The sequence below is a fragment of the Brucella sp. NBRC 12953 genome, assembly GCF_040369775.1.
GTDB classification, from domain to species: domain Bacteria; phylum Pseudomonadota; class Alphaproteobacteria; order Rhizobiales; family Rhizobiaceae; genus Brucella; species Brucella pseudogrignonensis.
The window spans coordinates 115,072-172,742 of the sequence record NZ_BAABSV010000009.1; the positions used below are offsets into that span (position 1 = coordinate 115,072).

Here is a 57,671-nt window from a genome sequence, read left to right on the forward strand (position 1 = left end):
GACCACGAACCGGACAAGCGCGGAAAAGCGAATAGTCGGCCGATCGTTGCCGTCGCCGGCAACAGCAAGCAAGGAGCGACAGAGGCGGGCCGCTTCTTCAAAAAGCCCCATCCGCTTCTGCGCCTCGAGCGTCAGACTGAGAACCGCGCCATCGCGCCGCAAAAGCTCAATCGCCAGCGCGCTTTCCATTCGTTCCAGCGCGGCGCTGACAGTGGAAGCGGCCCGCCGCTCCTGTCGTGCCGTTTCACGAATGGAACAGGTCGACAACAACGAATGAACGGTCAGTATCGTCGCACTATCCAAAACAGTCCCCCGAATTGTGTCGCAGCCGCGCGCTTCTTGCTCTGCCCGCAAAAGGTTAACATCTTTCCCTGCGAAAGGACCGGGCTTTCGGCTGGTCGCCCCCATCATCCCCATTCATCTCAACGCCCTTCATGAAAGAAGGCGCTGATGTCTGCGGCGACTATGACATGATCCAGCACATCCATAAGCTACGAGCGGCAGAAGCGATGGCCAGTCTGGCCGACATTGCAAGCGTGGGCAAGCGTGGGCAAGCGTGGGCAAGAGCGGGCGAGAGCGGGCGAGAAAGGGCAGGACTGTGACATAGCAATCATGTGAAGACTGCTAGATGCTCTCAGCATGTCGAACGAGCCGCGCTATTGCCAGAGGATCTTCGATGCCACTGTCATAGATACCATAGATGATCTTTGCGAGCTTTCGCTGCTGGGCGAGGGGGAGGTTGGTTCTTCCCAATTGAATGCAGGTTTCGCGATAAGCACACTGCAACAATCGGAGCTGATCAGGATTATAGGTTCCAATGAACGTGTCGGAACGAAAGGGCATCGAATTCTCTCTTGATTTCTATGCGGTCGATGATCTTTGATCGGTGCCGGATGCATGATCGGCAATCCCGATGCGCATGCCGCTGCAGCAAGCGAACACCTCAATAAAAATTATAGGTTTCGGCGATCTCATTGCCGAGCCGATTATTGCGCGTAATGAATTCGGTCAGAAACTCGTGCAGACCGACATCAAATATCGCACGAATGTCCTGATTGAGCAGGCTGCCATAGATTTTATCCGCAGTCGCATGGCAGGCAGCACTCTGGCCGTAGTCTTTGCCAAGAAAGCCGAGATGACCGGTTATGCACTGGTAGCAATGATGAAGTGAGCGCGGCATACGGCCATTCAGGATCAGATAATCAGCAACATGCGATGGGCGATAATCACCATCATAAACCCAGCGATAAGACCGATGCGCTGAAACGGAGCGTAGAATGGACTCCCATTGATAGTTGTCGAGCGTGGTCCCGACATAGGAGACGGCGGGCAACAGTACGTAATATTTGACATCGAGAATGCGCGCCGTGTTGTCTGCGCGTTCAATAAATGTGCCAAGCCCCGCGAAATCGAAGATTTCGTTGCGCAGCATTGTCCCATGGAATGCGCCGCGTATGAGTGCCGTTTCCCGCTTTATCTGATCAAGGAGCGGTGGAAGATCGGCCTCTTTCAACGGTTTGCAGAGAGATTTCTTCAGCGTCATCCAGGCTTCGTTGACACTTTCCCACGCTTCGCGAGTGAGCGCTGTTCTCACCATGCGACCATTTGAACGTGCGGTTTCCATACAGGACATGACGCTGGAAGGGTTGTCCATGTCCCGCAGCAGAAAGTCTGCGACGTTTGCTGCGTTATAAGCGTGATATTTGGCTGAAAATGTCTGGCTTGCACCAGCTGACACAACTACAGAAGACCACTCTTCCGGTGCATCCGATGTTTTGGTCAGCGCCATGCGTAGCCCCGCATCCACCAGACGTGCCATGTTTTCGGCGCGCTCGATATAGCGAAACATCCAGTAAAGCCCATTTGCCGTACGGCCAAGAAGCATAAAATCATTCCCCTTTTCACGCTCTGATCTTTGTGTCAGTTGCTGCGTTGGTGCCTGTCAACCAAGATCCCGAGATGTTAGAGTTCCACGACCCGACAATTGCCTAACCCGCAGCGACCGGTCGATGACTTCGATCTCTGCTCAGGATTTAATCGTCGAGGACCCAGGTGTCCTTGGTGCCGCCACCCTGGCTCGAATTCACAACAAGCGAACCTTCCTTGAGCGCTACCCGTGTCAGCCCACCGGGTGTGATCCGGATACGATCCGACACCAGGACGAAAGGACGCAAATCGACGTGACGTGGCGCAAGACCGCTTTCGGTAAAGATTGGCGTTGTCGAGAGTGCCAATGTCGGCTGTGCGATATAGTTGCGTGGACGTGCTTTGAGTTTTTGAGCAAACGCATCGCGCTCGGCTTTGGTTGCAGCAGGCCCAACCAGCATTCCGTAGCCGCCGGATCCATGCACTTCCTTGACCACCAGATCGGCCAGATTATCGAGCACATAGGCAAGACTATCGGGTTCCGAACAGCGCCATGTCGGTACATTTTCAAGGATCGCCTTGCGGCCGGTGTAGAACTCGACGATTTCCGGCATGTAGGAATAGATGGCCTTGTCATCGGCAATGCCTGTGCCCGGCGCATTGGCAATCGTTATATTGCCAGCACGATAGACATCCATGATGCCCGCGACGCCGAGCTTAGAGTCTGGGCGGAATGTCAACGGATCAAGAAAATCATCATCAACGCGCCTGTAAAGCACATCGATGGTGCGATAGCCCTTTGTCGTTCGCATCGCGACACGGCCATCCACAACGCGCAGATCACGCGCTTCGACAAGCGGTATACCCATCTGTTCGGCCAGAAACGCATGTTCGAAATAGGCGGAATTGTAGATGCCCGGCGTGAGAACGGCGACAGTCGGCACCCCTTGCGTTCCGGGTGGTGCAACACTTGCCAATGACTGACGCAGCAATTGCGGATAGTTCTCAACCGGGCGAACCTTCACATTCTGAAACAGCTCCGGAAAAAGCTGCATCATGGTTTCACGGTTTTCCAGCATATAGGAAACACCGGAAGGCGTGCGCGCATTGTCTTCCAGCACGTAAAACTGGTTTTCAGCAGTCCGCACGATATCAACGCCGATAATATGCGTGTAGACATTGCCCGGCGGACGAACCCCGATCATTTCGGGCAGGAATGCCTCATTATTGGTGATGAGCTGCTCTGGAACAACGCCAGCCCGGACTATTTCCTGACGATGATAAATATCATCAAGAAAAGCGTTGAGCGCCATCACGCGCTGTTCGATGCCTTGCGATAGCCTTCGCCATTCCTGACCGGAAATGATCCGCGGAATAATATCGAACGGAATAAGCCGTTCCGCAGCGTCCTGATCACCATAGACCGCAAAGGTGATGCCGGTTTTTCGAAAGACGCTTTCCGCATCCTGTGTTTTTTGCAGAAGTCTGTGCTGATCCTGCTGGTCCAGCCACTGCTTGAGATATTGATAAGGTTGGCGAATACGCTCGCCATGGCTGAGCATCTCATCAAATGGCTGCACGGATATCACTTTCAAATCATGCAGTTGACAAAGGGGCTCACTCCGAGATCGCGCGGTGAGCGACCCGCAGGTCCGTAACGCGTCGAGATTCTTCTTGCCGGCCGAGTATGTTTGCCGACATTCGACTGCAATCCCCTGTACTCCTCGGTCCATACTTCGAACCTGTTGAGTCGGTGCGGACCAAAGGTTGAGAACAGCGGGATATCACTGGCATCGCGACCACGCGCGACGAGAATTCGACCGATCCGTGGCTGGTTATGCCGCGCGTCCACCGTAAACCATTGCCCGTCAAGAAAGACTTCAACCCAGGCATTATAATCCATCGGAGACGGATCGGCAGGCACGCCGATGTCGCCCATGAAGCCATTCGCATAGCGCGCGGGAATATTCAGAGCCCGACACAATGTGATTGTCAGATGTGCGAAATCGCGGCAAACCCCCACACGTTCATTATAGGCTTCAAGTGCTGTGCGCGTCGATCGGGCATAGCCATAGGAGAAACTCAAATGGGCATTCACGAAATCACAGATGGCACGCACCCGCTCCGCACCGCCCTGGTAGTGACCGAAACGGTTCCAGGCAATTTGCGACATCCGGTCTGTTTCGCAATAGCGGCTGCCCAAAAGATAGGGGAGACATTCTGTCGGCAAAAGCGCCGGATCAACCTGTGCGGCATTCTCGTCGAAAATATCCGGCAGACCGCTGTTTTCCACAATGACATCGTGACTGAGCACAGTCTCACCTGCTGGCAAGGTCTGGCGCACAAATTCATTGCCATGGATGTCGATATGTCTGGTTCCCGCGATCTCTTCCGAACAGGCCCAGACGATATCCTTGTGATGCTGGGGGTGCACATTCAGATATGTATAAACGGCTGTCGGAGATGTGACTTCCACTGCAATTTCGTATCCAACCCGAATAAGCATCCCGATCTCCTTTGCAATCTGGAGTCGGAAACTGCGAACGGGGCCGGTTGTTCCGCTCACACATCAAAAAACAAATTTTTTCACCAGTGTGGTTTCCAATGCGTCTTTTTCAGCGTTCAAGCGTTCATGCACAAACCAACCTGGGATAGCCCTATGCGTCTATTTGAATGCGATATCAGTGGATTGCCGATCTACTTTGAAAATACCTTCAGTATGGGCGCAGGCAATGCCCCGTTGGGCTTTGTCGCGGATACCCTGACACTGCATAGTCTGCAACCAATCGACGACGAGCTCTGGTCAATTCCTTCGCGCCAAGGTGAAAGCTGGCGCTTCTGTGCCAACAGAACGATCGACGGGAGCAACTGGCTGATCCGATCCGACGATCCGCAATGTTTCGCCATTCCTGCGCGCTATAATCGAACCCTGCCGAGAACGCAAAGTCTGGAAGACCGGGAGCGGTTGCACAAGATCGGTTCAGCCCAAAGGCATCTTTTCTATTCAATCCTGCGTTTTGGTTTGCCGTGTCCCGGCCGCGATGTCGATGCGCGGCATGGACTTGTCTTTGATTTTCTGGAGGACGCTGTCGGTCCTGATGGAGAGCTGATACCGGCCATGACTGGTCACGAGGACGGCCTGATCAGTTTGCGGGCGGCTGAGGCTGATGACGACGTGCGCGAGGCCGTCCGCGTCTCGATGGGGGAACCTTACCGCACACTCCTTGGTCATTTCCGCCATGAAATCGGTCATTTTTACTTCCAGCAGCTGGTCGCCCAATCCGACTTGCTTCAAGAGGCCCGGATATTGTTTGGTGACGAACGCGATGATTACGCGGCTGCTTTGAAGAGAAATTATGAGAAAGGCCCGCCATCAGACTGGCCGGAGCATTTTATTTCAACCTATGCCAGCTGCCATCCTTCCGAAGACTTTGCGGAATGCTGGGCGCATTATTTTCATATTGTCGACACGCTGGAAACTGCACGCGCTTTTGGACTTTCGATTGATCCGCAATACCATCAGGATCTGGAAACGGAAGTGCGTTTTGATCCATACAGGGCAACCTCCGCTCAACAACTCGTTGACGCATGGGTGCCGATCAGCCTCGCATTGAATAGCTTCCAGCGCTCAATGGGGCAAGCCGACATCTATCCTTTCGTCTTGCCGGTCCCGGTCATTGAAAAGCTTGATTTCATCAATCGCCTGATAGCAAAATCGCGGTTGTGATGATGCCTGGCGGTGAGCACATCGACAGGGACTCCCTTGCCAGCTAAGGCAAGCAACAGCTTGCTCTCGCAATCCGCGCATGCCTTCCAGCCTGTAAATGCAGATAGCTCTGCGCGGGCTGCACGACGATTGTGCGTTCTGGATCTATCGGTCTGCCGGGATGGCGGCGTCGCTTCATCACAAAACAGGTCCGGACAACTTTAAATCCTGCCCGGACCGGGCCCATGCCGGGCGTGGATTGATCTGCAACGGGTCATCGCCACGGCTTTCTGAAGCCTTCATTGCGCATAATGCGCAGCATGATCATTGTCTTTCTCTGCGCAGCAGCGGCGATAACGAAAACAGACAGTTATCGGGACTAACCACCGAAATGCGGACAAAGTCGCAGAGTTCATCTCATCACGTTGCGTTCAAAGCCTTTCCACATTGTTCAGAAAGTCAGATACAGTCTTCATGCACAGATCGCGCTCTTCAACATGTGGCATATGGCTGGACTCTTCAAAGAGTACCCACTTGTTGTTTGGAACATTTTCCACATAGGGCTTCACAACAAGTGGCGTTGCTTCATCGTAACGGCCTGAGATGACAAGGGTGGGCGCCTGAATGCGGCTGAGGCGGTCTTCGATGGTCCAATCCTTCATCGTGCCGATGACATGAAATTCTGTCGGACCGTTCATATTGCGATAGACGGTATTGTCCTCGTCCATGATCGCAAAGGTGCGTGCGACTTCCTTTGGCCAAGGATGTAAGCGGCAGACATGCCGATCATAAAAGACACGCGATGCGGCGATATATGCAGGATCTGCCAGCGTGCCCGCTTTTTCATGCTGCAACAAAGTTTCCTGCACATCAACGGGAAGTTCGCGCCGTAAGCGGTTGGCCTCCGCCACCCATGTGTGCATGTTCGCGGGCGAGTTTGCAATAATGAGTGCCTTCAGTCCCGCAGGCTTTAAAACCGCGTGTTCTGCACCCAACATGCCACCCCAGGACTGACCGAGATAAGCATATCGCTCCTGAATGCCAAGATGCCGCAGCAGGGTGTCAAGTTCTTCCAGAAAGAGATCGACCCTCCAGAAATCTGGACCCTTATCCGTGAGGCGTGTCGAGTTTCCATTGCCAAGTTGATCGTAATGAATCACCGCGCGCCCGTCGAGCGCTGCAATATCGCTAAAGGCGTCCACATAGTCATGTGTGCAGCCCGGGCCGCCATGAGCGACGACGAGCGGAAGCCTTTCTGAATCGAGCGAGCCGGTAATGCGATACCAGGTTTGATAGTCACGGAAAGGGGCGTATCCTTCCGTTTGGGTGATTGAAGCCAATTGGTCCTCCATTTATCTGTTTTTTTGGAGAACCATAACGCCGCTTAATGACCTGCGGCAGCTATCATAACTTATAGGTGTCGCTGCAATCACGCATCGAGCAGACGGGCGCGGGTGGCGCGTACGACTGCCTGCGTGCGATTTTTTGCGCCGAGCTTCTTAGATGCCGCATTCAGGTGCATCACCACTGTTGGTACGGACCGCTCAATGATACGGGATATCTCCTTTGCAGAGAGCCCTTCGGCTGCATATCGCAGACATTCACGTTCCCGATCGGTCAGATGGACCTTGCCAATGCCGCGGATGCGCTCATCGAACAGTTCATAGGCGGTTTGGTGAAAAATTTGCGCCATCAGATTAAAATCAGCAACATAACGCAGGGCGCGCTGCTTGAAATCGGATCGTGTGCCCGAGAAGACGCCGGTGACGGTTGCGTAATCGCCATGCGGCATATGAATGGGAACCGTGACACCTGCCGAGATATCGCGCTCGTGCAGATAATTTGCGACGGGTGCCGTATCTTCCGTCATGAATTCCTGCAGCAAGGATTCTGATTTCCCATCATAATTCCAGAAGAATGGAACGGATGCGCGACAGGCGAGACGCTGCACTGGGTCAATACGAAAATAGCCTTTTTCAGCCCAGAATTCCGGCATGTCGTCGCTGATATTGCGCAGTTTCATCAGCGATGGCCCCATCATCTCGCCATTCATATCGAAGGCAGATGGAGTGTAGTCATAGATCAGAGCCTCGAAGCCAAGCGGCTTCATAGCCAGAAATATTTCGTCAATCCGCCCGTCGAGCGTCTTGTGAGCTGTGAAGCTTTGCCTGAAGCATTCAATCTGGTCGCGCATCCCGATCTCCGAAACTCCCTCCCGTCAAACTCTCTCCCCAAGAGCTTTTCCATCTGCATCCTATCACTTCTTATAGCTGGCGTAGTCTACTTATTCGGTCCAAGATCAAAAGAAAAATGATGCTGGCAATTCGACGCGGGAAACGAGTCGGAGCAGCGATCGGGGAACATATGTGGCGTGAGATGAAACCGGATGACCGGTATGAAGTGTCTGTTGGCACTCATAAGGTTGTGGCCTATAGTTTTGGAACCGGCGATGACGTGGTATTCTGCCTGAACGGCGGGCCGGGTCTGCCCTGTGACTACCTGCGCGATGCACATTCATGCCTGATTGATGACGGTTATCGGGTTGTTGCTTTCGATCAGCTGGGTACGGGTGCATCGGATCGTCCGACCGACACGGCTTTATGGACAATAGCCCGTTATGTCGAGGAAACGGAGACTGTGCGTCAGGCGCTCGGTCTTGGCAAAGTTCATTTGCTGGGGCATTCGTGGGGTGGGTGGCTCGGTATTGACTATGCACTGAGCTATCCTGAAAATCTTAAGACGCTTATTCTGCAAGATACGGTGGCTGACATGCCGCATCTTGTCAGCGAATTGCAACGGCTACGCAGTGCTCTTGGTCCTGAAACTGTTGCGATGATGCAAAAGCATGAAGCGCAGGGGACACTTAATCATCCCGAATATACCGCAGCGATAACCATTTTGAATTACAGGCATGTTTGTCGCCTGGCTGAATGGCCTGCGCCGGTCACACGTTCGCTCGATGATTGGAACATGGGGCCATATGGCACGATGCAAGGTCCAAATGAGTTTCTCTACACTGGCAACCTGAAAGATTGGAACCGTATCGCCGATCTGGGCAGAATTGAAGTGCCGGTGTTGATCACTGTCGGTGAGCATGATGAACTCACACCCGCCTGCGCCTTGCGGATGAAAATGGCCTTGGGAAATGCGCAACTGCATGTGGTGCCACATGCCAGCCATATGCCATTCTATGAAAATCCGGCCTATTATTATCCCGCTTTAACCGGCTTTCTCAATCGACATCGTTCCTCTCGATAGATCAGATTTTCAGGGAGAAACTGCGCAGCTCATGCATCGCTTTCAGTTCGTATTCCGTCGTCCGCTACAATTATTGCCGGTTCTGTTCGGTATCAGCATCATCACATTTGTGCTGGTGCGGCTCATTCCGGGTGATCCGGCGCGTGTCTTGCTTGGCACACGCGCAACGCCTGCGGCTATTGCCAATATTCGCGCGCAATATGGGCTCGATGAACCGATGTGGCTGCAATATCTTTATTTTTTGCGCAACATTTTCAACGGTGAGATGGGCAAATCGATCCTCTACAAGATTGATGTGCTCAAACTGATTGCCACGCGAATTGAACCGACTTTGATGCTGGTAATCTGCAGTGTCATTCTATCCGTCCTCATCGCGCTCCCTTTGGCTGCAATTGCAGCCCGGCAGAGCGGCAAAATCAGCGATCATGTCATCCGAACGGTCTCGACATTCGGCATTGGATTTCCGCCATTCTGGCTGGCTTTGATGCTGATTATCCTGTTCAGCGTCAAACTCGATCTGCTGCCGGTTTCCGGCTATGGCAATTCATTGAGCGAAAAGCTCTCTCATCTGATATTGCCAAGTCTGACAATTGCACTTTCGCTTTCGACGGTTCTTGCCCGCAGTCTTCGCGCTGCGATGGTTCAATCATTAAATTCGGATGTTGCCACAGCTGCTCGTGCACGCGGTATGCCGGAAAGCCTCGTGTTCTGGCGGCACGTCCTGCCCAATTCGCTGGTGCCCACGGTTAATCTTCTCGCAGTCAATATAGGATGGCTGATCGGCAGCACCGTGGTGGTGGAGAGCGTCTTTGCACTGCCCGGCATGGGACAGCTGCTGGTGCGAGCCATTTTCTCGCGCGATTATATGGTGGTGCAGGGCGTTGCCATGGTCTTCGCCTGCGCCACGGTGCTGGTCAATTTCATGGCAGATATTGCGACGGTCGCCCTTGATCCACGGGTGAAGCTATGAAAGCAGGTCTGTTGCCTCTCCCACGCATGAACTGGCGTCGTTTTCTAGGCCGTCGCACCACATTGGCAATTGGAATTGGCGTTCTCACGTTCTTTGTGCTGCTGGCCTTTGCAGCGCCGCTGTTGGCACCTTTCGATCCCGTCATTCAGAATGCTGATATGCGTTTACAGCAGCCTTCATGGCTGCATCCATTCGGGACTGACAATTTCGGACGCGATGTGTTTTCGCGGGTTATCTGGGGGGCACGCATTGATCTTCAAATCGCAATTTTCGGCGTGATATTTCCCTTTGCCATCGGTACGGTTGTTGGCACGATAGCGGGCTTCTTTGGCGGGATTATCGATGCGATCTTGATGCGTCTGATCGATATAATCCTGGCCTTCCCATTTCTGGTGCTGATGCTGTCCATTATCGCGATCTTAGGGCCTGGCCTCGCGAGCTTCTATATTGCCATGGCACTGGTTGGATGGGTTTCCTACGCGCGTCTGGTGCGCGCTCAAATCCTTGTCTTGAAGTCTACCGATTATGCAGTTGCAGCCGAAAGTCTTGGCTTCAGCCGATTCCGGATCATGTTCCGCCACCTTCTGCCCAATGCGATCGCGGGCTCATTGGTCTTCGTTATGTCTGATGCAGTTCTCGTGCTGCTGAATGGCGCGGCCATCAGCTACCTAGGATTGGGGGTCCAGCCACCAGTTGCTGAATGGGGCGTGATGGTTGCCGAAGGTCAGCCGTTTGTCACCACGGCGTGGTGGATCACATTGTTTCCCGGCCTTTCGATTGTGTTTCTTGCTTTTGGCTTCAGTGTGCTTGGCGATGGTTTGGGTGAAGCGCTGGGAGTGCACGAATGAACAAGCCCGTTTTGTCCATCCGAAATCTTGAAGTTGAAGCGGAACTGCCCAATGAGCGGCGACGGCTGATTGATCGGGTTTCACTTGATCTCCATAAGGGAGAAATTCTCGGACTTGTTGGTGAAAGCGGATCAGGGAAAAGTCTGCTATGTCGCTCGATCGTGCGGCTTCTTCCTTCGTCGATTCTAAAAATCACCGAAGGTTCGGTCATGCTTGATGGCACTGATCTGGTTGCGGCCGGCGAGGCAGATATGCTGGGTGTGCGTGGTGGCAAGATAGGGATGATTTTTCAGAATCCGACCAGCCATCTTGACCCGGTCATGAAGGTTGGCGATCAGATCGCGGAAGGCATCCGCTTTCACAAAGGACTGGATAAGGCCAAGGCTAAAGCCGCCGCCATTGAAATCATGGGACAGGTTGGTTTTACTGATCCCGCACGCCAATATGGCAGCTATCCGCATGAATTTTCAGGCGGAATGCGGCAACGGGCGATGATCGCGGTGGCGCTTTCATGTGACCCTGAAATTCTGATTGCAGATGAGCCGACCACAGCGCTTGATGTGACCATCCAGGCGCAGATCCTCCAGCTTCTGATGCAAATTCGTGATCAGCGCGGACTCTCCATCATTCTCATTACCCATGACCTTGGCGTGGTCGCGCAAACTTGTGACCGCATCGCGGTGATGCGCAACGGGAAACTGCTGGAACAAGGTTTCAAGCAGGATGTGCTCAGCCAGCCGCGTGATCCCTATACACGTAACTTGATTGCAAGCCACCCATCGATGCCCGATTTTGGCGCGGTGCATTCTGCGGTTGTTTCAGGGGAGACTCCCTTGTTGCAGGTCAATGATCTGCATGTGCGCTATCCGGTTGCCGGTGGCTTCCTGAAAACCCATACACTGAGTGCCTTGAAAGGCGTCAGCCTTGAAGTTCGCTCAGGTGAATCGGTGGGCATTGTCGGAGAGTCCGGTAGCGGAAAAAGCACGCTCGCGCGCGCCATTATGGGCCTGACACCCATTGCGGAAGGGAGCATCACTTTCGGCGGATTGACGCTGAGTGCAAATCGCAAGGAAGCACGCGGAGCATTGCGCCGCGATGCAGCGATGGTGTTTCAGGATCCGTTCAACTCGCTCAATCCGCGCATGACCATCGGCGATACTTTGGCTGAGGTTCTGCGCGTTCAGGGCAAGATTGATGTGAGAGAGATTCCGAAGCGGATTGCTGAGCTTCTTGATCTGGTTGGACTGGACCAAAGTTTCGCTGCTAGGAAGCCTCGCAGTCTGAGCGGCGGGCAATGCCAGCGTGCGGGCATTGCGCGGGCGCTGGCTGTTGACCCAAAAATCATCATCGCTGATGAGTGTATTGCAGCGCTCGATGTCACTATCCAGGCGCAGATTGTCGATCTGTTTCGCGAGCTTAAAAGCAAGATGCAACTGACATTGCTTTTCATCGCCCATGATCTTGCCGTCGTTCGCAATCTCTGTGACCGGGTCGTGGTCATGTATCATGGCGAAATTGTCGAAGAAGGTCTGAGCGCTGACGTTTTTGCCCATCCGAAACAGGCTTACACAGCCGCACTCATCGAAGCGATACCCGACATCGATCCTGCAAAATCACTGTTTGAAGAACGCCTCCTGGCAAGGATATCCTGAATTCACGTCCACACTGATCTGAAAATAACCAAAAATAACAGGGGAAATATAGCTATGTTAAAAAACTGGATGAAGCTCGGCCTCGTCACCGTCATGACAACGATCACATTTGGTACAGCGCTTGCAGAAGCTGCTGGTGTGTTGACTATTGGTCGTCGCGAGGATTCCTCAACATTTGATCCGATTAAAACCGCTCAGAACATCGACAACTGGGTGTTTTCGAATGTCTATGACGTTCTTGTACGCGTCGATAGGACTGGTACGAAACTTGAGCCGGGACTCGCTGAAAGCTGGGCTGTTTCGGATGATGGTCTCACCTACACTTTTAAACTGCGCGACGCGAAATTCTCTGATGGATCGCCGATCACCGCAGAAGATGCGGCTTTCTCTTTATTGCGAATTCGCGATAATCCGGCTTCACTCTGGAGTGACTCCTATAAAGTCGTGGATACGGCAGAAGCTGCCGATCCGCAGACACTGGTTATTAAACTGAAGACGCCTTCGGCGCCGTTCCTTTCCACGCTCGCTTTGCCCAACGTCTCCGTCCTTTCCAAAAAGGGTCTGGAGGAGATGGGCGAAGATGCCTACGCTGAAAAGCCTGTCGCATCCGGCGCGTTTGTGGTGGAGGAATGGCGACGCGGCGATCGTGTCATCCTCAAGAAAAACCCGAACTTCTGGGAGGCTGATCGCGTCAAACTTGATGGTGTTGAATGGATTTCGGTGCCAGACGACAACACACGGATGCTCAATGTGCAGGCCGGACAGTTGGATGCCGCCATCTTTGTTCCGTTTTCTCGTGTGGCCGAACTGAAAAAAGACCCTAATCTCAAGGTTCTGGAAGATACTTCGACACGCGAAGACCACCTTCTCATCAATCATGAGCATGGAGCATTGGCAAAAAAAGAAGTCCGGCAGGCGCTGGATATGGCGATCGATAAACAATCGATTGTCGATACTGTAACCTTCGGTATTGGTCAGGTCGCCAATTCCTACATTCCAAAAGGTGCGCTCTATCACTATGCGGATAACCTGAAGCGTCCTTATGACCCTGAGAAAGCCAAGCAGATGCTCGCCGATGCCGGTGCATCCGATCTTTCGCTTAATTATATCGTGAATGCCGGCAACGAAACCGACGAGCAGATTGCCGTCCTTCTACAGCAGCAGCTTCAGAAGGCGGGCGTTACGGTCAATTTGCAGAAAGTCGATCCGAGCCAAAGCTGGGATATGCTGATTGCCGGTGATTATGATATTTCGGTTATGTACTGGACCAATGACGTGCTCGATCCTGATCAGAAAACCACATTTGTGTTGGGACACGATACCAACATGAATTACATGACGCGTTATCATAATGAGAAGGTGAAGGACCTTGTCGCCGCTGCGCGCCTTGAGCTTAATCCGAAGAAGCGCGAAGAAATGTATGTCGATTTGCAAAAAATGGCAAAAGATGACGTCAACTGGATCGACCTTTACTACAGCCCCTATATCAATGTGACGGGAAAAAACATCGATGGTTTTTATCAAAACCCGCTCGGCCGCTTCTTTTTAGAGGACACAGTCAAGAACTAGGTGTGCCGGTTTGAAATTGAAACGGCGTCGGCTTTCTCCAGCGTTGGTGCGGCTGTAAAATCTGCTATCGACACTGTCGGTGCGCGCCTCAACCCGGAGCCCTCTGATGCCAAGGGCGCATGGAACGCGATGCCAGGCAAGTCAAGTCGTATGGTGGACGATCCTGGCAACGCTGTCAGCAATGCGCGCGCGGGCGCCCAGGATGTGGTTAATGTTGCGGACGCTCCGGGCTGTGACGCCGCGCAATTTCAACCCTCCTCGCAATGCAAACGGTGCCCGTCAGGGCACTGTTGAGACGCCTGTCAGGCGCCAGACAGGTCAAGGCGCCAGACAGCTCAAGGCGACCGACTTGCAAGCGCGCGTGCCGACGGGTTTGACGCGGGTGATACTGCCGCTCAACGCCTTGATGCTCTGAAAGACTTGCGGCAGAAAACAGCAGACATCCATTATGATGCGGCCAGGGCTGACGGTTGTGCCGTGGATTTATCGCCAGTCATCAGTCATATTGACGATATCTTGCGTCGCGGTGTTCCGCAGCTTGTCGACCCGGCTGATAATCTTGCGCGAGATAGTATCGAACGCACGCTGATGGGCTATCGCCCCCGCATGACGGAGGGAAAGTCAACGATGACTGACTTAAATCGTGCGCTGAACCTTGGAACTGATCTTGGTGACGCCGCTCAGAAAGCGGGCGGTAACACAAGCCGCCTTCTCGGTTCATTGAACTGGAAACTGGATAGCGCTCGGGAAGAAGCTGCGCCCATGTATCGTGCCAATGACACCTATCGCAAGCACAGTAAGGGGATTGATGCCATTGAGGCGGGGAAGAGCCGCCTCATCGCAAAGGCGAGCGGCAGACAATATTCCTGCCTTTGGCAAGATGAGTGCGGATGAGCAGGCGGTCGTCCGCCCCGGCCACATTGACCACGCAAAAAACCTTGTTTCGGGTGCGAAATGACTTTCGTCTTCGACGCGAAGCTTGAGGCGCATCATTACCCGACGAGTTGTGCTGCTTCATGCCCAAGAAATCGCGGGTTCAATTCCCGCTCCGGCAACCAGTTTTCAGCCGGAGCCGCATCTGCTTTCGACGGCGTGCCTCATTCCTTAGGGGCAAATTTTGGGGACTTTTGTTTTGAAGTGTGTGTGGTTTACTTCTCTTATTAAGGAAGGAAATGAACATGCATTCCAAAACAAAATTGATTTTAGCCGGTTTCGCCATGTGTTCGCTGATTTTCAACGCTCATGCGGAAACGAAGGCGCCATCATTCCAAATGAAAGCAGACCATCTGAAGAGCATTTCCAAGTCCACAACTCAACTGAATGGAAATGTCGTGGTCAGGTTGGGGCGCACAGAGATTAGAACCGATAACGCAAAAGTCGTCATCGCTAAACATAAAGCTACAGTTTATACTGACACATTTGTTGCTACAGCGAAGAAATAGTTCGACGTCTCAACAGTTTTGAGGCAATGCTTCAACAAAATCGAGAGGAGACATTCATCGTTGCCCTCTCTTAGGATAGGTCTAGAAGAAATGCGAGGCGCACAGGTCTGAAAGCATCACCTTGCATGGAGCGAACTGCGCCAGAGGGACCGGCCTCGCAGACAATTTACATCGACATTTCAGCCCCGCCATTGAGCGGGGTTTTTCATTATTCTATTCATCGAGCCCCGACCGAGTTTACGGCAGACCAGATCGCACAGGACCACCTCTTGCGATATTTCCGCTGTGCCATCTGCCAACGTGTTGCAATCGGTCAAAGCCATTCTGTGACCCTGCACACCAGATCTTGAAGCCGACGCACCGCAACCCAGAGCGGACAGTAGCGCTGCGCAACTGGTTCGAAGCCGAAGACGCGGCGTTGCGGGCTGGTCTTCAACAATCACCGCCGGGCTTCTCGCCCGTTCGCGCTTATCCTCTTATGAGCGCTGTCGGAGGTGGACTATAAACACATGATTGGAAAGGAGCCGCAGGAGGTGCTGCGATTGAATGGCAGGTGGACAGGCAAATAGAAACGCGTTCATCCAGGTTTGAAATATCCGTTCGCACGATTATCCGGTCGCTTTGAAGGGCGGGAGGCTGGATTCCCGAAATCGATCGATTATGCCGGATCTGGAGGTCTCTTCTCACGCGGTCAGGGACCAGTAGACGCCACTTCAACTCTTTCGCTTTGAATTCTGGGCAGGGCAAAAGAGTTCCTTTAGCGAAATCATTTCGACGGCAGATGTAACGAAGACTTATGGCGATGCCATCCGCATCCATCTGCGTGCGGTTCGTACAAACACCGGTGCGGCATCTCTCACCGTCCATGCGGTGGGTGCGATGCCGATCTCTTGTGTTCGTCTTTCCGGAATGGTCCCGGCAGGAGCTGGACAGATACAAGCTGGTGGCATTTGACGTCGTTTACGGCTCGGCGCATTGCTGGCAATCAAGGGCCTGGTTCATGTTCAACCCGACGCAAACGAAAAGCATTTCTGCAGGGCAGAATTTGCTGTCACAGCTTGCGCCCGGATATCGGAGCGCTTCGCAATCCCATTATCCGTTGCGCCTTCACTTTCGCATCGCGCGTTCGCAATATGGGATATGCCATGGCATTGTCCTCTCAGCTACAATTCGGCAAAGGACCTCATTATGAAGGTATCGAAACAGTGCAGATCGTGTTGAACGGGCAACCGCTCGGCTTTGCCGATATGATCGAAATCGGAAATGGCAACGCCAAGCTTAGTGTTTCCGCGGAAGGTATGGAACGGGTTCGGCAATCGCGTGCCGTTCTCGAAGAGGCAATTCGCACCGGGATTCCGGTTTATGGCAGCACCACCGGTGTTGGTGCGATGAAGGATATCAGCTGGTCGATCGAAGAGCTCGAAGAGTTCAATTTGGGATTGGTGCGCGCGCATCATTTCGGTACCGGAGCAGCCTTTCCGCCCTCGGTAGTCCGCAAAGCAATCGCCATTCGCATCAACACAATCCTCACCGGCCAGGTCGGCTGTTCCCCGGCACTGGTTGAGGCCTATCTCGATTTGCTGCGCGCCGACGTGATCCCGGTCGTGCGCCGGACCGGTTCCATCGGCTGCGCCGATATCGGCTTGATGGGGCAGATTGGCGCGGTTCTGACCGGAGCGGGGGAGGCGATATTCAAAGGCCAACGCATGGCTGCCGGCGAGGCGCTCGACCATGCTGGTCTCAGCCCACATCGCATGGCGCCGCGCGACGCGCTCGCTTCGCTTTCTGCCAATGCCGTCAGTTTTGCGGCCGCTGCACGCGCCCTCCGCGACGCAGCCTCGGTGATCCGTGTCATGCTGGCGACCAGTCTCACCGCTTCAGGCGCGTTGGGGGCATCACCCGATCCCTGGCTGGCCGCCTGCCATGTCGGAACGCCGCGTGAAGCCCTGGTCGGAAAATGGTTCTGCGATGCGGCCGCGGCCTGGCCATGGCCCGTTTCCACTCAGGTCCAGGATCCTTTAAGTCTTCGTATGGTGCCGCAGGTCTTTGGCGCCATGATCGAAAGCCTGCTGGGAGCTGGCTATAAGGTACTTCAGGCGACCGGACGCTCCGACGACAACCCAGTTGTTGTCGAGGGTCGGGTGGTGACCTCGGGCGGATCCTTGCCGCTGGACGTGACAATCCTGCTGGAATCAGCGTCGCTTTGTATAGCCCATGCCGCGCGCAACGCCTTTAACCGCTGCGTGCTTCTGGGTAATGGCCACCGACGTGGTCTGCCACTCAATCTCGTCCCGGATGGCGTTATTGCGACCGGTTTTGGCCCTATCATCAAATTGGCCGGCGAGATCTTCTCGCGGGTGCTGTCGCTCAGCAACCCGGTGTCCGCGCAATCGCTGGTGGTTGCCGGTGGCATGGAAGACGAAGCCGCTTTTCTGCCATTGGTGATCGAACGCTTCGAGCGTCAGGTCGAAGCCCTGAAGCGACTGGCTGCCCTTGAAGCCCTGCTGGCATCACAAGCCATCGATATCGTTGGTGACGAGCCGCAAGGCGTCGCCGGCCTGATCTATCAACAGGTTCGCCTGTGTTCAGGCTTCTATCAGAAAGACCGGCCTCTGTCTTCCGAGGTCGAATGTATCGAGGAGCTGATCTGCTCGGACGCTATCGTGGCGCAGATCATCGATCGGGCACCCATCAACAGTTTCGATAGTTTTTTTGCGCTCGGAACAGCCCCTGAAGGTACGCCGGAAGCAATCCGGGCAAGAATCGTCGCCGCCACTCCGGCATTCAAAGAGAGTTGACCGCTTGATGGCTTGGCACGGCAAAGCAGGACAGGAGAATTGACATGGCCGATTTTGACCTTGTTTTGCAAGGCACTCTCGTGCTCCCCGATCGTGTCGCCGACCATGCCTATCTCGCCATCAGCGATGGCAAGATTATTGAGCTGGGAACCGGCACGCCGCCCCAGGCCCGGCAACGCCATCTTTTGGGCAAGGCAATCATCATGCCGGGTGCGATCGACGCGCAGGTGCACTCGCTCTCGCAGAAAAACCAGGAGGATTTCATCTGGTCCACCCGCTCGGCTGCAGCCGGTGGCGTCACCACGATCGTCGATATGCCTTATGACGAAGGCGATCTTATCTGTTCGGCGCAGGCGGTGCGACGCAAGATCGATCATGCCGGCAAGCAGGCCTTTGTCGACTTTGCTCTTTATGGCACGATTGATCCGCTTGAAGGCGTCAAACGCATCGCAGAACAGGCTGAGGCGGGGGTGGCCGCTTTTAAGTTTTCAACCTTTGGGACCGACCCCAAACGCTTCCCGCGCATCACCCCGCAGCTCCTCGCCGAATGTTTTGCCGAAGTGGCCAAGACCGGGCTGACTGCCGGGGTGCACAATGAGAATGAGGAATATGTACTGGCGGCAATGCAAAGCGTGCGCGATGCAGGCATTACCGATTATCGCGCCCATGCCTTGTCGCGTCCGCCACTCACCGAACTGCTCGCGATGGCCGAGATCTATGAAATCGGAGCGGCAACCGGATGTCCGGCCCATGTGGTCCACTGTTCGCTTGAGCGTGGTTATCAAATGGCGGCCTCCTATCGGGCCCAGGGCTATCAGGCGACAGCGGAATGTCTCATCCATTATCTCATGCTCGATGAAGAGAACGATGCCAAACGCCTTGGTGGTCGCTCCAAATGCAACCCGCCGATCAGGCGGCGTGCGGAAGTCGAAAAACTTTGGCGTCAGCTGAGCATGGGCAATGTCACATTGCTTTCGACCGATCATGTCAGCTGGTCGCTCGATCGCAAGTCCAATCCGGATATGCTGGCCAACGCATCCGGCCTGCCGGGTCTCGAGACGCTGATCCCGCTCTTCGTCAAAGGCGCGTTGGCACGCGGAATCTCTCTGTCATGGGGCGCCAGATTAATGGCAGAAAACCCGGCTCGACATTTTCGGATCGATCACATCAAGGGTGCGCTTGCACCAGGGCGCGATGCCGATATCGTGGTGCTTGTCCCGCAAAAATATATCTATGACGCGGCCTCGACCGGAAATAATGTTGCTGGCTGGTCGCCTTTCGACGGGGTAGAACTGCCCTATAAGGTTGCCGCAACCTATCTGCGCGGCAATCCGATCTATGATGGTCAGAATGTCATTGCGGCCCCCGGCTCCGGCCAATTCATATGCCCGCCCCGCAGCCATGTGTTTGCAGGACATTTGTGATGGTTAGAAACCTGCCGGTCGAGGCCCGCCGTATTGAACAGGATATCGAAGCGCTTGCGAGAATGACCGAGCCTGATCGTCCCTATACAAGGCGCGTCTTCACGCCCCTCTATCTTCAGGGTCGCGCTTATCTCGAAAAACGTATGCGGGAAGCGGGGCTTGAGACACGCATCGACGCCGCCGGTAATCTGATTGGTCGACGCAAGGGCAGCGGTCACACCCAGCGACAGGGTCAGAAACCGGGTGTTATCATGCTGGGTTCTCACTCCGATACGGTCCCCGCAGGGGGACGCTTTGACGGCATTGCCGGTGTTGTCACCGCGCTGGAAGTTGCGCGCGCGCTCACCGATCATGGCATTGAACTGGTGCACGATTTGGAAGTGGTTGATTTTCTGGCGGAGGAAGTCAGTCCTTTCGGTGTTTCATGTATCGGCAGTCGCGGCATGACGGGGCAATTGCCGCAGCAATGGCTCTCCCGTGTCAGTGACGGGCTTAGGCTGGAAACGGCTCTGGCAGCTGTCGGCGGCGACGCGAATTCCGTTCTCGGCTACCATCGCGACGATCTGGCCGCCTTTCTGGAGCTGCATATCGAGCAGGGGGCGGTGTTGGAGAATGGGCGGAACGATATCGGCATTGTGACTGCAATCGCGGGTATCAGCCGCTTTGAAGTCATCCTTGAAGGCCGTGCCGATCATGCCGGCACAACACCCATGCAGCAACGCTGTGATGCGCTGGTCGCAGCGGCCAGGCTGGTGCTTGATATCAATGAATACGCGATAGCCCAGGCCGTCATGCCTGGCCATTTCACAGCAACCGTCGGTGAATTCAACCTTGAACCCAACGCGGCCAATGTGGTGCCTTCGCGTGCGCGTCTGCTGATCGATGCACGCGCTGAATATGGCGATGATATGCAGCGTTTCGCGCTCTGGCTCGATGCCGCTATCATTTCGGTGGCCAGCACCCATGGCGTGACGATTGCCGGCTTCACCCGCCTGTCAGATAACACCGCGTGTCCAAGCGATGATCAAGTGCTCACCCATCTTGAACAGGCCTGCACGGCGCTCGGTGCCCGTTGTTGCCGTCTCGCCTCCGGTGCCGGACATGATGCAGCGTGGCTTTCAAAAATCGCCCCTACGGCGATGATTTTCGTGCCGAGCCGAGGTGGGCGCAGCCACACGCCCGAAGAATGGACCGAAAACAGCGAAATCGCCTTGGGTGCAGCCGTGCTTTATCAGGCTGTGATCTCGCTCGATGAAGCGCTGTTACGACCAAAAGCGAATGAGGGAGAAGGAAATGCGACGTATTCTGGTTGAGAAAGATGTCGAAGCCGCGGTAAAGGGGGGCTCGGTTTATGCAGCCGGGGGCGGAGGCTGGGCCGACCATGGCCGGATGCTCGGCTATGCCGCCGTCAAGATCGGACGACCGGAGCTTGTTTCAATCGACGAACTCAATGACGATGATTTTGTCGCAACCGCCGCGGCGATCGGGGCTCCCGCTTCCACAACGCCCTGGGAAATGCAGGGGGTTGATTACGTCAAGGCAGTGGAGCTGTTGCAAAGGGATCTCGGCGCGCCGCTCAAAGGATTGATCATCGGACAAAACGGCAAATCCTCCACGCTCAATGCTTGGCTGCCCTCGGCGGTTCTTGGCACCAAGGTGGTCGATGCCGTTGGTGATATCCGCGCCCATCCCACCGGCGACATGGGGTCGATCGGCATGGCGGCTTCACCCGCCCAGATGATCCAGACAGCCGTTGGCGGCAATCGCGCCGACAATCGCTATATCGAGCTTGTCGTCAAAGGCGCAACTGCCAAGGTTTCTCCGATCCTGCGCGCCGCTGCCGACCAGTCGGGCGGCTTTATCGCCTCCTGTCGCAATCCTCTGCCGGCATCCTATATCCGCACCCATGCGGCGCTCGGTGGAATTTCCATGGCGCTTAGTCTTGGGGAAGCCATTCTCGCGGCCGAACCCAAGGGCGGTCACGCCGTGATAGATGCCATCTGCAACAATACCGGGGGGCATATTCTCGCGCAAGGAACCATCACTGCGAAAGACGTCGTCTACACCAAGGAAGCCTTTGATATCGGTACCGTGTCTTTGGGGGCTGGTCAGCAGGCGGTGACCCTTCATGTCATGAACGAATATATGGCTGTCGATGACAGGGATGGAGCCCGCATCGCAACTTTCCCTTCCGTCATCACCACACTGTCGGAGGAGGGGCTGCCTTTGAGCGTCGGTGAGTTACGCACCGGCATGAAGGTCTTCATCCTTCATGTGCCGATGCGTGTGATACCCCTGTCGGCAAGTGTTCTCGACCCGACTGTCTACCCGCCGGTTGAAAAAGCCATGGGTATCGAAATTGCAAAATATCTTGCCGGAGTGATCTGACCATGCCCAGGGCGAATCCACGTCATCCCAATTTTCCCATCCCGGGTGGACCAGTGCTGCGTGCCCGCGGCTGGCGCCAGGAGGCGCTGCTGCGACTGCTTGAAAACGTGTTGTCGGTCGGCGAAGACCCCGACAAGCTGATTGTCTACGCGGCTCTCGGCAAGGCCGCCCGCAGCTGGCCCGCTCATCAGGCGATCGTTAAGGCACTGATCGAAATGGACGAGAATCAGACCCTGCTGATCCAGTCGGGCAAACCGGTTGGTCTGTTGAAAACCCATGCCAAGGCACCGCTGGTCATCATGGCCAACTGCAATATTGTCGGCCAATGGGCCAAGGCTGAATATTTCTACGAACTGGAGCGCAAAGGCCTCATCTGCTGGGGTGGCCTGACTGCGGGCGCCTGGCAATATATCGGAGGCCAGGGTGTCATCCAGGGAACCTACGAAATCTTCATGCGCATCGCGCAGAAGCGCTTTGACGGTCGCCTCAATGGCCGCTTCATTCTCACAGCAGGCCTGGGCGGCATGGGCGGAGCCCAACCACTGGCCGGGCGGATGGCCGGGGCGGCAATTCTCTGCGTCGATATCGATCCCGAGCGCGCCCGCATGCGAAAAGACATTGGCTACCTTGAGGAAATCGCCCCTGATCTCGACACTGCCCTGGCGATGATCGACGAAGCGGTCAAGGCAAAGCGTGCCGTTTCGGTCGGACTTGTCGGCAACGCTGCCGAGATCTATCCGGCCATCGCGCGCCGCGGCATCGTTCCCGATATCGTCACCGATCAGACATCGGCTCACGATCTTGTCTATGGCTATGTTCCCAAAGGCATGAGTCTTGACCAGGTACGCAAATTGCGTGAAAGCGGGCAAGGCCAGTTGATGGCCGCCAGTCGCGCCTCCATCGTCGAGCATGTCAAAGCGATGCTGTCATTTCAGAGCCAAGGCGCGGAAGTGTTTGATAATGGCAATCTGATCCGCACCCAGGCGCGAGAAGGCGGCGTTGAAAACGCGTTTGATATCCCGATCTTTACCGAGGCTTACCTCCGCCCGCTTTTTGCACGCGCCATTGGGCCATTTCGCTGGATGGCCATCTCGGGCGAGGAAAGCGATATTGTGCGGATTGATGACCTGCTTCTCGAAATGTTTCCTGAAAATCTAATCGTCACCAACTGGATCAGGCTGGCGCGGACGCATATTCCGTTCGAAGGTCTGCCAGCCCGCATTGCCTGGCTTGGTCATGGCGAGCGCACCGCACTCGCCTTGCGTGTCAATGAACTCGTCGCATCGGGCGAACTCAAAGGACCCATCGCCTTCTCGCGCGACCATCTGGACGCCGGCGCTATGGCGCATCCCAACATTATGACGGAAGGCATGAAGGACGGTTCCGATGCCATTGCCGACTGGCCGTTGCTCGATGCGATGATGCTGTGTGCGTCGATGGCGGACCTCGTCGTCATTCATTCAGGCGGAGGCGGTTACGCTGGTTACATGACGAGCGCAGGGGTGACCGTGATTGCCGACGGAACAGCAGAAGGCGCTGAACGTCTTGATCACGCGCTCACCAATGATACCGCGCTGGGGGTCATTCGCTATGCCGATGCGGGTTATCAGGAATCGCTTGAAGAAATTTCAACGAGGAAAATACCCCATATATCAACCGCATAAATCCTAGCCTTGATCGGCTTTTGAATGCAAACGCAATGCGCGTGACTGTTACAGGCTGCGCCGGAAGCGTGGAAAAATCTCCATGCTGAGATAATCCTCGTCAAAGCTCGCAATATGCACCAGCGCCGCGCGATTGATGAATTCAACGATATTGTTGCGAAAGATCAGGAGTTGTTCGCTGCGCAATTGACGCAACATGCGATTGACATGAATGGGCGTCAATCCGAGCGCATCGCCGAGTTCGGATTGCGTCAGCGGACAGAAAAACTGGCTTTCGTCACCGGTTCCATCCATTCGGGCACGATGGCCAAGTTCCAGCAAGAGATGGGCGAGCCGCACCAGAGCGCTGCGTCGTCCGATGGAAATGACATGCTCGACCAGGATCGCCCGCTGCCGCGCCATCAATTCAATGAAGGTCATGGCCAGTCGCGGCGCAGCCGCAAGGCGTTCTGTGAGGTGATCAAGAGAAAGTTCGAAAACGGAAAGCTCCGTGACCGCGATCAGCGTGTAGTAATTAAAGCCGATCCCGGTTCGAAAGCCCAGGAAATCGCCACGCATCGGAAAATCAAGAATCTGACGGTCACCGTCAGCAAGGTCTCGATAGGTGCATCCCCACCCGCTCTTGATGATATGCAGCGAGTTTGCCCAATCGCCCTGGCTGCTGACCACACTATGTGGCGCAAAGGTCTTCACTGTCACTGGCAGCGCGTTGAGTGTCTCAATATCTCCGTCATCGAAGGGCGCCCCAATGGGCGGGCTCGCCAGAAAGTGGCGCAGCGTCTTCGCGTCGTCAACAATCACCGCCATGGATATCGCACCTACCTTTTTACCCAATCAGCGCGATCGGATCTGATTCTCGTGCCTTGCGCGTAATAGTTTGGCTTTTTGCTCGCCCTTGGCCTCCATTAAGTGTCAGGGAGCCCCTTTATTTTGGCAAGGTAGTAATCTCTACCACTAATTGCGTAGATATCTGAGCTTTTACTAAACCATATTTCCCTCAACTGCTTAATCTAGGTTAATGACACTGTGACAAAATTCGGGCAATCTTCTGATAAAGAGAAGCAATAGTAAGCATTGATTACGGGGTTCGTAATAAAAATCACTGAAAACAGCGAAAAGGCGGCCGTAGCGCTCCAGTCATTGTGAATGTTTCGCAATGCGATAACTGCGCATGATACGGTTTTGAGGGCGAAAAAATGAACATTTCTCCGCAATTTAACAGCAGAAGCAGTGAGAATAAAAGTAATAACCTTATTTCTGCGAAAGATAATTCTTTCAGAGCGGAAGAGTCTAATAATGCAGTTTTGCCACTACTTGTCATAATTGACAACCGGGCGTTGGACCGTGAATGTCTGGCGCACGGCCTCACAAATCACAGCATCGAGATGTCGATCGCCACTTTCAGCTCGTTCGAGCAATGGCAGCATCAGCGCCGTGGGCGCAGCGTCAGTGCCGTGCTCTTCAACATCGGCGGCCAGAAAGTGTCGGATCCAGCGGTCGGCAATTACCTCAATCGCATTGTCAACGACTGCGCGCCATCCCCCGTCATCATCCTGGCAGACAAGGAAGAAATCTCACAAGTCCTCAAAGCGCTCGATTATGGCGTCAAGGGCTACATCCCGACATCGGTCAACGTCAATGTCTGCGTGGAAGCGCTGCGGCTTGCCATGGCCGGGGGAACCTTCGTGCCGGCAAGCAGCGTCTTGGCTCTGCGCCACGCCAGCGATCCGAATTCGCATCGATTGCAGCCCCTGGGCGGGATGTTCACCCAACGCCAGGCCGAAGTCGTCAATGCGCTGCGTCGCGGCAAGGCCAACAAGATCATAGCCTATGAACTCAAGCTGCGTGAAAGCACCGTCAAGGTTCACATTCGCAACATCATGAAGAAGCTCAAGGCCTCCAACCGCACAGAGGTTGCCTGTATCATCAATGAGCTCTTCCCATCGGAAACCGCGTTCTCCGACATTCACTGACCTGGTTCCCGGTTATGAATTGCGCCTCGCAGCGCTGAACCTTCTCGCATGAGGGAGACTTTCTGTGATTATCTCCGACGTTTCATCCGGAAACGCGCGGCAGCCGCTCGCTGACCTGCTCGACACCGTCAAACGCAGAAGAACGCTGATCATTGCGCCACTGCTTTGCGGCGTTGCGATCGGCGTTATCGGCTATCTGATGGCACCCGTCAGCTACGTGTCGGAATCGGTGCTGGTCCTCGATATGCGCCGCGTGCAGGCGCTGCCAAACGAAAGTGCCATCACACCCTTGCCTCAGGACAGCCCCGTGCTCCGGTCCGAGCTCGACATCATCAGTTCGCGCATGATGGCGCGCAAGGTGATCGATATCCTGCAAGCCGACAATGTCAATGTTCCGACCGCTTTTCGGTCCCGTACCGTGCTATCGGTATCGCCGGAAAATGCAAGACAGGTGCGAGAGGCCCGCGACGTCGACGCGGCGGCGCGTGAAAGACAACGCATCGATCTGTTGCTGTCGCGCTTGCGGGTCAACAATGATGGCCGCTCCTACACGATCTTCATCTCCTATCGCGCTTCCGATCCGGTTTATGCAGCCAAGGTCGCCAATGCCTTTGTGACCGCCTATCTCGATCACCAGATCGATGTGCAGCAATCGGCGGCACGTCGGGTCAGCGACTGGCTGGGGGAGAAACTGGTCAGCCTGCGCAGCGATCTTGAGGGCGCGGAACGCGCCGCCGAAGACTTCAGGCAAAAATCACGACTTGCCGGAGATCCTGGTCAGATCAGCTTCCAGGCGCAAAGAGTTGCGGCCCTCAATACCGAAATTGTGGCTGCGACAGGTGCGGTTTCACTCGCAGAAGCAAGGCTGCGCACCGCAGAATCGCTAAAGACCAATAATGAGGCGCCGGCGCTCACCGAAGTTCTGGCCTCCCCCGCTATCCAGTCACTGCGCAACGAGCAGGCACGTGTTGAACGCCAACTCGACGAACTGCGGTCCAACGGAGCGCTGAAAAGTGCCGAAATTCCCGTCTTGAGCGCAGAACGTGATGCGCTCAAGCAGCAGGTCACGGCGCAGGTGGATGAAATCATCAAGAGCCTCAGCAATGAAATCAAGATTGCAAGGCAGCGACGATCGGGGCTCGAAGATGCGCTCAAGTCCGCCGAGGGCGAACTCGCACAGGCCAATCAGGCACAGGTCCAGGCCGTTCAGCTCGATCGCGAGGCCAATGCAAGCCGCACGGTCTATGAGAGCTATCTGACCCGTTACAAACAACTGATCGAACAGGACGGAATTGCGGTTCCCGAAGCACAGATGATATCCGCCGCAGAACCTGCCATGGCCAAAGCAAGTCCCAATCTTGCAAACTGGTTGTTGCTGGGTCTGGGATTGGGCGGACTTGTGGCGTTGCTGGCAACGGTTTCAAGGGAAGCCTTTGACAAGATAAGACCCGCACAAACCGCCTCTTTCATTCTGCCCGGTATTCCGGCTGCCACATTGCTGCCGCTCACAAAGCAACTCACGGTCCCGATGCTGGTCAATCGTGGCCTTGATCCGGCAAGCGCTTTTGGACGGGCGATCAAATCCGTGTATGACAGGTTGCGCTTCTTGTCGCGCGGCCGGGACTCGCTGTCGCTTGCCATCATTTCGCTCTGTGACAGTGAAACCAAGGCTTTGCTGATCACCGCGCTCGCCCAACAGTTTGCCGCCTCAGGTGTTGCGGTCGCTGTGATCGATGCCACCAATCAGCATTCGCGCTTGGCACAAGCGCTCGGACTGCCGGAGACCGAACAGGGTCTGGCGTCGTCGGGGCGGAAACTTGCAGGTGCCACCCTCAATCACGACCATGGATCGGGGATCGACATCATCACGCCGGGCAAGCAGGTTGGGGAGGGGGATTGGCTTTCCGAGTTGATAGCCCAGCTTCGCACAGATCATAAGATTATCCTTGTTGATCTGCCACCTGTGACGGCGGACAAGCGATCGGTCCTGCTTTCGCGTGCCGCCGATACGACCCTCCTCGTCGTGCAGCCTGATCGCAAGGATCAGCAGGCAAACCATGCGCTCATTCAGACCATGGCTGCCTTGGGAAGAAAGCCGGCGCTGGCCGTGGTCAGTCAGGTCTCGACCTCCTATCGCAGCTGGTTCGAGAGTATCATGGCTTTGTTGCGTCCCAATGGCAGGCAAGCAATTGCGTTGTTCCGCGCCGTGCTCAAGCGCCGTCATCAGACGGCTTCGCAGCCCGGGCCTGATCAGCATGAGGCATAATATGGTTCGTCAAACATCAACCGCACCCATCCGCTCTCGATTGGCTATCGTGCTGCTCTCAAGCTGCGTGGCATTCGCCCCGACAGTCGGCACAGCACAAACAAGCCTGCAAGCTGAAGCCGAGACAAAGGCTCAGTCGGAAACCCCGTCCCAACCGCCGGGCGAACCCTATCAGATAGGCCCCAATGATGTTCTGCAGATAACCGTGTATGGCCAGCCTTCGCTGACCGGGATCTACCCGGTCGATGTGGATGGCAATATTGGCTATCCGGTGATCGGAACCATCAGTATGAAGGGTCTGACCACCGCACAGGTCGGCGAGACGATCGGCAACGCGCTGTCACAGCACATACCGGGGCTCACCGTTACAGCCTCGGTCAGCCAATATGCACCGGTCTTCGTGGTGGGCGACGTCAAGACACCGGGAAAATATGATTTCCGTCCTGGAATGGTTGCTTTGGAACTGATGGCGCTGGGTGGCGGGGCCGGCAAAGGCGAGGCGCCTGCTGTTACCGCCGGTATGCAGATGATCAGCGCACAACAGGAATATGCCGATCTGCAAATGCAGATAACCACTACAAATATCCGCCGCGTCCGCTTGAAGGCCGAACTGGATGGCACCGAGTTCGATTATCAATTGCCACAGGCAACATCAGCAAATGCGCAGTCGGCATCGCTTAGCCAGCACATGCTCGATGGTGAAAAGACGCTGTTCAACGTGCGCCGCAGCAACCTGGCTGCCGAGCGCGTTGCGCTGAATGCTCAGTCGGCCAGTTACGGTGATGAAATTCAGACCTTGCAGCAAAGCATTAAACTGCACGACGCTGAAATCCAGCTGCTGCAGGAAAATGTCGATTCAAGCAAATCGCTGGTCGATCGCGGGCTGGCTGCGAAATCCAATCTCCGCGACATGGAGCGCGATCTGTCTGCCACGCGGCGCGACGCGCTTGAACTGGGATCGTTTCTGGCACGGGCACGGCAGAACCAGCTTGCCGTGCAGCAGCGGATCGCCAATCTCGAAGAAGCGCGCAAGAGTGAGGCTGCAACCAGTCTGCAGGAACTCGATCTTAATATCGCCCGCATGGAACTGCGCAGCAACGCACAGCTGCAAACCATGGCTGAAATCGCCAAGTCGTCCGGGAATATATCGTCTTCCGATATGCGCCAGAAACTCCTGTTCACGATTAGCAGGAACGTCAACGGGACATTTGAGGAGATCAAGGCCGATGAACGCACGAAGATCAGGCCCGGGGACATTCTGCGCATCGAACTCGATATGAGCAAACTAACCGGCTCCCCCGCCTAGCAGCCATTCGAGGGAAACGGCCACAAAAAGGGTGCCTGCTTGATGCAGGCACCCTTTTTAAATGGCTTGTCTAAAAACCACCAATGCGATGATCATCATTTTGAGCGTTCGACTGACGGTTCACGCTGCTGCATCTTGGCTGTGTTGCTGCACCCAGTTCCGATAAACCTCCGTAATCCCATCGCTGAGACCAATCCGCGGCTTCCATCCCAGAGACTGCATGTGCTTGCTGTCAAGAAGCTTGCGCGGGGTCCCGTCCGGCTTGCTGAGATCATGCTCCAGTCGGCCTTCAAACCCGACCACCCTGGCAATGATCCGCGCCAGCTCGCCAATCGAGACTTCATCGCCGGTGCCAATATTGACCGGTTCAACGCGATCGCTGAACCGCAGCAGATGAATGAGCGCGTCCGCCAGATCGTCGACATGGAGAAATTCACGCAACGGCGTGCCACTGCCCCATAATGTTACCGCGTCACTGCCGGCAAGTTTGGCTTCGTGAATGCGCCGCATCAGGGCCGGCAACACATGCGAGGTCAGCGGATCGAAATTGTCGTTGGGGCCGTAGAGGTTCGTTGGCATCGCCGTCATGAACTGAAGGCCGAATTGTCGCGCGCAGGCTTCAGCATATTTGAGAGCGGCAATCTTGGCGATCGCATAGGCTTCGTTGGTTGGTTCCAAAGGACCCGTCAAAAGCGCCTGCTCTGTCATGGGTTGCGGGGCGTCGCGTGGGTAAATGCAGCTTGACCCCAGCCAGAGCAACCGTTCCACCCTGCAAAGATGCGCTGCACGAATGACATTGATCCCCATCGCGAGATTGTCATAAAGAAACTCGGCAGGATATTGCGCATTCGCAAGAATTCCGCCGACCCGGGCTGCAGCAACAATGATGATATCGGGCCTATGCTGCGCGATGAAAGCTTCGGTCGGTGCCTGGCGTGTGAGATCCAGCGCCGCATGACCAATCGTCAAGAGGTCACAATCCTCTGATTTCAGGCGTCTGAGAATGGCAGAGCCCACCATTCCGGTATGTCCGGCGACAAAGATTTTCTTTCCAGCGATCGAATAAAGCGGGGAAGGGCGGGTTTCAGCCATAAAAGTCATTGCGTCCCACCTCTCGCATGATGTTGCGCATGTCCCAGTCGACCATTTCGTTGACAAGATTCTCAAATCCGGTCGTGTGGCGCCAACCGAGCCGATCCCTGGCTTTGGAGGCATCGCCAAGCAGGAAATCGACCTCATTGGGCCTGAAATAGCGCGGATCGATCTCGATCAGGCACTGACCGGATTTACGGTCCATTCCCATCTCCTCGATCCCGTCTCCGTGCCATTCGATCTGCTTGTCGACGGCTCTGAATGCCTGTTCGACAAATTCACGCACCGTGTGTGTTTCACCGGTGGCGAGCACATAATCATCCGGCGTCTCTTGTTGCACAATACGCCACATGCCCTCGACATAATCGCGTGCATGGCCCCAGTCACGCCGCGCATTCAAATTGCCCAGCCGTAATTTGTCCTGCAGCCCTCGTTCGATCGCCGCGACCGCACGGGTGATCTTGCGGGTGACAAATGTTTCCCCGCGCAGCGGACTCTCGTGATTGAATAAAATGCCATTGGAGGCATGAAATCCATAGGCCTGGCGATAATTGACCGTCGTCCAGTAAGCGTAAAGCTTGGCCGTCGCATAGGGACTGCGCGGCGCAAAAGCCGTTTGTTCACTCTGCGCCTGCGGTGAGCTGTTGCCAAACAGTTCTGAAGTGGACGCCTGATAAAAGCGGCAGCTTTGGCCAAGGCCGAGAATCCGCATCGATTCAAGCAGTCTGAGCGTTCCCAGAGCATCGGCATTCGCGGTATATTCGGGGGTCTCAAAACTCACCTGCACATGGCTCTGAGCGCCGAGATTATAGATTTCGTCGGGCCGAACCTCCTGGATGACACGACAAAGATTGGTCGCATCCGTGAGGTCGCCGAAATGCAGTTTGAAGCGGATATCCTCTTCATGCGGGTCCTGATAAAGATGGTCAATACGCGCGGTATTGAATGACGATGACCGTCGCTTGAGACCGTGCACCCGATAGCCCTTGGTGAGCAGAAGCTCACTGAGATAGGCACCATCCTGCCCCGTCACGCCGATGATCAGTGCTGTCTTTTCCTGCAAGGTCTTCCCTCCGACCAGAGTTCGCTAACGGCATGATAGCGATTTGACGGGGCATCGAAACGGCTTCAAAACGGTGAAAAGACGCCCAACCCTCTCTGTTCGGATGAGGAAGGGCGGCTGCGCAATGGCACCGGATGCAACCAAAGTGGTAGGCATCCCGCCCGCTGTTCATCTCCCCTATGCCAATGGCCTTGTTGCAAACATCCATAGCCTGCAGCCATGCTGGGTAAAACCGGCTCGAGCCATAGAAAGCCAAAGATATGCGCGTGGTGCTTGCTAACCGATATTTCTATCCCGATCAGTCGGCGACGAGCCGGATGGTGACAAGCCTCGCCCATCAATTGGTGGCAGAGGGCGTCGAGACCATCGTGCTGGCAAGCCGGAGTTATCATGACAAGGGCAAGTCAAGATTGCCGGCCCGCGAGACGATTTCCGGGATCGATGTGCACCGGCTGTGGACGTCAGGCTTCGGACGCAAGAACCTGTTGGGACGGGGGGTCGACTACGCGACGTTTCATCTGGCGGCCGCCACCTGGTTTGCCACCCATGCCAGGAAAGATGATATTTGTGTGGTATGCACCGATCCGCCGCTTCTCTCCGTTTCGGCCATTCTACCAATCCGCCTGCGTCGCGCTCATATGGTCAACTGGGTGATGGACTTGTTTCCGGAGACAGCCATCGAACTGGGACTGCTCAAGAACAACACCTTGTCAGGACAACTGAGCCTGGCGTTGCGAAACTGGTCGATGCGGCAATCGGCATTAACGATCTGCCCGATTGAAAGAATGGCAGATTTCTTGTCCGCGCAAGGAATTCCTGCCGATAATCTGGCTGTGGTCCATCATTGGGCAGACAAGAATGAAATTGTGCCCGTCCAGCCGCAAGAAAACGCACTGCGCCAGGCCTGGGGGCTCGGCGACAAGTTTGTTATTGGCTATTCCGGCAATTTTGGTCGTGCGCACGAATTCGGGACCGTGCTTGATGCAGCGGAGCAGCTCAAAGCAAGCTCCGACATTGTCTTCCTGATGATCGGAGAAGGACAGCAGCGCCGTCATGTCGAGGATGAAGCCAGGCGGCGCGGGTTGAGCAATATCGTCATGAAGCCGTTTCAACCCGTCAACCATTTGTCGGAAAGTCTGGGGGCGGCCGATGTTCATCTCGTTTCGCTGAAACCAGAACTCGAACATTGCATTGTACCCAGTAAATTCTATGGCGTGCTCGCCGCAGCGCGTCCAACCATTTTCATCGGTGATCCAGAAGGGGAAATTGCCACTGTCATCCGCGATTTCCATTGCGGCGTTTCGCTTTGCCCGGGCGAGGTGGAAATGCTGGTCAGTGCGATCATGCTGCTTCGAAACTCGCAGCTCAGTCGCAAGATGATGGGCAACAATGCGCGCTACCTCATGGAGACCGCCTATTCGCGGGAGTTTGGTGCGGCTGTCTGGCAATCGGCCGTGGGTCGGTTGCTGCGAAAAGAACCATTTACCGCAATGCCGATCCTTGACCGGCAATGGCAAGCGGAGAAAATGCAATGAACGGCTCGTTCGTCGTCAGCCAGCTTGGCGCGCGCATGCATTACGCCGTGCCGCAAATATTCGCGCAACATCGCAGACTGGCGCATTTTTATACCGATATCTGCGCTGAGCAAGGATGGCCACGGCTGCTTGACCGTCTTCCCGCGGCCATTCTACCCGGTGCCGTACGGCGTCTGGTCGGACGTCGGCCAAAGGGCATCCCAAATGAAAAAATGACGACGTTTCCAAGCTTTGGCTTTCACTCGGCCGTGCGCAGACTGGCCAACCAGACAGGGCCACAATCCACAGCCAATGCGATCTGGGCGGGAGAAAAGTTCGGACGACTTGTGACCTCGCGTGGCTTTCACGGCGCAAGCGGGGTCTATGCGTTTAGCGGCGAAGCCCTTGAGCTTCTCACGGCTGCAAAGAACCAGGGACTCTGGACTGCGGTTGAACAGATGATCGCGCCGCGCACGGTTGTCGACCAGCTCGTCTGTGAAGAAGAGCTGCTCCATCCCGGGTGGCAGCCGTCCAGTCTGGATGATAAAAACGCGGCAGCCTTTGCGGCGCGCGAACAGGCGGAATGGGCGCTTGCCGATGCCGTGATCTGCCCCTCGCAATTTGTGGCGGAGCATGTCATCGCAGCAGGCTGTCATGCGGAGAAAGTGGTGATCGTTCCCTATGGCGTTGATGACCGGTTTCAGATTGATAAACGCATCCCCCATTCCGCACCATTGCGGGTTCTGACAGTTGGCGCAGTGGGACTGCGAAAAGGGTCTCCCTATGTCGGCGCCGTCGCACAGACGCTGGCCGGGCAGGTCGAGTTCCGCATGGTTGGACCGATCGATGTTGAAATGCCGGTGCGCCAGCAGCTCGCAAAAGCTGTCGATCTCACCGGACCCGTTCCACGCAGCGAAATGCGTGCGCAGTTTGAATGGGCAGATGTCTTCTTGCTGCCCTCTTTGTGCGAGGGGTCTGCGACCGCTTGCTATGAAGCGCTTGCAGCGGGATTGCCGGTGATCTGTACGCCCAATACCGGCAGTGTCGTGCGGCACGGAACGGATGGCTATATCGTGCCAATCCGCGATGTGGCGGAAACGGTAGATGTGTTGCGACAGCTATCTCAAAATGCTTCCCTGCTCGCGGCGATGCGTGAAAATGCCCGCGCCCGCGCCCGCGATTTCACCGTCGCGCGTTATGGAGACCGTCTGGTGGAAGCACTCTCGAAGCAACAGAGCAGGCGGACAGTATGAAAATCATCCATATCATCGGTTCGTTCGATCCGGCAAAAGGTGGGCCGCAAGCGGTGGTCGTGCGGCTCGCCGCAGCCCAGGCCGCATTGGGCCATGATGTCACCATCGTCAGCTACAGCGATGATGAGATCGATTATCGGGCGGCAAAGGCAACCGCAGCGATCCCCGGCTTCCAAAACGTGCGGACACTTATGCTTGCGATGCCGGGCCTGGGTGAAACGCTGACCGGCAGCCGCGCCGCCAAAGTCTTGCCGTCAATCATTGCCTCTGCTGATTTCGTGCACATGCATGGGGTCTGGGAAACCATTCTTCTGAGAGCCTCCATGCTTTGCCGAAAATATCATATCCCTTACTGCATCTGCTGCTGTGGCATGCTTGATGTTTGGAGCATGCAACAGAAAAGATGGAAGAAGACGATCGCTTTCAATCTGGCTTTTCGACGGATGCTGAACGGCGCTGCCTTTATTCAGGCGCTGAACCAGGACGAAGTCGATCTGATGCGACCCTTGCGCCTGACACCACCCGTGGTGATCATAGGAAATGGCATATTTCCCGAGGAGGTTGAGGCGTCCGGAGACGAGCCCGTGGCTCTCCCGGATCGGCCCTATATTCTGTTCTTGTCACGATTACATTACAAGAAGGGTCTCGACATCCTGGCCGATGCCTTCTGCCAGATCGCAAACCGCTATCCTCAAATCGACCTCGTGGTGGCAGGTCCCGACGGCGGTGCACAGACCCCATTCCTCGCTGCGATCGGCCAAGTCGGATTGCAGGCGCGTGTCCACGTCACCGGCGCGCTTTATGGTGCAAAAAAGATCGCCGTGCTGAGAAATGCGCGCTGTTTCTGCCTGCCCAGTCGTCAGGAAGGATTTAGCGTCGCCATCACCGAAGCATTGGCCTGCGGTGTTCCAGTCGTTATAACCGATGCGTGTCATTTTCCTGAGGTCGCCGCGGCCAATGCGGGTGTTGTCTGCCAACTGAGCGCACAGGCTGTGGCACACGGGCTGGCAACTGTTTTGGAAAATCCCGAGCGGGCGTCGCAAATGGGGCAGGCAGGCCTCAAACTTGTGGCTGACAATTACACCTGGCCGCGGATCGCGACGCAGACGATCGGTGCCTATCGAGGTTTTGAGAAGGAAGAAATCGGCTCACAGCGTTCTCAGCAAGCTGAGGGGACAAATAGCGTGGCCAAGCAGACATCGCCGTCATCGGCTTCGCCCGCGACCCGGCACGCTTTAACCAAAAGCGGGTAACGGCGCCGGGCGGTGTTTCACAAGGCCTCAACCGATCCGCAGACCTCGAAGCGAGGAGGAGCATTCATCAAATAAAACCCCGACCCGTAGCCGGGGTTTCAGACGATTGAGATCGGGGCGATCAACGGTTCCTCATCTCCAGGGAAGTGATGTAGAACACCGCGCCAACAACCAGAAGTGTTGCACAGAGCATCGTTGCGTTCAACCAATCCATTTCGTTCCACCTTTCTGCCACAGCAAGTAACAAAGTTAACGATTGGTAAATAAACGCATGACTTCGGGTTTGGTTCAGAACAAATTGCCTTCATTGATCTCCCGCATGCCTCTTCCTTGTTTGGCTGCTGCGTCCCGGCAGGCGCGGTTTGATCACTGTTTGACCAAATTCTACTTTCGGTCACGCTCTGTCCATGCTGTGAAAGCGATGACGATCAACCAGGATGCAGAAATAGCAGTAATGAACCAGCTCATGTTGTGTCCTCTGACGGCTAAACACGCAGAGGGGTGAAAAGTTCAAGCTGGATAAAAAGAAAAGTCCCGCCATCTGCCGGGCGCGGGCAGTGCCCAGAGTAAAAATCTGCTGCTGATGCAGATAGCGATCCTATGCCCGGGACCCCGCCTTGGCGCGCATTGACCCCTCACGTCAACCTATTTCTGTTGGCTGCGATATCACCACTATCCCATATCTGCGGTCCAGGCTTCTTCTCGATCATGCGGCAAGCCTGCTCCGCCAGTTGATTGCGATCGCGCAATCCGCTGTTGTGGAGCCTGATGATGGTTTCTGCCAATCTCGCTTCATCGTAGTTCCGGCCTTTCTCGGCAAGCATGATGGCGGCTTGCGAGAAGCAGCGCCGGAGTTCCTCAACTTCTTCTGGGGAATAGATCTGGCTGGCTATACTGAACAATGGCATCTTATACTCCCGACGTCTTACGGAAAAGAGCTTTCGTAATGGCATTGAGCTGCGAAACCATATCTTGCGACAAGCAATGGCGAAGATCAAGTTGAAACGAGCCAGCCTTTGGCCATCAGGGAGCGAGCCGATCCTCGTGTCCCTGAGCAGACAGACACGGGAAAAAGTCTTGCTTCTGGACCCGGTGCATCAGTCCGTGTTAAAATCATCATCAGTGCCTGATCCACAGTGTTGCGATAAAATGCTCTCGACGCTTCTGCAGTGAAATGAAACCAACAGCGATTTGCAATATAATCACGTTGTCTGCTTTGCTTCATGCAAGTGCATGCCCGGTCGTTCTCGCGCCTGAGCGCAGGTTCACTGAGCGGTTGCTTGAGCTCTAAGATTGGCAGCGCCAAGGCCACTGAAACCGTGAGACTGCCAATTGCAAGCCGGCTCTCTTGGGCCGGTTCGATCCATTAAATGCCCGCAGAGCGGTCGGTAAGACTGCGGATTAAGCAATATGCCTGGCCTGAAAGACGATCGCCACACGCGATCTGTCGGTATCGATGCCAGGGAATGATTTTTTGAGCTCTATGGGTTGCCGATCATCACGTGAAGTTTCGTTACTGTTCTCAAGGAGAAGGCAGCATGTTCCGATTGGGTAAAAGCTATCAGCACTTTAGCCGCTCCGGTGGATGCGCCTGCTCAAGCCCGATGCTCCAGACAATCTCCAGCCGGCTTGATCGGTTGTCGAGAAGACACTTTCTTGCAGGCGCAGCAGCCACGGCCGCCGCAATTCTCACCGCTGATCAAGCTCTCGCCCAACCAAAGACAATTCTCCTCACCCATGTCCGTCTTTTCGATGGCAAGTCTGATAGTCTGAAGCCTGGAATCCAGGTTCTCGTCGAGGGAAACCGTATCGCGTCGGTCGATGCCGCCAACAACCCGCCACCTGAGGGAGCGCGGGTTATCGACTGCGGCGACCGTGTGCTTATGCCCGGTATGATCGACGCCCATTGGCATGCGGTCTATGCCGCCGTGCCGCTGCCGGTTTTGATGGAGGGCGATCCCGGCATGATCTTTGCCGCCTCCACCGCAGAGGCCGAACGCACGCTTCTGCGCGGTTTCACGACGATCCGCGATCTCGGTGGTCCGACATTTTCATTCAAGCGCGCGATCGACACGGGCCTGATACCCGGTCCGCGGATATTCCCCTCCGGCGCGATGATCACGACCACGGGTGGACATGGGGATTTGCGTCTGCCCACGGAAATCCCACGCGACGGCGGCCGATTAAGCACCTCCGAATTGATGGGCGCGGCAGCGATCGTTGACGACACCGGAGATCTTAAATTGCGGGTGCGCGAGCAATTGCTGCAGGGCGCATCACAAATCAAGGTGGTTGCCGGGGGTGGCGTCTCATCGCCTCGGAGCCCGCTTGATATGTCCACCTTCAGTGAGGACGAAATACGTGCGGCGGTCTCGGTCGCGAAGGACTGGAACACCTATGTCACCGTGCACGCCTATGCTTCCAACACCGTGCAAAGATCTTTGAGGGCTGGCGTTTCCTGCGTGGAACACGGCCACCTTATGGACGAACAGACCGCACGCATGATCGCCGAAAAAGATGTCTGGCTCAGTACGCAACCGTTCCTGACAACAGCGGATGCTGCCCCCCAAACCGGGCCAAGTGCTGCGCGGATAGAGCAGCTTTTCTCCGCAACCCCCAACCTCTATCAACTCGTCCGCAAATATGCGATCAAGACGGCTTGGGGATCCGACGTTCTGTTTTCGCCCCAGATGACGCCACGCCAGAACTTCATGCTCACCCATCTGAGCCAGTGGTATTCAAATGCGCAGGTGCTTCAGGCGGCCACATCGGTCAATGCCGATCTGCTCGCGCTCTCCAATCTGCGCAATCCCTATCCCGGCAGGTTGGGGGTGATCGAACAAGGTGCATTTGCTGATCTGTTGCTGCTCGGCGAAAATCCTCTCGATGATATCCATGTGCTCGAAAGACCGGCGCAAACCCTGCTCTTGGTCATGAAGGACGGACAAATCTTCAAGAATACGCTGCCAAGCTAACTTGATCCGGACGTTTGCGTATGGAGGTTAAATGGCCAAGCTGAGCAATGCAGCGCTTTATCTGATCGCTGCCAGCATGCTGATCGGTTTGCTTTATTATGGCCGGGCGGTATTTGCACCTGTGGCCTTCGCGCTGTTCATCATCATGCTTGTCTGGCCGGTTCAACGCGGTCTTGCTTCGGCCCTTAACCATTCACTGGCCTTGCTGATCAGTTTTGTCCTGGTGCTTGGCGTGCTGCTGGGCTTTGGTTGGCTGATTGCCTGGACCGTTGGCCAGGTCGGACGCCGGATCGCCAATGACGCAACCTCCTATCAATTTATCTACCAGCAGTTCCAAGCCTGGCTCGAGGCGCACGGCGTTGCAGTCTCGGTTCTCTGGTCAGACAATTTCAGCATGACCACCACGCTGCGGATGCTGCAAGCAGTCTCGTTGCAGTTGCGCAATACTTTCAGCTTCTGGCTCATCGCTGTGGTCTATGTGCTGTTGGGGCTCGCTGAAATTAATGAGTTTGGCGCCAGGATCAACGCTCTGGGAAATCAACAGGCTGCGGCGCGTTTCCTGCGTGCCAGCAAAGCTGCGGCCAGTAAAATTCGCTTCTACATGCTGCTCAGAGCTGCGATGAGCCTTGCAACCGGATTCTGCGTCTGGCTGCTCAGCCGTCTGCTTGGTTTGCCTTTCGCCGAGACCTGGGGCTTTGTTGCCTTCATCCTCAACTTCATTCCGTTTCTCGGTCCTCTGATCGCCACACTGCTCATCACGGCATTCGCCTTTACCCATTGGGGCAACTGGCAATGGGGGCTCTTCATTTTTGTTGGCCTGAACGCCATTCAGGCCATCATCGGCAGCGTGATCGAACCCCGCTTGACAGGACGAACGCTTGCCTTGTCGCCGCTGGCAACGCTGTTCTCGGTGTTCGCCTGGGGCGCCATATGGGGGGTGTTCGGCGCCTTCATCGGAGTTCCGTTGACCATCGTCATTCTCACCTTCTGCGCGCACCATGTCAAAACAAGCCCGATCGCCGAACTGTTCGGCTTTCCGCGCGCAACCAGCGATCCCGTGGGAAGCCATTGAGACTGCAGAATTTTGCTGCAGGCTGGCCATCTTCTAGCTCGATTTGCCGCGTGGGCGAACCGGTTTTGCCGGGTTGCCCGCATAAACCATCCAGGGCTCGAGATCACGGAAGCTCACCGCCCGGGCGCCCAATACCGCGCCTTCTGCAACGTTCACGCCAGGACCGACAAATGCTTCCGCCGCAATCCAGGCGCAGGGTCCAAGGCTGATTGGTGCGGCGGTGAGTGCAAAATCAGGACGGTCGATATTGTGACCGGCCGTGCACAGATGTGCACCTTGTGACACAATCGCGTAGGGGGCAAATGTGATCGGCGCAACATTGTAGCAGATCGCGCCTGGACCCAGCGACGAATGCGCGTCCATGATCAGGTTGCCGGGCCACCATATCCGGGCGCTCGCGCGCACAATCGCTGTCTTGTGGATGCTTGCCCCGAACGCACGCAGGATCAGGCCGCGCCAACGCCACAGGAAAGACGGTGTCCAGGCGGCCAGAAGCAACCATGTCACTTGCCAGATCAGGCGAAAGGCCCGATGTTGGAGTGAAAAAGTTGCACCACCCTGTATTGGACTGGAAGACGCCTTTCTTCCGGTCATGACGGCTGATGGGGAGCGCGTTGCAGTGGACATTCAGTTTAACCCCTCCAGAATTTGCGTTTGAGGTGCATGGCGGTGCAATGGTGTCGGCAGACGGACAGAACTGTTGCGGATCCGACAAAGAGACAGAACAGGGATCAGAAAGATCGCCATGTGAATCCACACCGGAATAACCCAGTCCGTCTGATGCGAGATTGCGTGCATCGCCGGCACGATCGACAGCATGTATACAAGTTGCCCCAGCATCTCTCCGGCCATTGCTGTTTCCCAAAGACGGCGCATGACCCAGGCGAGAAGCAGAAATTTCAAGGCACCGAAATACCAAAAAGATGCGAAGGCATCGACAAGACCTGTTTCGGTCGTGCCGGTGAGAGGGTTGTAATCGCGGCTTGGTTTGGGCGTGTCGAATTGCAGAGCTTCTTTCAGCTTCGATCCCACCAGTTGCGCAGGCACGAAGGTGAAGACAACACGGTTCCAGTGAAACTTGCCGTAATCAAACTCCAAGCGTCGATCAATCTCGTCGATACGCTGAACGGCGTTCCGCATTTCGAGACCGCCACGCTCCAGTGTCTCATTGAAGTTTTCTGCGTAATCGATTTCCATAATATCGTTGAGAACAAAACCCGAAGCAGCGCGGGTGATCTGGCGATAGTCGCCCATGCTTGTCATCAGAAAGGTGCCTGCGAGAATGCCCAGCGCCATCAAAACGCGCGGAACAACCCACCGGCGGTAGAACCACAAGGAGAGCAGGATCATCAGAAAAAGCTGGATCGCCTCCGCCCGTTTTCCGGTCACCAGAATGCGATCAAGATAAAACACCAGATCAAAGCCGATAATCGCCAGTGCGATCCACGAAGGCCGCCGGGCAAAGCACAACAGCGCTATCGCCAGTCCATAAGGCATGAGCTGGGCGAAGAACAGGTAGACAACCGGCATGCCTGTCATCTGCATTCCAATGGAAACTTCGCCGGGCAAGCGGCTCAAAAGATAATAGAATGCCGCGCCCGATGCCGACAATACCGCTGCAGCCCAGACAAGCCGCCTTTCACGAAAACTCATGCTCAGAAAGGCGATCGGCCCCTTTGCCAGACGCCACCCCAAAGCCAGCATGGCAAGGGATAAAATCCCCATGATCATCGTCTTGGCATAGGCCCCCGATGGCAGGAACTGGTCGTGGACCAGGGCGGGAAGCTGGGGAAGCAGAAAGCCGAAGGTCATGACACCAGCGAGGAAAGGAAACTGATACATGCGTTCGGCCCGCAGCAGCAGGCCGCCGGCCATCAAGCTCATCACAAGTCCGACAAAGATCCATGTCAAAGATAGGGTCATCCCTTGCTCCCCTGCAGCGCACAGACCCTCGCTATCCCAGCCGCCCGATCCCCCGTGACAAGATTGGAGGGCAGGATACGCCCAGATGCCAGATACCAGCCGAGTTTGGCATATTCTTTTGCAATCAGTTCCATATCGGCAGATGTCGCGGGGAAGCCCATAGAATTGCTTTCAACGCCAATGGGCGAGGAACTGAAATGCATTTGCGGACAGACGGAACGGAAGCTGGCGATGGCGCGGCGCGAATGATACCAGTTGGTGACAATGACTGCGTGCCGCGCTCCTATTCTCCGCATCACCGCTGCCGAATAATAGGCATTTTGCCATGTGCTACCGGATTGGCACTCGACCAGTATGGCTGACGGATTGACGCCATCGCGTATCATGATCTGCTTGTTAAACAGGCAGTCGCCATCGCCGGTAATAAGAATAAGTGGCGAGCGTCCCTGTTTCCAGAGCTTGGCTGCCCGGGCAGCGCGCGGCGGCCCGTCGCCGCCAGGAACGACGATCACGTCGGCCCTGCTGCCGTCATCTGGCAATGTGAGCACAGCGTCGCTGTAGAAAACCGCAGCAAGGCTGATCAGCAAGGCGCATGGCAGTAGGACCAGGGCCATCATACCATTCGCCGCTCCGCTTGTGTGTTCTTCACACCGGGACGAATTGCGTCTTCCGAAACGTGCGGCCTGGCTAGCCGCCGTTCTTCCATCTTGACCACGATCATGAACTCATAGGCGGCAAGCAACCGGCAATAAAGATAACCCGGTTTTCCGTCGAGGAAGCCTCCACGCAAAAGATACATGTAAAGAAAGCGCAACGATGGTCTGAACGGCATATGATAGGAAAGCGATTTCAACGCCCGCCTTCGCGGCTCAGGCTTCATCGAGAAAAAGCCACGCCAATCGACCTTGCGTTCCAACTGGCGATTGCAGGAGAGATCCGCTTCCACTGTCGAATAGCGGTTGTGTTTCTCGTACCAGGCTTCGAGCCCCTTGTTGAAGCTGTAATGAATAAAATGCGCCTTCAACGCACCTTCAGCGCCGCCGCTGGCGCGCGAATGAACAGAGCGCTCAAACCGAACCCGGTCGGGACGGACCAGGCGCGTGATCCAGGTCGGATAGAGGCTGGCATGCTTGATCCAGCGACCCATGAACATGTTCTTATAACGCGCCTTGAAAAACACCTCGGGACGCGTTGGATCTGCCGCGATGGCCAGCATTTCGTCCCGCAGATCATCGGGCGTGATTTCATCTGCATCCGGCGTATAGACCCAAGCATGCTTGAATTCTATCTCTGTCAAACCATACATGCGCTGGCGGTCTTCGCTGTCATATGCGCGCTGATAAACGCGCGCACCTCTCGCCTTGGCGATTTCGACAGTGCGATCGTCGCTGAATGAATCCAGCACCACAATATCATCACACCAGTCAAGGCAGTCCAGGCACGCGCCAAGGTTGACTTCTTCATTGCGTGTCATGATGAGAACGGAAAGCGTCATGAAGTTGCCCCTGGCATGGTAATGTTGGATTTGGCTGCTGGAACGGCGTCGGCGATTGTGCCACTTGCTGGCAGCATCCGGTGCACGCCTTTTCGTGTGCGGAAAACAAGGAGTGCATGTGCGCTGAGCGGTAGCACCATCGCAAGCAGCATCGGCCATGCATCCACCTCCAGCGCGATCGCTGTGTAGGCGATGGCACCTGTGAGAAGGTTCAGGCCCCCGATCACAACAGCTGTTTGCCCGGCTGACAGGCCATGGTCGAGCAACAGATGGTGTAAATGTTGCCGGTCAGGCGAGAACGGGCTTTTGCGTGCCCAGAGGCGACGAATGATCAGGCTCAACGTATCAGTGACCGGTACGATCACCACCCAGAGAAGGATCGGGAAGGACGATACGCCATGTCGGTTCGCCAGCAGAAGAATGGTACCCGCAAGGGCTGCACCAAGCACAGTGCTGCCGCCGTCTCCGAGAAAAAGACTGGCTTTACGCCGCCAGGGATGGCGCATGTTGAAAATCAGAAAGCCCACACAGGCAGATGACAGGATCAGAGACTGAATAGCCAGACGGTCTTCAGACAGTCCGAAGCTGATGATGGCGAGCCAGAGAAATGCCGCCGCACTGGCAAATCCAGCCAGCCCATCAATGCCATCGCTCATATTGACCGCGTTGACCAGACCGATGATGAAGCTGAGGGCGATAAAGACGAACACTGGACCGGTAAGCACGTCACCGACAAATTCTCCAGGCGCAATCGCCAGGCTTTCGCTCACGCCCTGACCAAGACCCAGATGGATCTGCTTTATGCCGGAGACACCGATGATCAGAAACGCCGCCAGCAATTGCAGCGCAAGCCGCGGTGCGACAGGCAGATCAAACCGGTCGTCCACCACACCGGTCATCAGGATCAGAAAAAGGCCGGGCAGCAGCGCGATCGCATTGGCTGGCCCTGCGCTCATCGGAGCGAGCAGAGCTGTGATCAGGAAGGCAAGGAAAATAGCGATGCCACCGCACAGCGGAACATTGCCGTCATGCCTCTTGCGCGCATTGGGAATGTCGACGAGATACCATTCCCGTGCCAGTCCGCGAAAGCCGAGGCAAAAGACAACCGTCATGCCAAATGCCAAGGGCGTGGTCCAGAAAAGACTTGTCATTTCTTCTCCCATGCGCGTTCAAACGAAATCTCCCTTCGTTCTAGCTGGTTGAGCCCGCCTCTACGACTTGGCTTAAGAGCGGGTCCCTTACGCCTTTCAGATAAGGGCTTAACCCAAGGTCCAGATTTCCCCGGCACCGCAAGTCTTTATCCTGCTTCCCGGATGGGAGCGCATTGATCGCGTCTCGGAAGGTCCGGGGGGAACAAAAATCTTGAGAAATCCAACACCATCAACGTCCGAAACGCACGCAGGAGCAGGATCATGAGCGGCGCACGCAGAGGTTTCCTCATGGCGGCGCTCGAGCAATATGCCGGTCTGATCTTCAATTTTCTGACCGTCATCGCGGTTTCGCGGTTTCTCGGTCCGGCACAGACCGGTGCCGGTGTTGTGGGCTTGAGCATTGCTGCGATCGTGTTTTCTTTGCGCGAGTTCGCCAGCCCGGAATTTCTGATCCGTCTCGAAAAGCTGGAGGACCGCGATATCCGGACCGCGATGACATTCCTGATGCTGGTTACGCTTATTCTATCGAGCGGGTTGTACCTGGCGCGCGATTATTTCGCGCTCACCTATCACGATGCCTCCTTGCTGCTTTTTCTCGACATCACCATCATAGCGGCAATCGTCGAAAGCCTGTCCTTGCCGGTCGTCGCCTTGTTAAGGCGTGAAATGGCATTCGGCATGCTGGCGCGTATCCGCACCGCCGGTTCCGGCTTTGGCGCCCTGATCACCATCGCCATGGCGTGGCTCGGTTTTGGGCATATGTGCTTTGCCTTTGGACTGCTGGCCAGCGCGCTTATGACCACCGGTCTGGCAATGACGATCTATCCGCTTGGACGCCTGCTCAAACCCTCGCTGCATAGCATAAGCACCGCCATACGCTTTGGAATCTATCTCGGCGGAAATGCGGGGTTGAACAAGATTTGCGAGACGTTTCCCCAATTGATGCTCGGTCGCTTCATGCCGATCGCATCGGTGGGTATCTATAATCGCGCCAATACAGTGAGCGGTCTGCCGGATCGCATTTTCCTGTCTGCGGTCTTCACCGTTGCCTTTCCCATGCTCTCCGCGCATGCGCGCGCCGGCGGCGATATCAGCCGTGCCTATGTTCGGGCGCTGTCCTATATTTCCGTGGTCTACTGGCCTGCGCAGATTCTTCTCGCGCTGCTGGCCTATCCTGCGGTGGAGATCATTCTTGGACCAGGCTGGTCAGAGGCGGCCGTGATCGTCGCCATCACAAGTCTGGCAAGCCTTTTCTGGTTTCCGGTCATTCTGACCTATCCGCTTCTGATGGCGCTGGGTGCCAATCGGGAAGCCTTCATTTCCAATCTGATCGCCAGGTCGGTTGCCACCGCCATTCTTTGTCTGGCCGCGCCCCATGGGCTGCTGGCCGTCGCGCTCAGTCAGTTCATCAGCCTGCCATTCCAGATGATCATAGCGATTGTTTATGTGCGCAAACATGTTGCCTTTTCCTACCGGGTCCTTGCGACCGAACTTTTGCGCAGCGCATGTGTTTCGCTGATTGCCCTTGCTGGTCCCTTTGCAATGGTTGCGGCTGAGGGATTCGGTGTTGAAATGGCTTTCACCAAGGCGTTGCTGATCGGCTTTGTCGCAGTCACTGGCTGGTTTGTGGCATTGTTGATCACCCGTCACCCGTTCAGTGCAGAACTCCAAGCGGTGTTGCGCCCGGTTTCGACTGGGCTAAAAACCCGATTTGGCCGCAGGGCGCCCCGATGGTCGAAGCTCTCAGAACCCGCGGAATGAGGCGTGACATGACGCAAACATCCGGTCATCTGCCCACCGTCGATATTGTGATACCCAATTATAATTACGGACACTATCTGCTTGACTGCGCCAACAGTGTCCTGTCGCAAACAGGCGTGGTGACTAGACTGTTGATCATCGACAACGCGTCCAGAGACAACAGCGCGGCCCTGGCCCGCCAACTCGCCGCCAATGACCCGCGCGTTGAACTGCTTCTAAGGCCCGAAAATCTCGGGCCGCACGCCTCCTTCAACCAGGCAATCGATTGGGCCCGTTCCGACTTCTTCCTCATTTTATGCGCCGATGACCTGCTGTCGCCCGGTGCATTGGCGCGCAGCGCCCAGCTGCTGCAACAATGCCCGGATGTTCATCTTGCATTTGGCGTTGCTCAATCAATTGCAGCCGATGAGAGGCGGCCGCAAAGGCCGGCCTTTGCCCAGCGTGGCGATTGGGATATCGTTGAAGGCAGACGATTCATCGAATACGCCTGCAGACACGCTTTCAACCCGGTCGCCGGGCCGACCGCTCTGGTGCGCACAGAAATACAAAAGCGGGTCGGCTATTATCGACCGGAGCTTCCCCATACCGATGATCTGGAAATGTGGCTGCGGTTCGCATCATGCGGCAATGTCGCCTCAACCCGCGACGTGCAGGCCTATGCACGCGTCCATAATGCCAATCAATCCGCCAAGGTCGCTGGAATCATGAACTGGAACCGCGAATTTGAAGCCGCATTTCGCTCATTCTTTGAACAGGAAGGATGCGAAATCGCAGGCGCTTCGGATTACTTTGCGGCTGCACGCAACTGCCTCACAAAACGCGCCTATTGGGCCGCCTGCTCCAGTTTGATGCGTGGAGAAAAGGGAGCGGCAGGATTGATGACCTTTGCTCTGAAACGACGCCCGCTGCTCGCCTTGCTGCCACCCCTCGACTATCTGCTAGCAAGACGCCGGCGACATCAACATGTCTCTATCTTCGGTTCACAGCGCCAGGGCCCGTAAAACCTCTTCCTGTTCCCGCAGCCGATGACGATAGATGGTCACGCCGCGCTCCACGAGGGCGACCAGTTCCGCCCGAGATTCGACTATCTGATCAATCTGCTCAAGCAGATGGTGCGGGTTGAAGGTCTCAATGTGATGACAATAGGCCCCCAATCCGGTATCATTGAGCAGGGCATCGTTTTTTCGCGCGTAACCGATTGATATCGCGGGCCGTGTCATTGCCAGAGCACAGACGATGTTATGATAGCGGCTCGCGACCACAATATCGGTCCGGGCTATCTGTTGCATCAGTTCCTGGAGCGATGCGGGCGGTTCGAACATCACACTGCCTTTGTCGCGATGGCAAAGACGGGATTGCAGGTCTTTTACCGCCGCCAGGTCGCCCTGGTCACCGACAAGAAGACGCACCTGCCTTCCCTGTTCAAGCAAACCATCCACCAGGATGCGCATTTTGTTCAGATAGGTCTCAAAGATTGCTGCACCGTCCTGGGCATTCTTGCGCCAGCCGCGGTAATTCATCACCCCAAGCCCGATCCGTTGATCGGCGCTGTTTGTGAGCCTATCCTCGGCGCGGGGCAGCGCGAATGCGATGTCAGCGCTCACAGCGTCTGAGCGCGCGCTCACACCCAATGACCGCATGAAATCATAGGAAACCTGATCCCGATAGGAACGATAGGCGGCCAACAGGCCCGCTTTGCGGATGAACAGGCGGCTGAGCGGATGCGTGACCGGACCCGCACCAATGGAAACAAATGCAAAGCGCGCGCCCGCAAGCCTGGCGGCAATCGACCAACGCAAAATAGCAAATGGCCAGCCGAAGGGGTTCTCATTGAAGTCGTCGAGAATGCCCGTCCCGGGCACGATAATCAGATCAAGCCCCTGGGCAATCGTCACAGCGCCAATGAAGCCGGTCAGTCTGCGGGGAAGGTTGAAAAGCAACTTGTTGAGCAAGCGCAGATAGCCGTGCGCGGAAGCGGCTTGCCCGACGGGTACCGCCTCAATGCGAAATTTCGGGGCGATGATCTCGGGACTGGAGCAAATGCAGATCAATTGCGCATCGGGTGAAATCCGGTTCAAAATATGCAGCATCGCCTCCAGCGAGCCATCATTGCCGGTATTGCCAGAACCGAACTGACCGAAAAGACCTATTTTCATAGACGTGTCTCCAACACCGTCTGAGAAACTAAGCTGCGAACAGAATTTGTGAAAACTGGCAGAAGGGTGAAGACCCTCCTCTTATGTAGGAGGGTATCTACCCCTGATAGCCAGAATGCGTGCCGGCACAATTTCGCTACACTGCGATGCGGTATATCAAACGCCCCCCGATATACTGGAGTAAGGCTTCGAGGGATCCGTCCCTCGAAGTCCTGATTCCATCTCAACCACCGGGGCATCGGGTTGCGCTCATGAAATGTGCATACTTTGTCCGTCCGCATATTGGTGGAACCTACTCGGTATTTACGCGATTGTGTTCGTCTCTCAAGGAAAATGGGGTTGAACTGCGCTGGCTGGCTGCGGGCGCTGCGGGCGAAACCATCAGCTTGCCACCCGAAGGGCAGGGCCTGCAGGACACGCTGCGCAAAGGCGATGCCATCGATGGGATGGGTGTGTTGGACGAACAAACCCGCGCCCGACGCATGATCGCCTTCCTGCGCGTCAATGATTTCAAGGCCGTGTTCGTCAATGTGCTTTCAAGCCGGTTTGAAACCAATCTCGTCCGCTATCTTCCCGAGGATATCCTGCGCGTCATGATCGTTCACAATATCACCCCGGGAACTTATGCCGCCGCACGCGAGATCCGCGATCATGTCCACGCAACTGTCGGTGTCTCCCAGCGCTGTCGCGATGATCTGGTCAAAAATTATGGCTTTGATCCGCAAAGAATGCTGGTTATTCCCCATGGTTTGAACCGCGAGCTGAACCCTCGACCCGCCCTGCGCCACGCGGTCACGCCCGCGCCGCTGCGTCTGCTTTATCTTGGCCGGATCGAAGACAATTCCAAGGGTGTCTTCTGGCTGCCGCAGATCCTGCGCGCGCTTCGTTCCCCCTATCAGTTGACAGTGGCTGGAGACGGACCAGACCTTGCCGAACTGCGCCACCGCCTCTCGGAGTTCGGCGACAAGGTCACGTTCACCGGTTGGATTGCTCCCGCAGATATTCCGTGGCTTGTCAGCCAGCATGATCTGATGATCATGCCCTCCAGATTTGAGGGGTTCGGCCTCACATTGATTGAAGCAATGAGCCAGGGTTGTCCCGCCGTCGTTTCCAGGATTGCAGGCGTCACGGACCTGATTGTAACCCATGGCGAAGACGGGCTACTGTTTGCTGTGGGTGACGTCAAGCAGGCGGCACGCCATATCGATCTCGTTGCACAGGATCCCCATTTGAGGGCCAGGATGTCGGAAGCCGCCATCCTCAAAGTGGCAATTGCTTTTGACAATGACCGCGTCGGAAAATCCTATGCGGCGCTGTTGGAAAACATCGCCAAAAACCCTCCCGCCATCGCCCCCGCCTTGCCGATGGGGCAATGGACCATGCCCAAAGCACTGCATGCCAGCCTGCGCAGCCGGCTGCCAAAGCCGGTGAAAAACTGGTTGCGCGAGATGAGAGAGCGGCTGAACGCAACCTTTACACCTGTCTGATGGAACAGCCAGCGAAGGACAAGGACATGAATCTTTTCACCTCCCGGTTTCACAATTCGCAATTGCTCAGAAGCAAAGCGCATTCGCTTATTCCAGGCGGTTGCCACACCTATGCAAAAGGGGATGATCAATATCCCGTGCTCGCACCCGGATTCATACAGCGCGGCTCCGGTTCGCATGTCTTCGATGTCGATGGCAACCAATATATCGAATATGGCATGGGCAATCGTGCGGTGGGACTTGGTCATGCTTACCCGCCAGTCCTCCAGGCTGTTCGCGATACATTGCAGGATGGCTGCAACTTCACCCGTCCAAGCGCGATTGAGATTGAATGCGCCGAGAGCTTCCTGGAACTGATCGATGGCGCGGAAATGGTTAAATTCTGCAAGGATGGATCGGATGCCACCTCGGCTGCCGTCCGTCTCGCGCGCGCCTATACAGGGCGAGACATGATCGCCTGTTGCGCGGATCACCCGTTCTTCTCCACGGATGACTGGTTCATCGGCACAACCAAGATGAATGCTGGGATCCCTGCTGCGGTCTCGGCCCTGACCACTTCATTCCACTATAATGACCTTGCCTCGGTGCAAGCCCTGTTCGAAAACTATCCCGGGAGAATTGCAGCCCTCATTCTCGAACCCGCGCGCATGGAAGAGCCGCAAGAGGATTTTCTGCACCAAGCAAGACGGATCGCCCATGAAAACGGTGCTCTGTTCATTCTTGACGAGATGATCACCGGGTTTCGCTGGCATATGCGCGGCGCGCAACGGCTTTATGATATCACGCCGGATCTCTCCTGCTTTGGCAAGGCATTGGGCAATGGCTTTGCGATCTCGGCCCTGGCTGGCAAGGCAGACTATATGCAACTGGGCGGACTGACACAGACCGACTACGCCCGTGTCTTCCTGCTTTCTACCACCCATGGGGCGGAAACCCACGCGATGGCAGCGGCGATCGCAACCATGAAAGTCTACCGCGACGAGCCGGTTATTGAACGCCTTTACCAGCAGGGCCAACAGCTTGCTCAAGGTGTCGAGGGCGCGATTGCCAATCATGGTCTGGGACAGCATGTGCGTTTGATGGGCCGTCCCTGCTGTCTTGCCTATGCAACATTGGACGGTGACGGAGAAGCGTCCCAGGCGTTCCGCACCCTCTTTTTGCAGGAAACGATCCGACGCGGCATTCTGATGCCTTCCCTGGTCGTCAGCTATACCCACAGCGATAGCGATATTGCCCGGACCATTGACGCCATTGACGGAGCGCTTGGCGTCTATGCAAGAGCGCTCAACGACGGTGTGGAAACCTATCTTACCGGCCGCCCCTCGCAACTGGTCTACCGCCGGTTCAACAGCGCGCCGGCTAATCCGCTCACCCGATGAGGATCGCGCGTTCTGGCCTGATGGTTCTTCTGTTGCTGGTTCTGACTGCGGCAGGGCTGCCGACTATCTTTCCCCTTGCCGTGCGCGGCGATCAACGGCTGTTGCAAAATGCTCAAGGCCGCCCGTTTCTGTTGCTCGGCGACGCCGCATGGTCATTGATTGCTGAACTCAACCGCCAAGACACAACCGCCTATCTCGATGACCGAGCCAGGCGTGGGTTCAATGCCATCCTGGTCAATCTTGTCGAACATCAGTTTTCCAGCCACCCCCCAGCCAATGCCTTTGGCGACATGCCTTTTCCACAACAGCCGTTCGCAGCACTGGGAAAGAGCTATTTCGATCATGCGGCATGGGTCATTGATCAGGCATTGAGAAGAGGCATGCTTGTGTTTCTCGTTCCGGCCTATCTTGGGGTCAATGGCGGCGATCAAGGCTGGTATAGAGAGGCTGCGGCCGCAGGTCCTGACCAAATGAGAGCCTATGGCGAAGCCGTCGCGCGGCGGTTCGCGCAATACCCCAATATTGTCTGGGTGCTCGGCGGTGATTTTGATGCGCCTGACAAGACACTTGTCTCCCAAATGGCCGAAGGCATTGCCGCCGCTTCACCCGGCGCGTTGCAGACCGTCCATGCGAGCCGCGATACGCCCGGCTTTGATCTGTGGGGCGGGGAGCATTGGTTCGCGATGGATGCGGTTTATTCCTATGGCGATGTTCACAAGCAAATATTGCAGCGCAGCACGCGCAACCGGCTGCCGGTAATATTGCTGGAGGGTGCCTATGAATATGAACGTGACACAACCGCACGGATGATCCGGCGCAATGCCTATGGCGCCTTGTTGGGCGGTGCAGCCGGTCAGTTTTTTGGCAACAATCCCGTCTGGCATTTTTCCGGGCCGGGCGTGTTTTCATCCGATCAGCCCTGGCAAGAGGCCCTCGATAGTCCCGGTGCACAATCCATGACGGTGTTGAAGGCCATTTTCGAGAGAATTGACTGGTTTCGGTTGCAGCCTGATCGCAATCGTTCAATCACCGATGTCGAGGGGAGCTACGCCGCCGCCTGGCCCGATCACCGCCTCATGGCCATTTACGGAGATGCTGGTCAGTTTCAGGTCAAAGCGGACGTGGTGAAGGGCCAAGCCTCCGCCTTATGGGTTGATCCCGCTTCCGGCCACTTGATCGCTGCGAGAAGCCCGCAACTGCGCCAAGGCCTGCAAATCTACCAGACCCCGCCCGATCGGGAAAATGTCCCCAACAGTGACTGGCTGTTGCTGATTGGTAGCGCGGAAGAGATCGGGCTCCTCCAAAAGCGGTAGACCTTACGACCTTTCATGTCATTGTTAACCGCTTGTCCGAAGCAAGCAATCCTTCGTTGAACTCGTTCTCGCTACGAATGCGCGCTAGCGTGCTGTCATCATCAAGATGAGGAGTCGGCCATGAAGGTACTTGTTACGGGGCATCAAGGTTACATCGGATCCGTCATGGTGCCGATGCTGATCAGCGCAGGTCATGAGGTTTCAGGATATGATGCCGGCCTTTATCAACACTGCCTGTTTGACGAAGGGGGCTCGGTCGTCGATGTGCCGACGATCCGCAAGGATGTGCGCGATGTCACCGCTCATGATCTTGAAGGCTTTGATGCCGTCATCCATCTCGCCGCTCTGTCGAATGATCCGCTGGGCAATCTCAATGAGAATCTCACCTATGAAATCAATCATCACGCGAGCGTTGCCATGGCAAAGGCAGCCAAGGCTGCAGGCGTCGGCCGATTTCTCTTTGCCTCCTCCTGCAGCAATTACGGCATCAGTGATGCGGAGCTGATCGACGAGACGGGAGAACTCAAACCGGTCACCGCTTATGGCCGTTCCAAAGTCAGAGCTGAACGCGATATCAGCGCGCTCGCGGACGAAAGCTTCTGCCCCGTTTATATGCGCCCGGCAACCGCCTACGGCGTGTCGCCCTTCCTGCGCTTTGATATCGTGTTAAACAATCTGGTCGCCTGGGCGGTGACAAAAGGATTGATCTATCTCAAATCCGACGGCACGCCATGGCGGCCAATCGTCCATATTCGGGATATTGCACGGGCCTTCATCGCGGCCATGGAAGCCGATCGGCAAACGGTGTTTGACCAGGCGTTCAATGTCGGTTCAACCGAGCATAATTATCGGATCCGTGACATCGCAGCCATCGTCGCCGACACTGTTCCGGATTGCCGCATAGACTATGCCGAGGATGCCGGCCCCGATACACGCTCTTATCGGGTCAGCTTCGAGAAACTGGCCCGCCTGCTGCCACAGGCACGGCCGCAATGGGATGCGGTGGCCGGCGCACAGGAACTGCTTGCCGCCTATTGTCGTTCTTCGCTGACGCTTGAAGAATTTGAGGGGCCGCGTTTCCAGCGTATTGCCCATATCAAAAAGCGCATTGCACAAGGTGCGATCGATGGCAATTTGCGCCGCATCGTCGCTGATGGTGCTGTTTTCAGGGCAAGCGCGTGATGGACGGATGTGGTCGAGCGGTTGAGCACGAGGGTGCGCAAGACATGGCGATCGGTCGTGAAATTCATGCGCTGGCCTCCCGTCTCTTTCCGATCTGCCGCAGCCTGACCGGAGAAGGGGTGCGGCAGACGCTGGCGATAATCGGCGAGCAATTGCCGCTTGATGTTCACAGAATTCCCAGTGGAGACCAGGTCTTTGACTGGACGGTACCCAAGGAATGGCAGATCCGTGACGCGTTCATAGCCGATGATGCGGGACGACGGATTGTCGATTTCAATCACAGCAATCTGCATGTCGTGAACTTCAGCGTGCCGGTGCGGCGCCGCATGCGTTTGACGGAGTTGCGTGCTCATATCCACACATTGCCGGACCAACCCGACTGCATCCCTTACCGAACCTGCTATCACAATGCCGACTGGGGCTTCTGTATGACCCATAACACGTTGCTGGAGATGCAGGATGATCACTATCAGGTGGTCATTGACGCGGAACATCGCCAGGGCTGGCTCGACTATGGAGAGTTTATTCATAAAGGCTCCAGCGAGGAGGTGTTTCTGATTTCGACCCATCTTTGCCATCCCTCGCTTGCCAATGACAATTGCTCGGGTATGGCGCTGCTCAGCATTTTGGGCGCGGCGTTAAAACGGCGGCACACCCGCTTCACCTATCGTCTGTTATTTGGTCCTGCCACCTTCGGAGCGCTGGCCTGGCTCAGGCAGAACGAAACCCAGCTCACACGCATAAAACACGGACTCGTCCTGTCCTGTGTGGGGGATGGCGGCGGACCCAATTACAAAAGAAGCCGCCATGGCAATGCCGAAATTGATCAGATCATGGCCTATCTATTGGAGCGGACCGGGCTCCCCGATGCCAGGCTCCATGACTTCTGGCCCTACGGCTATGACGAGCGGCAATTCTGCTCGCCTGGCTTCAATTTGCCGGTCGGATCGTTCCAGCGCAGCCTTTATGGCAGTTTCCCCGAATATCACACGTCCAAAGACAATCTCGATTTCATAAAGGCAGACTATCTGCAGCAATCCTATCATCTCGTCATGCAGGCCATTGATCTGGCTGAACGCAACTGGACACCTGTCAATACGGCACCCAAAGGTGAACCGCAATTGGGTCGCAGAGGGCTGTATGATCATCAACATGGAAAACAAATATCAGCAGACTATGCGATGGCGCTTCTGTGGGTGTTGAACCTGGCGGACGGCAGCCACACCATTCTCGACATCGCCACACGGTCCGACATCGATTTTGACGCAGTCCATTATGCGGCTCAAAGACTGCGTGCGGTCGGGCTGCTTGATCCTGCGTGATTCAGAGATGCGGCCAGCTCTTGTCCTTCTCTGACATGATGCTCGGCTTGTCAGGCCAGGGGATGCCCAGAGCAGGATCATCGTAGCGGACACCAGTCGCAAAATCAGGCGCATAGGGCCGGGAAATCATGTAGCGCAGCAATACATCATCGGTGAGCGTTTGAAATCCGTGCGCGCAGCCCTCGGGAATGTAGAGCTCCACACCGTTTCCCGCTGACAGTTCAAGCCCCGTCCAGTGGCGGTAGGTGGGTGAATCGGGTCTCAAATCAACCAGCACGTCCCAGATGATACCCTGCAAACAGGTGACAAGCTTGGTTTCCGAATGCGGTTCATTCTGATAGTGCAAGCCACGCAAAGTGCCCTTTTCTCGCGAAAACGAAAGACTATGCTGTGGGAAACTTGTTTCCATGCCGCGTTCTTCGAATTCTGCCTGACAATAGACGCGCGCAAACCAGCCGCGCTCATCCTCGATCCGTTCCGGTTCGATGGACCAGGCGCCCTGAATGTTCAGCGGTAAAAAACGCATTTTTGCCTCGCAAGCCTCATGCGGCCATTCTGACAGCTTTCCCGCAGCGCGATAGGGTTGTTTTGGGTTCACCGGGCTGCACCAAAGTCCATCACCGCCCTATCCGAAAGAGGTAGCGCAGCGCACGCCTTTAGCCGCATGCCAAGCCTCAAGGGATCGTCTCGCATAACCCGACAGGGGATAGGCGCGGCCGATGGTATAGAGGATGCGCTCCTCTTTGCACTCTCGGAAATATCGGGTCCAATCAGTAGCTTTGCTTATCCGAATAAGATCGGCACTAGGACCCAGATGTCAAAACGGGACCGGGCAGGGCGAGGTATATTTATGACCATCCAGACGCCGGGCATATCGCGGAGTGCAAGCATGGCCCAACAACAAGTCGGTTGCCGCTTGTGCGGAACGCTTCTCAGGCACACTTTTGTTGACCTGGGCATGTCCCCACCATGCGAGAGCTTCATCACAGCCGAACAATGCGATCAAATGGAGCCCTATTATCCGCTCTATGCGTTGGTCTGTGATCATTGTTACCTCGTGCAGCTGAAGGAATATTTCAGCCCAGCCGATATTTTTACCGAATACGCCTATTTTTCGTCCTTTGCGACAAGCTGGGTCAATCATGCCAGAACCTATTGTGAGGAGATCACCAAAAAACTCGGTCTTAGTGCGAATAGTTTCGTCGTCGAGATTGCCAGCAATGATGGATATCTGCTGCAACACTTCATTCCGAAAGCCATCCCGATACTGGGCATCGAACCGGCTGCAAATGTCGCTGAAGCGGCGCGGGCAAAAGGCGTCCCCACCTTGGTCGAATTCTTCGGTGCGCGCCTTGCCGCGCAGATGAGCGCGGAAGGCAGAAAGGCTGATCTGATTATCGGCAACAACGTTCTCGCGCAGGTTCCGGACCTCAATGATTTTGTGCGCGGGATGCAATTGCTGCTAAAGCCGGAAGGCGTCATCACCCTTGAGTTCCCGCATCTTGCCAATCTGATTGAACATAATCAGTTCGATACGATCTATCATGAACATTTCTCCTATTTCTCCTTGCTGACCATCCGCTATATGGCGCACCGACACCACCTCAAGCTGATCGATGTTGAGGAGATCCCCACCCATGGTGGTTCCCTTCGTGTTTATCTCGCCCATAATTCCAGCAAGCGAAAGGCCGGCCCCCGGGTTGCGGCTTTGCTGAAAAGAGAACAGGCCTTTGGTCTGAACGAAATTGCGACCTATGAACAGTTTTCCGAGAAAACCCGTCGGACCAAACGCGACCTGCTGTCATTTCTGATTGCAGCCAAAAACGCCGGCAAACGTATTTGCGGATACGGCGCGCCGGGCAAGGGCAATACCCTGCTTAATTATTGCGGCATCGGTACCGACTTTCTCGATTTCACGGTTGATCGCAATCCTTACAAGCACGGACGCTTCACACCCGGAATGCATATTCCGATCTTTGATCCCTCGGTCATCGACAGCTTCAAGCCCGACTATATTCTGATCCTGCCTTGGAATTTCAAAGAGGAAATCATCCGGCAGATGCAGCATGTGGTGGAATGGGGTGGCAAATTCATCATCCCGATTCCGCACGTGACCCTGATTGATCCTGCGTTATTTACAGAGGAGCGCTAATCCATGAAAGTCGTTCTTTTCTGCGGTGGCCTTGGCACCAGAATACGCGAATATTCGGAGAATGTACCCAAGCCGATGATCCCGCTTGGCCATCAACCCATTCTGCATCACGTCATGGAATATTATTCCGACTACGGACATAATGAGTTCGTCCTTTGTCTGGGCTACAAGGCCAATGTCGTCAAGGACTTCTTTCTCAACATCCGCCCCCAGACCTTTGCCGATTGCGTCGTTTCCGAGGGCGGCCGCAATGTCCGCTTGCTGGAGGACGTCGACCGCAACTGGAGCGTCACACTGCTCGATACCGGGATATGGCGCAATATCGGTGAACGATTGTGGAGTGCACGTCCCCATGTCGAAGGAGAGGATATATTCCTTGCCAATTACAGCGATGGCCTGAGCGATGTCGATCTTGATGACATGAAGCAGCAGTTCGAAAGAAGTGGGAAACTCGCCTGTTTTCTGGCAGTTCGTCCACCTCTCACCTATCACCTTGCCGATATTGCCGAGGATGGTGCAGTGCGTGCTTTCAGGACATCCAACACCTCCGATATCTGGATCAATGGTGGCTATTTCCTGTTTCGCAAGGAAATATTCGACTATATGCGCGAAGGCGAGGAACTGGTGCTCGAACCATTCGGGCGCCTGATCGCCGACAATCAGCTGATGGCCTATAAATATGAGGGCTTCTGGCGCTCGATGGATACACTGCGTGACTGGCAGACATTGGAGGACATGGTCGAAAAAGGGGATATGCCCTGGAAGAAGCATCGGACGCAGATGCAGGCTGCCAATATCGCGATCGCATTATGATCGATCTTAGCCGTCTCTCGGAGCGACAAACACCGCTGAAGCTGCTTTGTCTGGGCGCGCATTCAGACGATATTGAAATCGGCTGTGGCGGCACGGTTCTCAGCCTGATTGCAGCCGGAGTGCCGCTGGATATTGAATGGTGTGTGCTCTCGGGTGAAGAGCAGAGAGAAGCCGAAGCACTGGCT

50 protein-coding genes (2 of these 50 only partly in view) are annotated in these 57,671 nt (G+C 55.6%); 33 read left to right on the top strand and 17 right to left on the bottom strand.

The window, feature by feature from the left end:
• From ABWV94_RS19570 to ABWV94_RS19590, 5 genes are all read right to left on the bottom strand, one after another.
• On the bottom strand, positions 1-303 hold the 5' portion of the coding sequence (locus ABWV94_RS19570) for a LysR family transcriptional regulator (RefSeq protein WP_353415053.1). Its footprint begins 867 nt before the window's first position; 303 of the gene's 1,170 nt are visible here — the first part of the coding sequence; the start codon lies at positions 301-303; its stop codon lies beyond the left edge, outside the window.
• 321 nt (positions 304-624) lie between these two features.
• Positions 625-843, bottom strand: a complete 219-nt coding sequence (locus ABWV94_RS19575) for a hypothetical protein (protein ID WP_113500138.1) — start codon at positions 841-843, stop codon at positions 625-627.
• Between the two features lie 100 nt (positions 844-943).
• A complete protein-coding gene (locus tag ABWV94_RS19580; protein ID WP_353415054.1) occupies positions 944-1,885 on the bottom strand; it encodes an alpha-E domain-containing protein in 942 nt (313 codons plus the stop codon).
• A gap of 148 nt (positions 1,886-2,033) precedes the next feature.
• Positions 2,034-3,446 carry a circularly permuted type 2 ATP-grasp protein gene (locus tag ABWV94_RS19585; protein WP_353415055.1) on the bottom strand — a complete coding sequence of 471 codons (1,413 nt, stop codon included), beginning with the start codon at positions 3,444-3,446 and terminating at the stop codon, positions 2,034-2,036.
• 11 nt (positions 3,447-3,457) lie between these two features.
• Positions 3,458-4,372: a transglutaminase-like domain-containing protein gene (locus ABWV94_RS19590; protein ID WP_353415056.1), complete on the bottom strand. Its 915-nt coding sequence runs from the start codon at positions 4,370-4,372 to the stop codon at positions 3,458-3,460.
• Between the two features lie 153 nt (positions 4,373-4,525).
• Between ABWV94_RS19590 and ABWV94_RS19595 the strand changes: the two genes are divergently transcribed.
• Positions 4,526-5,593: a zinc-binding metallopeptidase family protein gene (locus tag ABWV94_RS19595; RefSeq protein WP_353415057.1), complete on the top strand. Its 1,068-nt coding sequence runs from the start codon at positions 4,526-4,528 to the stop codon at positions 5,591-5,593.
• Positions 5,594-6,003: 410 nt separating this feature from the next.
• Here ABWV94_RS19595 and ABWV94_RS19600 read toward each other — a convergent pair whose 3' ends face one another.
• A complete protein-coding gene (locus tag ABWV94_RS19600) occupies positions 6,004-6,912 on the bottom strand; it encodes a proline iminopeptidase-family hydrolase (RefSeq protein ID WP_502905194.1) in 909 nt (302 codons plus the stop codon).
• Positions 6,913-7,001: 89 nt separating this feature from the next.
• Positions 7,002-7,766 carry a helix-turn-helix transcriptional regulator gene (locus ABWV94_RS19605; RefSeq protein WP_353415059.1) on the bottom strand — a complete coding sequence of 255 codons (765 nt, stop codon included), beginning with the start codon at positions 7,764-7,766 and terminating at the stop codon, positions 7,002-7,004.
• Positions 7,767-7,936: 170 nt separating this feature from the next.
• Between ABWV94_RS19605 and ABWV94_RS19610 the strand changes: the two genes are divergently transcribed.
• The 13 genes from ABWV94_RS19610 to ertB all read left to right on the top strand — a co-directional run bounded on the left by ABWV94_RS19610 (position 7,937) and on the right by ertB (position 23,585).
• Positions 7,937-8,830: a proline iminopeptidase-family hydrolase gene (locus ABWV94_RS19610; protein WP_353415060.1), complete on the top strand. Its 894-nt coding sequence runs from the start codon at positions 7,937-7,939 to the stop codon at positions 8,828-8,830.
• A gap of 31 nt (positions 8,831-8,861) precedes the next feature.
• The gene (locus ABWV94_RS19615; RefSeq protein ID WP_113499685.1) at positions 8,862-9,800 is read left to right on the top strand and encodes an ABC transporter permease; all 939 of its coding nucleotides are present in this window, start codon (positions 8,862-8,864) and stop codon (positions 9,798-9,800) included.
• Positions 9,797-10,648 carry an ABC transporter permease gene (locus tag ABWV94_RS19620; RefSeq protein ID WP_353415061.1) on the top strand — a complete coding sequence of 284 codons (852 nt, stop codon included), beginning with the start codon at positions 9,797-9,799 and terminating at the stop codon, positions 10,646-10,648. The genes ABWV94_RS19615 and ABWV94_RS19620 overlap by 4 nt, the downstream gene beginning before the upstream one ends.
• Positions 10,645-12,300, top strand: a complete 1,656-nt coding sequence (locus ABWV94_RS19625) for a dipeptide ABC transporter ATP-binding protein (protein ID WP_353415062.1) — start codon at positions 10,645-10,647, stop codon at positions 12,298-12,300. Before ABWV94_RS19620 ends, ABWV94_RS19625 begins: the two co-directional genes overlap by 4 nt.
• A gap of 69 nt (positions 12,301-12,369) precedes the next feature.
• Positions 12,370-13,869, top strand: coding sequence for an ABC transporter substrate-binding protein (locus tag ABWV94_RS19630; RefSeq protein ID WP_353415098.1), 1,500 nt, complete (start codon positions 12,370-12,372; stop codon positions 13,867-13,869).
• Positions 13,870-14,080: 211 nt separating this feature from the next.
• Positions 14,081-14,284, top strand: coding sequence for a hypothetical protein (locus ABWV94_RS19635; RefSeq protein WP_353415063.1), 204 nt, complete (start codon positions 14,081-14,083; stop codon positions 14,282-14,284).
• A gap of 5 nt (positions 14,285-14,289) precedes the next feature.
• Positions 14,290-14,763, top strand: coding sequence for a hypothetical protein (locus ABWV94_RS19640; protein ID WP_353415064.1), 474 nt, complete (start codon positions 14,290-14,292; stop codon positions 14,761-14,763).
• A 284-nt stretch (positions 14,764-15,047) separates the two neighbouring features.
• On the top strand, positions 15,048-15,311 hold the full coding sequence (locus tag ABWV94_RS19645) for a hypothetical protein (RefSeq protein ID WP_353415065.1): 264 nt from the start codon (positions 15,048-15,050) through the stop codon (positions 15,309-15,311).
• A gap of 1,247 nt (positions 15,312-16,558) precedes the next feature.
• Positions 16,559-18,109: an aromatic amino acid lyase gene (locus ABWV94_RS19650; RefSeq protein WP_353415099.1), complete on the top strand. Its 1,551-nt coding sequence runs from the start codon at positions 16,559-16,561 to the stop codon at positions 18,107-18,109.
• 44 nt (positions 18,110-18,153) lie between these two features.
• The gene (ertD, locus tag ABWV94_RS19655; RefSeq protein WP_353415066.1) at positions 18,154-19,533 is read left to right on the top strand and encodes a hydantoin-5-propionate amidohydrolase; all 1,380 of its coding nucleotides are present in this window, start codon (positions 18,154-18,156) and stop codon (positions 19,531-19,533) included.
• The gene (locus ABWV94_RS19660; protein ID WP_353415067.1) at positions 19,533-20,846 is read left to right on the top strand and encodes a Zn-dependent hydrolase; all 1,314 of its coding nucleotides are present in this window, start codon (positions 19,533-19,535) and stop codon (positions 20,844-20,846) included. Before ertD ends, ABWV94_RS19660 begins: the two co-directional genes overlap by 1 nt.
• On the top strand, positions 20,827-21,921 hold the full coding sequence (gene ertC / locus ABWV94_RS19665; RefSeq protein WP_353415068.1) for a thiohydantoin desulfurase: 1,095 nt from the start codon (positions 20,827-20,829) through the stop codon (positions 21,919-21,921). The genes ABWV94_RS19660 and ertC overlap by 20 nt, the downstream gene beginning before the upstream one ends.
• 2 nt (positions 21,922-21,923) lie before the next feature.
• Positions 21,924-23,585 (top strand): thiourocanate hydratase, encoded by a 1,662-nt coding sequence (ertB, locus tag ABWV94_RS19670; protein ID WP_113499661.1) that lies wholly within the window; start codon positions 21,924-21,926, stop codon positions 23,583-23,585.
• Positions 23,586-23,633: 48 nt separating this feature from the next.
• Here the strand turns inward: ertB and ABWV94_RS19675 are convergent, their stop codons facing one another.
• Positions 23,634-24,392 carry a Crp/Fnr family transcriptional regulator gene (locus tag ABWV94_RS19675; protein ID WP_113499659.1) on the bottom strand — a complete coding sequence of 253 codons (759 nt, stop codon included), beginning with the start codon at positions 24,390-24,392 and terminating at the stop codon, positions 23,634-23,636.
• A 389-nt stretch (positions 24,393-24,781) separates the two neighbouring features.
• Here ABWV94_RS19675 and ABWV94_RS19680 point away from each other — a divergent pair, with 389 nt between their 5' ends.
• The 3 genes from ABWV94_RS19680 to ABWV94_RS19690 all read left to right on the top strand — a co-directional run bounded on the left by ABWV94_RS19680 (position 24,782) and on the right by ABWV94_RS19690 (position 29,130).
• Complete coding sequence (locus tag ABWV94_RS19680) at positions 24,782-25,558, top strand: LuxR C-terminal-related transcriptional regulator (RefSeq protein ID WP_113499657.1); 777 nt, start codon at positions 24,782-24,784, stop codon at positions 25,556-25,558.
• 64 nt (positions 25,559-25,622) lie between these two features.
• Complete coding sequence (locus ABWV94_RS19685) at positions 25,623-27,824, top strand: GumC family protein (RefSeq protein WP_113499655.1); 2,202 nt, start codon at positions 25,623-25,625, stop codon at positions 27,822-27,824.
• 1 nt (position 27,825) lies between these two features.
• Entirely contained in the window at positions 27,826-29,130 is a 1,305-nt protein-coding gene (locus tag ABWV94_RS19690; protein ID WP_113499653.1) for a polysaccharide biosynthesis/export family protein, read from the top strand.
• A gap of 120 nt (positions 29,131-29,250) precedes the next feature.
• Here ABWV94_RS19690 and ABWV94_RS19695 read toward each other — a convergent pair whose 3' ends face one another.
• Together ABWV94_RS19695 and gmd are read right to left on the bottom strand one after the other, a co-directional pair.
• A complete protein-coding gene (locus ABWV94_RS19695) occupies positions 29,251-30,231 on the bottom strand; it encodes a GDP-L-fucose synthase family protein (protein WP_113499651.1) in 981 nt (326 codons plus the stop codon).
• Positions 30,215-31,285, bottom strand: a complete 1,071-nt coding sequence (gmd, locus tag ABWV94_RS19700) for a GDP-mannose 4,6-dehydratase (RefSeq protein ID WP_113499649.1) — start codon at positions 31,283-31,285, stop codon at positions 30,215-30,217. The genes ABWV94_RS19695 and gmd overlap by 17 nt, the downstream gene beginning before the upstream one ends.
• A 260-nt stretch (positions 31,286-31,545) precedes the next feature.
• On the opposite strand from gmd, the gene ABWV94_RS19705 reads away from it, so the two are divergent.
• The 6 genes from ABWV94_RS19705 (at position 31,546) to ABWV94_RS19730 (ending at position 39,352) form a co-directional block, all read left to right on the top strand.
• Positions 31,546-32,820 carry a glycosyltransferase family 4 protein gene (locus ABWV94_RS19705; protein WP_353415069.1) on the top strand — a complete coding sequence of 425 codons (1,275 nt, stop codon included), beginning with the start codon at positions 31,546-31,548 and terminating at the stop codon, positions 32,818-32,820.
• Positions 32,817-34,052: a glycosyltransferase family 4 protein gene (locus ABWV94_RS19710; RefSeq protein ID WP_353415070.1), complete on the top strand. Its 1,236-nt coding sequence runs from the start codon at positions 32,817-32,819 to the stop codon at positions 34,050-34,052. The genes ABWV94_RS19705 and ABWV94_RS19710 overlap by 4 nt, the downstream gene beginning before the upstream one ends.
• Complete coding sequence (locus tag ABWV94_RS19715) at positions 34,049-35,305, top strand: glycosyltransferase (RefSeq protein WP_353415071.1); 1,257 nt, start codon at positions 34,049-34,051, stop codon at positions 35,303-35,305. The genes ABWV94_RS19710 and ABWV94_RS19715 overlap by 4 nt, the downstream gene beginning before the upstream one ends.
• A gap of 617 nt (positions 35,306-35,922) precedes the next feature.
• Positions 35,923-36,252 (top strand): hypothetical protein, encoded by a 330-nt coding sequence (locus ABWV94_RS19720; RefSeq protein WP_162761762.1) that lies wholly within the window; start codon positions 35,923-35,925, stop codon positions 36,250-36,252.
• 591 nt (positions 36,253-36,843) lie between these two features.
• Entirely contained in the window at positions 36,844-38,280 is a 1,437-nt protein-coding gene (locus ABWV94_RS19725) for a metal-dependent hydrolase family protein (protein WP_113499638.1), read from the top strand.
• A gap of 31 nt (positions 38,281-38,311) precedes the next feature.
• On the top strand, positions 38,312-39,352 hold the full coding sequence (locus tag ABWV94_RS19730; protein WP_353415072.1) for an AI-2E family transporter: 1,041 nt from the start codon (positions 38,312-38,314) through the stop codon (positions 39,350-39,352).
• Positions 39,353-39,385: 33 nt separating this feature from the next.
• On the opposite strand, the gene ABWV94_RS19735 is transcribed toward ABWV94_RS19730, so the two are convergent.
• Genes ABWV94_RS19735 through ABWV94_RS19755 form a run of 5 tightly spaced genes read right to left on the bottom strand, consistent with a single transcriptional unit; the run spans position 39,386 to position 43,921 of the window.
• Positions 39,386-39,979, bottom strand: a complete 594-nt coding sequence (locus ABWV94_RS19735) for an LbetaH domain-containing protein (protein WP_113499635.1) — start codon at positions 39,977-39,979, stop codon at positions 39,386-39,388.
• Complete coding sequence (locus ABWV94_RS19740) at positions 39,980-41,275, bottom strand: hypothetical protein (RefSeq protein ID WP_353415073.1); 1,296 nt, start codon at positions 41,273-41,275, stop codon at positions 39,980-39,982.
• Positions 41,272-41,889, bottom strand: coding sequence for a YdcF family protein (locus tag ABWV94_RS19745; RefSeq protein ID WP_502905196.1), 618 nt, complete (start codon positions 41,887-41,889; stop codon positions 41,272-41,274). Before ABWV94_RS19745 ends, ABWV94_RS19740 begins: the two co-directional genes overlap by 4 nt.
• A complete protein-coding gene (locus ABWV94_RS19750; RefSeq protein WP_353415074.1) occupies positions 41,889-42,770 on the bottom strand; it encodes a glycosyltransferase family 2 protein in 882 nt (293 codons plus the stop codon). The genes ABWV94_RS19745 and ABWV94_RS19750 overlap by 1 nt, the downstream gene beginning before the upstream one ends.
• Positions 42,767-43,921: an MraY family glycosyltransferase gene (locus ABWV94_RS19755; RefSeq protein WP_113499627.1), complete on the bottom strand. Its 1,155-nt coding sequence runs from the start codon at positions 43,919-43,921 to the stop codon at positions 42,767-42,769. The genes ABWV94_RS19750 and ABWV94_RS19755 overlap by 4 nt, the downstream gene beginning before the upstream one ends.
• Before the next feature lie 261 nt (positions 43,922-44,182).
• Here ABWV94_RS19755 and ABWV94_RS19760 point away from each other — a divergent pair, with 261 nt between their 5' ends.
• Complete coding sequence (locus ABWV94_RS19760) at positions 44,183-45,682, top strand: oligosaccharide flippase family protein (RefSeq protein ID WP_353415075.1); 1,500 nt, start codon at positions 44,183-44,185, stop codon at positions 45,680-45,682.
• An 8-nt stretch (positions 45,683-45,690) separates the two neighbouring features.
• A complete protein-coding gene (locus tag ABWV94_RS19765; protein ID WP_353415076.1) occupies positions 45,691-46,683 on the top strand; it encodes a glycosyltransferase family 2 protein in 993 nt (330 codons plus the stop codon).
• Here the strand turns inward: ABWV94_RS19765 and ABWV94_RS19770 are convergent.
• Positions 46,663-47,838, bottom strand: a complete 1,176-nt coding sequence (locus ABWV94_RS19770) for a polysaccharide pyruvyl transferase family protein (protein WP_353415077.1) — start codon at positions 47,836-47,838, stop codon at positions 46,663-46,665. The genes ABWV94_RS19765 and ABWV94_RS19770 overlap by 21 nt on opposite strands.
• Before the next feature lie 251 nt (positions 47,839-48,089).
• Here ABWV94_RS19770 and ABWV94_RS19775 point away from each other — a divergent pair, with 251 nt between their 5' ends.
• The 5 genes from ABWV94_RS19775 to ABWV94_RS19795 all read left to right on the top strand — a co-directional run bounded on the left by ABWV94_RS19775 (position 48,090) and on the right by ABWV94_RS19795 (position 54,521).
• Positions 48,090-49,325: a glycosyltransferase family 4 protein gene (locus tag ABWV94_RS19775; RefSeq protein WP_353415078.1), complete on the top strand. Its 1,236-nt coding sequence runs from the start codon at positions 48,090-48,092 to the stop codon at positions 49,323-49,325.
• A 26-nt stretch (positions 49,326-49,351) separates the two neighbouring features.
• Positions 49,352-50,704, top strand: a complete 1,353-nt coding sequence (locus tag ABWV94_RS19780; protein WP_353415079.1) for a glutamate-1-semialdehyde 2,1-aminomutase — start codon at positions 49,352-49,354, stop codon at positions 50,702-50,704.
• Entirely contained in the window at positions 50,701-52,017 is a 1,317-nt protein-coding gene (locus tag ABWV94_RS19785) for a glycoside hydrolase family 140 protein (protein ID WP_353415080.1), read from the top strand. Before ABWV94_RS19780 ends, ABWV94_RS19785 begins: the two co-directional genes overlap by 4 nt.
• A gap of 120 nt (positions 52,018-52,137) precedes the next feature.
• A complete protein-coding gene (locus tag ABWV94_RS19790; RefSeq protein WP_113499616.1) occupies positions 52,138-53,199 on the top strand; it encodes an NAD-dependent epimerase/dehydratase family protein in 1,062 nt (353 codons plus the stop codon).
• 44 nt (positions 53,200-53,243) lie between these two features.
• A complete protein-coding gene (locus tag ABWV94_RS19795) occupies positions 53,244-54,521 on the top strand; it encodes a DUF4910 domain-containing protein (protein ID WP_353415081.1) in 1,278 nt (425 codons plus the stop codon).
• A 1-nt stretch (position 54,522) separates the two neighbouring features.
• On the opposite strand, the gene rfbC is transcribed toward ABWV94_RS19795, so the two are convergent.
• Positions 54,523-55,047 carry a dTDP-4-dehydrorhamnose 3,5-epimerase gene (gene rfbC / locus ABWV94_RS19800; RefSeq protein ID WP_113499609.1) on the bottom strand — a complete coding sequence of 175 codons (525 nt, stop codon included), beginning with the start codon at positions 55,045-55,047 and terminating at the stop codon, positions 54,523-54,525.
• 324 nt (positions 55,048-55,371) lie between these two features.
• Here rfbC and ABWV94_RS19805 point away from each other — a divergent pair, with 324 nt between their 5' ends.
• The 3 genes in view from ABWV94_RS19805 to ABWV94_RS19815 are tightly spaced (at most 3 nt apart) and all read left to right on the top strand, a layout consistent with a single transcriptional unit that may run on beyond the window.
• Complete coding sequence (locus tag ABWV94_RS19805; protein ID WP_353415082.1) at positions 55,372-56,673, top strand: methyltransferase domain-containing protein; 1,302 nt, start codon at positions 55,372-55,374, stop codon at positions 56,671-56,673.
• A 3-nt stretch (positions 56,674-56,676) separates the two neighbouring features.
• Positions 56,677-57,486, top strand: a complete 810-nt coding sequence (locus tag ABWV94_RS19810; protein ID WP_113499605.1) for a sugar phosphate nucleotidyltransferase — start codon at positions 56,677-56,679, stop codon at positions 57,484-57,486.
• Positions 57,483-57,671, top strand: the beginning of a protein-coding gene (locus tag ABWV94_RS19815; RefSeq protein WP_113499602.1) for a PIG-L deacetylase family protein. It continues 468 nt past the right edge of the window; the window shows 189 of its 657 coding nt (coding positions 1-189); it begins with the start codon at positions 57,483-57,485; its stop codon lies off the right edge, out of view. Before ABWV94_RS19810 ends, ABWV94_RS19815 begins: the two co-directional genes overlap by 4 nt.

Bases quoted from the DNA above. Each gene is read 5' to 3' on its own strand.
- ABWV94_RS19625 (WP_353415062.1), top strand. From the start codon at position 10,645: ATGAACAAGCCCGTTTTGTCCATCCGAAATCTTGAAGTTGAAGCGGAA.
- ABWV94_RS19725 (WP_113499638.1), top strand. From the start codon at position 36,844: ATGTTCCGATTGGGTAAAAGCTATCAGCACTTTAGCCGCTCCGGTGGA.
- ABWV94_RS19595 (WP_353415057.1), top strand. From the start codon at position 4,526: ATGCGTCTATTTGAATGCGATATCAGTGGATTGCCGATCTACTTTGAA.
- ABWV94_RS19710 (WP_353415070.1), top strand. From the start codon at position 32,817: ATGAACGGCTCGTTCGTCGTCAGCCAGCTTGGCGCGCGCATGCATTAC.
- ABWV94_RS19775 (WP_353415078.1), top strand. From the start codon at position 48,090: ATGAAATGTGCATACTTTGTCCGTCCGCATATTGGTGGAACCTACTCG.
- ABWV94_RS19780 (WP_353415079.1), top strand. From the start codon at position 49,352: ATGAATCTTTTCACCTCCCGGTTTCACAATTCGCAATTGCTCAGAAGC.
- ABWV94_RS19730 (WP_353415072.1), top strand. From the start codon at position 38,312: ATGGCCAAGCTGAGCAATGCAGCGCTTTATCTGATCGCTGCCAGCATG.
- ABWV94_RS19615 (WP_113499685.1), top strand. From the start codon at position 8,862: ATGCATCGCTTTCAGTTCGTATTCCGTCGTCCGCTACAATTATTGCCG.
- ertB (WP_113499661.1), top strand. From the start codon at position 21,924: ATGCCCAGGGCGAATCCACGTCATCCCAATTTTCCCATCCCGGGTGGA.
- ABWV94_RS19660 (WP_353415067.1), top strand. From the start codon at position 19,533: ATGGTTAGAAACCTGCCGGTCGAGGCCCGCCGTATTGAACAGGATATC.
- ertD (WP_353415066.1), top strand. From the start codon at position 18,154: ATGGCCGATTTTGACCTTGTTTTGCAAGGCACTCTCGTGCTCCCCGAT.
- ABWV94_RS19810 (WP_113499605.1), top strand. From the start codon at position 56,677: ATGAAAGTCGTTCTTTTCTGCGGTGGCCTTGGCACCAGAATACGCGAA.
- ABWV94_RS19740 (WP_353415073.1), bottom strand. From the start codon at position 41,275: ATGACCCTATCTTTGACATGGATCTTTGTCGGACTTGTGATGAGCTTG.
- ABWV94_RS19755 (WP_113499627.1), bottom strand. From the start codon at position 43,921: ATGACAAGTCTTTTCTGGACCACGCCCTTGGCATTTGGCATGACGGTT.
- ABWV94_RS19770 (WP_353415077.1), bottom strand. From the start codon at position 47,838: ATGAAAATAGGTCTTTTCGGTCAGTTCGGTTCTGGCAATACCGGCAAT.
- ABWV94_RS19580 (WP_353415054.1), bottom strand. From the start codon at position 1,885: ATGCTTCTTGGCCGTACGGCAAATGGGCTTTACTGGATGTTTCGCTAT.
- ABWV94_RS19645 (WP_353415065.1), top strand. From the start codon at position 15,048: ATGCATTCCAAAACAAAATTGATTTTAGCCGGTTTCGCCATGTGTTCG.
- ABWV94_RS19690 (WP_113499653.1), top strand. From the start codon at position 27,826: ATGGTTCGTCAAACATCAACCGCACCCATCCGCTCTCGATTGGCTATC.
- ABWV94_RS19735 (WP_113499635.1), bottom strand. From the start codon at position 39,979: ATGTCCACTGCAACGCGCTCCCCATCAGCCGTCATGACCGGAAGAAAG.
- ABWV94_RS19610 (WP_353415060.1), top strand. From the start codon at position 7,937: ATGTGGCGTGAGATGAAACCGGATGACCGGTATGAAGTGTCTGTTGGC.
- ABWV94_RS19590 (WP_353415056.1), bottom strand. From the start codon at position 4,372: ATGCTTATTCGGGTTGGATACGAAATTGCAGTGGAAGTCACATCTCCG.
- ABWV94_RS19680 (WP_113499657.1), top strand. From the start codon at position 24,782: ATGAACATTTCTCCGCAATTTAACAGCAGAAGCAGTGAGAATAAAAGT.
- ABWV94_RS19705 (WP_353415069.1), top strand. From the start codon at position 31,546: ATGCGCGTGGTGCTTGCTAACCGATATTTCTATCCCGATCAGTCGGCG.
- ABWV94_RS19620 (WP_353415061.1), top strand. From the start codon at position 9,797: ATGAAAGCAGGTCTGTTGCCTCTCCCACGCATGAACTGGCGTCGTTTT.
- ABWV94_RS19675 (WP_113499659.1), bottom strand. From the start codon at position 24,392: ATGGCGGTGATTGTTGACGACGCGAAGACGCTGCGCCACTTTCTGGCG.
- ABWV94_RS19790 (WP_113499616.1), top strand. From the start codon at position 52,138: ATGAAGGTACTTGTTACGGGGCATCAAGGTTACATCGGATCCGTCATG.
- ABWV94_RS19795 (WP_353415081.1), top strand. From the start codon at position 53,244: ATGGCGATCGGTCGTGAAATTCATGCGCTGGCCTCCCGTCTCTTTCCG.
- ABWV94_RS19805 (WP_353415082.1), top strand. From the start codon at position 55,372: ATGACCATCCAGACGCCGGGCATATCGCGGAGTGCAAGCATGGCCCAA.
- ABWV94_RS19715 (WP_353415071.1), top strand. From the start codon at position 34,049: ATGAAAATCATCCATATCATCGGTTCGTTCGATCCGGCAAAAGGTGGG.
- ABWV94_RS19605 (WP_353415059.1), bottom strand. From the start codon at position 7,766: ATGCGCGACCAGATTGAATGCTTCAGGCAAAGCTTCACAGCTCACAAG.
- ABWV94_RS19575 (WP_113500138.1), bottom strand. From the start codon at position 843: ATGCCCTTTCGTTCCGACACGTTCATTGGAACCTATAATCCTGATCAG.
- ertC (WP_353415068.1), top strand. From the start codon at position 20,827: ATGCGACGTATTCTGGTTGAGAAAGATGTCGAAGCCGCGGTAAAGGGG.
- ABWV94_RS19695 (WP_113499651.1), bottom strand. From the start codon at position 30,231: ATGACTTTTATGGCTGAAACCCGCCCTTCCCCGCTTTATTCGATCGCT.
- rfbC (WP_113499609.1), bottom strand. From the start codon at position 55,047: ATGCGTTTTTTACCGCTGAACATTCAGGGCGCCTGGTCCATCGAACCG.
- ABWV94_RS19760 (WP_353415075.1), top strand. From the start codon at position 44,183: ATGAGCGGCGCACGCAGAGGTTTCCTCATGGCGGCGCTCGAGCAATAT.
- ABWV94_RS19650 (WP_353415099.1), top strand. From the start codon at position 16,559: ATGATCGAAATCGGAAATGGCAACGCCAAGCTTAGTGTTTCCGCGGAA.
- ABWV94_RS19635 (WP_353415063.1), top strand. From the start codon at position 14,081: ATGTTGCGGACGCTCCGGGCTGTGACGCCGCGCAATTTCAACCCTCCT.
- ABWV94_RS19745 (WP_502905196.1), bottom strand. From the start codon at position 41,889: ATGGCCCTGGTCCTACTGCCATGCGCCTTGCTGATCAGCCTTGCTGCG.
- ABWV94_RS19750 (WP_353415074.1), bottom strand. From the start codon at position 42,770: ATGACGCTTTCCGTTCTCATCATGACACGCAATGAAGAAGTCAACCTT.
- ABWV94_RS19630 (WP_353415098.1), top strand. From the start codon at position 12,370: ATGAAGCTCGGCCTCGTCACCGTCATGACAACGATCACATTTGGTACA.
- ABWV94_RS19785 (WP_353415080.1), top strand. From the start codon at position 50,701: ATGAGGATCGCGCGTTCTGGCCTGATGGTTCTTCTGTTGCTGGTTCTG.
- ABWV94_RS19765 (WP_353415076.1), top strand. From the start codon at position 45,691: ATGACGCAAACATCCGGTCATCTGCCCACCGTCGATATTGTGATACCC.